Below are 57,033 nucleotides of genomic sequence, written 5' to 3'. Positions count from 1 at the left end.
GCGTTCGACAGGATGTCGATGGTGTTGTAGCGCGTGGTATGCGGCGTGCGGGCGAGCTGACCGTTGACGATCATGTACAAGTGGGCACCGCGCAGCAGCGGCAGCTCGGTCGACTGCACGCCGACGATCAGCGGCGTGCTGAATACCGAGGTGGTGACGCCGCCGTCCACGTGCATCTCGTCGTACTCACGAGCGCCGTCGCGCACATGGATCAGCACCGGTGCAAACACGCCCGGCACGCTGGCCGATGCGACCAGCACGTCGCGAAACAGCCTGCGTGCGGCGCTGCCGCCGTGCCGTGCGATCTCGCCCAGGTTCCACAACACGGTCTCGTGCTTGTCCAGATCGGTAGTGGCCACGACCAGCCGGCGGCCCTTGCCGGCCTCGCGTGCCACGGCATCGATCATCTCCGGCGTGACCAAGTGATCGACCAGCTGGAACAGCGCGTTGCGATGCGCCAGGCCACGCGGCGACAGCAGGCGGGACAAGATGCTGCGGGTAGGCGAACGCAGCAGCCGTGCGCTGCGCTCGCCGGTGAAGGCTTGCTGCATGCGCGCATCCCACGTCGATCCGAGAAACGCGAACGGCGCCAGCAGGGCGCCCGCGCTCACTCCGGTCACCATCTCGAACTGGGGGCGCGTATGCGCGCGGCTCATGCCTGCCAGTGCACCGGCGCCGTAGGCACCGCCCGAGCCGCCGCCGGACAGCGCCAGGATGTCGACCGAGCCATCGGTTGCCGCGGTGCGAATGCCGCTGAAGAAATCCGGCGCCAATGCAGTGAACGTGCACAGGTCGGTGGTGACCAGCCGCACGCTGGGCGGAAAGCCGACGGGCGTCGCCGCGCCAATCAGGTCCGGCGGCGCCGGGCGGCGCGGCGCAGTCTGGCAACCGGCCAGCGCCAGCAACCCAAGCATCAGCAGAACCGGCTTGCTTCGCATCGTGCTGCTCCTCTGGCGATGAGTAGGGCGTTGCCGCGCACGACCCGAAGAGCGAGCCTGGCCCCCGCTGCAGTATGCGACGCGACGGAGCGCAGCTTCAAACGCCTCCGCCCGGCCGCGCGCGGATCCCTCCGACCCCGCATCCACGTCGGTGCGAACCGCAGCTGCCGGACGATTTTCGGCGGTCGCCGGCATGCGCTAGAGTCCGGGGCCATGGCCTTGCCCGATCGACATTGCTTGCCGGATGCCGGCGCGACATCGCGTGCAGCCTTCGCGATGGAGCATGCCAGCAAGCGCTATGGCAGCGTGCTGGCGCTTGACGACGTCAGCCTGGCGTTCGCTGCGGGCAGCACCACCGCGCTGATCGGCAGCAGCGGTTCGGGCAAGTCCACCGTGCTGCGCCTGCTGCTCGGGCTGGAATGGCCCGACCAGGGCTGCGTCAGGGTCGATGGCCAGGTGCTCGAGCGGAGCGCCGTGCTGGCGCTGCGTCGACGTGTCGGTTACCTGACCCAGGACGGCGGACTGTTCCCGCACCTCACGGCGCTGGGCAATCTGGCGCTGCTGCCGCGCCACCTCGGCTGGAACGCGCAGCGGATCCGCCAGCGTGCGCACGAGCTGGCGGCACTGACGCACCTGCCCCCGGCGGTGCTGGAGCGCTACCCTGCCGAGCTGTCCGGTGGCCAGCGCCAGCGCGTCGCCCTGATGCGCGGGCTGATGCTCGATCCCGATGCCTTGCTGCTGGACGAGCCGCTGGGCGCGCTCGATCCAATCGTGCGGCACGAGCTGCAGGACGAGCTGAAGATCATCTTCGATCAACTCGGCAAGACGGTGATCGTGGTCACGCACGATCTCGCCGAGGCCGTCTGGTTTGCCGAGCGGCTGGTGCTGCTGCGCGGCGGTGCGGTGGTTCAGGACGGCCGCTTCGAGGATCTGCGCGACCGTCCGGCGTCGGCCTTCGTCACCCATTTTGTGCAGGCGCAGCGCCGGCTGCCGGTGCGCTCGCCATGAAATGGCTGCTGCACGCCGGCGTGCTGCTCCTGCTGCCAGCGCTGCTGCAGGCGCAGCCGGTGCGCATCGGCTCCAAGCAGTTCACCGAATCGGTGATCCTGGGCGAAGTGGCGCGGATCGTCGCGCGCGATGCTGGCGTCGATGCGGTGCATGCGCGCGAGCTGGGCGGCACCAGCATCCTGTGGAGCGCGCTGCAGCACGGCGATATCGACGTCTATGCCGAATACACCGGCACGATCACCCACGAGCTGCTGAAGGGCGTGGCGCCGGATGCCGACATCGCCACCCTGCGCGCAAAACTCAAGCCGCGGGGTATCGGCATCACCGACTCGCTCGGCTTCAACAACACCTACGCGCTCGGCGTCCGCGCCGATCGCGCGGCCCAGCTGCATATCCGCCGCATCTCCGACCTGCTGGCGCTGCCGGGGCTGCGCTTCGGCTTTTCCAACGAGTTCATGGATCGCGCGGATGGCTGGCCGGGCCTGCGCCAGCGCTACGGGTTGCCGCAGACGCAGGTGCGCGGGCTCGATCACACCTTGTCGTATCGCGCGGTGGCCAGCGGCGCCGTCGATGCGATCGACCTGTACGGCACCGATGCGGAGATTCCCTACTACCACCTGCGCACGCTGGAGGACGACCGGCATTATTTCCCGCGCTACGAAGCGGTGTACCTGTACCGGTTGCAGCTGGAACGCAGTGCGCCGGCCCTGGTGATGGCACTGCGCCAGCTGGCCGGCCGCATCGATGAAGACGCGATGCGCCGCATGAATGCGCGGGTGAAACTGCAGGGCGTCAAGGATGGCGTGGTGGCGGCTGACTATCTCGGCGCGCGCGCGGACGCCGATGGCGCCGGTTTCTGGTCGCGCCTGCTCCAGCGCAGCGTGGAACACGTGAAGCTGGTGGTGCTCTCGCTGGGGCTGGCCATCGTGCTGGCGATCCCGCTGGGGATTCTGGCGGCGCGGCTGCAGCGGCTCGGCCAGGTGGTGCTCGGGCTCACCGGCATCCTGCAGACGGTGCCGTCGCTGGCGATGTTCGTCTTCATGATTCCGCTGTTCGGCATCGGCACGTGGCCGGCGGTGGCGGCGCTGTTTTTCTACAGCCTGCTGCCGATCGTGCGCAACACCTATGCCGGCCTGGTCGGCATCGCGCCGGAACTGCGTGAATCCGCGGCCGCGCTGGGCCTGCCACCGGGCGTGCGGCTGCGCGAAGTGGAATTGCCGATGGCGATGCGCTCGATCCTGGCCGGCATCAAGACCGCGGCGGTGATCAACGTCGGCACGGCCACGCTGGCCGCCTTGATCGGTGCGGGCGGCTACGGCCAGCCGATCCTCACCGGCATCCGTCTCGATGACATCGGCTTGATCCTGGAAGGCGCCATACCTGCGGCCGTGCTGGCGCTGCTGGTGCAGGGCGTGTTCGAAGGTATCGAACGCTGGCTCACCCCGCGTGGCCTGCGCATCGAGGCGCGGCTGTGATGCCAGGCGTCAGTCCGCGGCGCGCTGATCCCTGCCGTCGATCAGCAGCCACGCGCACAGTGCGCCGAGCAGGGCGAGGCCGGCGGACAGCCACATCACCCAGCGAAAACCGGCCACGAACGCATCGCCGATGGCGCGCTGCAAAGGTGCTGCCGCGGCGGCCGGTGCATCGGCGGGTATCACGATGCCGGCCAGCTTGGCGCGTTGTTCCAGTACGGCCGAGGCGAGGCCGGGCGGCAACGACAGCTGCGCGAGCGCTTCGTCGAGGCGGGCGTCGAACGCTGCAGTCAGCACGATGCCGAACGCGGCGATCGCCAGCAGCCCGGCCGCGCGCGCCACTGCATTGTTCACCCCCGACGCGGTGCCGGCGAGCTCGGCGCCCACCGCGTTCATCGCCGTGGTGGTCAGCGGCGCCACCGTGATGCTCATGCCCAGGCCGAGCACGCAGATCGCCGGAAAGAATCCGCTCCAGTAAACCGCGCCGATCGACGGCAGGCTGAACAGCGCAAAGCCGCACGCCGCGATGGCCGGGCCGATCATCAGCGGTGGCTTCGAACCGATCACATCGACCAGGCGGCCCCCCAGCGCGACAGCAGGAACATGATCGCGATGAACGGCAGCAGCGCCGCGCCGGCCGCGGTGGTGCCGTAACCCTGCACCTGGATCAGGTTGAGCGGCAGGAAGAACAGCGCGCCGCCGAGCGCGGCGTACAGCAGCAGGGTCAGCAGGTTCGCACCGGCGAAATCGCGCTGGCGAAACAGCGCCAACGGCAACATCGGCGCGTTGCCGAGCGCTTCGACCCGCACGAAAGATGCCAGCGCCAGCACGCCCGTCGTGGCAGCCAGCAGGATCGGCGCGGCCGTCCAGCCGCGCCCGGGCGCCTCGATCAGCGCGAACACCACGCCAGCCAGCCCCAGCGTAACCAGCGTCGCGCCGACCAGGTCCACTGGCCGGCGTCGCGACGCGTCCACGGTTTCAGGCACCTTCATCGCGCACAACAAAAGCAACACCGCGCCGACCGGCACGTTCAGCACAAACGCCCAGCGCCACGCGTAGTGTTCAATCAGGAAGCCGCCGATCACCGGCCCGACGGCTGCGGCGATGCCGCTGAACGCCGACCACGTGCCGATCGCCGCGCCACGTTCGGCCTGCGGGTAGGTGGCGCTGATCAGCGCGAGGCTCCCCGGCACCAGCAGCGCCGCGCCGATGCCCTGCAGCGCGCGCGTTGCGATCAGCTGGTTCACATTGAGGGACAAGGCGCAGCCGATCGAGGCCAGCGTGAACAACGCCACACCCAGCATGAACATGCGCCGGCGACCGAAGCGATCGCCGAGCGCGCCACCCACCAGCAGCAGCGAGGCGAGGAACAGCGCATACGACTCCATCACCCACTGCGCATCGGCCGTGCCGGCATTCAGATCCTGCTGGATGGCTGGCAGCGCTACATTGACCACGGTGCCGTCGATGAACGCCAGGCCGGAACCGATGATCGCCGCCAGCAGCGTCCAGCGCCGCGATGACGCATGGCACGTCGTCGCCCCCGCCATGCCACTAAGGATGACGACGGAATCGCAAGGCGGCTTTCCGATATGGCTCATGGCGATCGCACCGGCGGAACGCCCACAAGCTTAGCCATCCCGAGCCGCCCATGGAGCGACTCGGTCCAGGAGCTGGCGCGTGCGGGGATGACGGAACGCTTGCGGTGTGTCAGCCGGCCTCTGCAAATGCCGTGACCACGAAGTGCTGCACCGCCGGCTCGAACCCCAGAAGGAAATCCCCATCCTCCGGGTAGTACTTGGCCTTGAGGAGATCCTCGCCCGCAAAGGCGCGGATGCTGTCCTCCGATTCCCAATGCGTAACGGTCATGAAGTGCGTGAGCTCGGCCTCGTCACGGCGCAACACCGCAACGCTCAGGTTGCCGGGCACGGAACGGTAGTCGGGAACAGCCCGTTGCTCGAGGAAGGCCGTATACGCATCGGCCTTCGAACGGGTGGTGACGCCATGCCACATGCGACAGATCATTGAAACCTCCGGTGTGCGCCGGACTCCAGCGGGCGCTGCGCAGAACCAGTCACCGTGCGGTGCCTGGAGAATGACCTTTCGTGCCGGGCCAGATGATGGCCTGCACCAGGATGACCTGGTGGCCATCGAACGTGGCCGCCGGCGAACCATGCACCTCATAGCCAAGTGCCAGTGCTTCGCTGACACGCCGGCAGAAGGCGGCATCGTCGGGGCCCGTCAACGCGCGATAAACGGGCAGGTCATGGGGCGGGTGCTTCATGGTGGTCTCGGCGACGGATCATCATCCGCCATGCAGTGATGGAAGTTGGGTCCACGAACCGGGGTCATCGGCGGTTGGGAAAGGTCCACCGCACCAGCTCGCACGTTCCCGGGGTGCCGCTCGCCAGATTGTCGCGTGGCGCCCGGCGCCCGAGTCAAGCGGCGAACGGCTTTTCGCCAGCCGCTGACCGGAGGTCTCTTGCGGGACTTGTTGGAGCGCAATCCGATGGACTTCAAGCTGATTCCCCGATCTGCGATCAGGCCTTCCCCGGTTCGTACGTGGCGATGACCATGCCCTCCGGCGTGGTGGTGCAGTCGGTCAGCCACATTCGCATGCTCGAATCGCCCGTGAAGAGCCGACGCCCCGCGCCGAGGACCAGCGGGTGGATCATCAGCAGGTACTCGTCAATCAGGTCCCCGGCCATCAGGGAGGCGATCAATTCACCGCTTCCCATGATTGCCAGCACACCGGGGATTTGATTTTTGAGCGCGTGCACGGCTTCCAGGAGGTTGCCGCGCAGCAGCGTCGAGTTGGGCCAGGGCAGCGGCTCCTTGAAGGTGGTCGATGCGACGTACTTGGGCGCACTGTTGAGCGCCTCCTTGAATGGACCGCCCCGGCTGTTCCAACTCGTCATCAGATCCTCATAATTCCGCCGTCCGAACAGCCATCCTGCAAAGCCGCCACCGGCCCTCATCCGCTCGCTCATCGCCTTGCCAGTGGCATCCCCGGCCGCCGCGGACCGCTGGGCCCAGCCACCCTGCGTGAATCCGCCGCGGGTATCCTCATCCTGGCGCCCCGGCCCCTGCATCACCCCATCCAGCGTCAGATGATTCATGACGACGATTCGTCCCATTCCAGCCTCCTTCAGCTTGTGGATCGGGCCTGCGGCCTGGTGCTGCAATCAGGGCGCGACCTCGCGAAACTGCACCACATTGCCTTCGGGGTCGTGACCGTCACAAACGCTTGAACCCTGGAACTGCCACTCACGCTCGGGCGGGTTGAGCTGCCCGCCGAGCGACGGCGCCATCACGCGCGCGCTGGCAATGCTTGCGATCGGCAGGACCAGCTTGATCGCGGTGTCCTCGCGGGGTTGCGGCGGCGAGGCGACTTGAATGGTGGCGGCAATCCGGGCGGGAACGGCAACGACCACGAGCTGAAAAGCCGCCGATTCGAGCACGACATGATCTTGTTCTGCATGTGTGATGTGGAGGCCGGCGATTTCTGCGTAGAAAGCGCTGACCTTGGCTGTGTTCCTGGCGTAGACAACCGCGCCTGCCGTGAACTGGTTGGACACTTCGATCTCCTTGTGCTTTGCGCCTGCGGCAATGTCAGGCGCCATGGGAAGGGTGACGGGCCGGTCAATCAAGGAGCTCAATGTCGTCCGGAAGACGTACCCAACGATGCTGCCTTTCTATATACCGAAAGGCGCGGTTGCGGAAAATCCGGATCTGCGAAGGCGCCGACGGGAACGGCCACGACGTCGGGCATGGCATCCAGCCGATAGAAGACCGCGAAGCCACACTCGGAACAGAAGTGAAAGCGAGCCGTGCCATCCTCATCGCCGACGCGCACGTACTCCGCGCTCCGGCCATCAACTGCCACAGCGTCGGCGGGGAATCCGGCCTGAGCGCCCAACATGCTGCCGGTCCGCTTCTGGGGCGGAGCCGGAAAGTTCCTGCGCAAAAGTGGACGCTCTTTGGTCAGGCCGCGTGAGCTGCGGAAAACGCGTCACACCGCACCGGAAGCGCGTGCCTGCAGAAGCTTCTGGGCGGCGGCTTCCCAGTGGTGCCCGTCGAAAAGCTGTATCTCCAAACCGGATAGCTCGATGCCATCGACGCAGCGCAAGTTCACGACCCACATGGCCGGGGCGATTCTGGGGCGGCTGAAAGGGCTTACACCACAGCTTTTGCAGGAATAGTGCTTGGCTGTCATGGTGCCGAATTGATAGAGCGCCAGATCATCCACGCCCGACAGAATGCGGAAGTGAGCATCATCAGTGCCGTACCAAATGGCGCCCTTCATGCGACAGATCGAGCAATTGCACTCGATGGCCGCGCCAACGCCACCGTCAAATTCAAAGGAAACGCGCTTGCAATGGCATGAGCCTTTGTGTGTCTGCATACCAGAACCCCTCTATGCGATCCGACGCCGGAGTATCGTCAGCGCCCAGCCAGTGACCTGTACCGCGCCAGACGCTGCTCCAGGGTGCCAGTGTGCAGCTCAAATAGATGGTTGTCGAAGTCGTAGAAGTACAGGGACTGGCCTTCTCCCTCAACGCGGCTGCGGGGCGGCCGAATCTCCACGCCGAGCGCTTGAAGGTTGGCTTGGTATCGGGGCAGGTCGGTGTCACTCACGGAGAACGCGACATGCTGGTAAGACCGTTGAGCGGGGGGCGCGCCTTCCATGGCCGCGATCCATACGCCACCGAGCAGAAAGAACTTTTCCCGCGACAGCGAGTTGTTTTGGCCGGCACTGTCATAGATCTCGTGCGCCCCGAGCCCCTGGCACAAAAAGGTGGCCATGCGCTCGAGGTCTCGGACGATAAAGGTGATGTGGCTGATGCCTTCCATGGGGCCTAACGCCTGGATTAAGCCGCGCCGCGAAGCGGCGTCGGCTTGAATGGATGGTTGGACCGCAGGCAGTTCAAGTCGTCAACTCAATGCGATTGCCTTCCGGATCGAGAGCAACACTTTCGTAGTAGCCGTCGCCAGTCAATCTGGGGCCGTCAATGACAGTGTAGCCATCAGAGCTTAGGCGCGCGGTGAGCTCATCAACCGCTGTTTCGGAACCAAGCGAGAAGGCAAGGTGGGTGAGGCCATGTCGCTGAACGCCAGGGGCCAATCGCTCCAGGCTCAAGGTCGAAGTCGTCATAATCTCGAGGCGCGCTCCGGTTTCGAAGGTGGCGAAGCGAGATGAGAATCCCTTTCCGGGGTTTTCATAGAGCTGGCCAATTGCTGCGCCAAGATACTTCCCATAGAAGGCGGAGATCTTTTCGAGGTCGTCGACCCAAAGAGCGGCATGTTCGAGATGTGTCATCTGCGGCCTGGGCCTGAGTTAAGCCGCGCCGCGAAGCGGCGTCGGCTGGGACGAATGTGAATTTCCGAGCGCCGGATGCAAGAAGCGATAAGTGCTCAATCTAGGAATTTCCAGGTTTCTGCCCCATCGAAACGTCTGACGACGACCGACTCCAAAAGCCCGGGTTCAAAGTTCCGCAGGTTCACTCCATGTCGAGCGCCGGGCGCGGATTCAAGCGGCTCCCAGTGGGTGACGATCCCGCAGGTCTTGCACCGAAAGTTCATCAGGGTTCGATCGCCCCAGATGTAACTTTCGGTGTTCTCGGGGTGGCCTTGGATAGAGACCGTGCCAAGTTCGTAGTAAGCCCATATGCCTCCCGTGCGCCGACATAGCGAGCAGTTGCAACTCGTCGCCGTCTCGGGCGCCGCCGGAAGCGCAAGGCGGACCGAGCCGCAGTGGCAGGAGCCGTGAAGTGAAGGGGATGGCTGTTCGTAGTTCACAGGAATGCGCCGGTAAGGGTTGTGCCGCCTAACGCCTGAATTGAGCCGAGCTGCGAAGCGGCTTCGGCTTGAATGATTTGTTAGGTGCCGGGCGTGACAAACTCAACATCCGGAACCCACAGTTGCAGCCACCTCGCAACTTTTTCACCCGGAGCCAGGAGTTGCGCAGAAGCCTGGAGCGGACTCCCAAAGGCAGCAGCTTTCTCCAGGGATCGTGCGTTAACAGCTCCGTAAACGCGAGCGTCGTGCTCAAAAACGACTGCGACCAGCACGCCGCATCGATGGCAGAGCAGGAATTCAGCGGTATTCGATCCCTGCTGATACCGCCGCAACGCATCTGAGCTCTGCGTCGTTACGGACAGTTGCCCGGCCGGATCTGAAACGTATGCGGCAGCGTGCTTTTGGCAAAACGAGCAGTCGCAGGCTCGAGGAATGATTCTCACCGGGTCCAGTGCAGTTGAAAACGCCACGCGAACCTGGCCGCAATGACAGCCGCCCCGAAACGTATGTGGATTACTCAATGACGACATCGTTTCACCCGGCACCTAACGCTGGAGTTGAGCGGCGGCGAAGCCGTCCGCCTTGAACGGAATGTTGGGCGGCGCTATGCCTCGAAGGCCAGACCTGACCGGAAACTCACGTTGGGTCCTTCTCATACACCACCACGCCTTGCGGCAGCTGCACCCAAGGGTGACGGCGACAGTCGTACACGGAATCCTGTGGTGGCGGAAAGCTTGGGTCGGCGAACGCGCCAACGGCTACCGCGACCCATTTGCTCTCATTTCCTTCTTCGGTGTGAAACACCGTTGAGCCGCAGACCGAACAAAACCGAAATCTGAACTTTGCTCCTTGATCGCCGGTGCGAACGAACTCTGTGGCGATACCGGTTACCTTGTACGGCGCCAGGAAGCCCGCAAGCGCAGCGAATACGCTGCCGGTTCGGCGCTGACATGCCAGGCAATGGCAGACACCTACACCCTGAGGTTCGCCCTGAACCTCTACGCTCAACTGACCGCAGTAGCAGGAGGCAGTTCTCTTCTCCATGCGCTTTGCTTCTCCCGCCGTCCAACGCCTGAGATAAGGGGAGCCATACTCGGTACGACTATGCTTCCCCCTGATTGAATAGTTAAGTGCCGTAGCCAGGAGTCCAGGCCAGCCCGTCGAGACCGGAGATGTCTCCCGCTGCGAGCATGGACCAAAGCTCGAGAACTCTTTCCGGCGCTACGCCACGCATGTGCATTGGCCCCTCGCCAGTCTCGACATTTTCAAATACTGTCAGACCCGACGAGAACGCGCTAATGCACCAGCCTGATTCATGGCCGAGCGAAACATCGGGGTGCTCATTGTCCGCCGAGGCCAGAGAGTGCAGCAGAGCCGACATCTGCCTGGTACTGGGAGCGATGATCGAAGCGCCCATCAAGTCGTTTGCGAAAAAGCTCATATATGTGTGCGCCTAACGCTTGAGTTAAGCGGCGCGCGGTTTTCGCGCGTCCGCTTGAACGAATTGTTATGCAGCTGCAACCGATAAGTTCCCCGGCTGTGGCTTGTGACCGGAAGCATCAGATCGGCTCCCATGGATGCATGGCGTAGGCTGCTCGCAGTTGCGAAACGCGCTGCTCATCCACTGTGAATTCGTGATCATCAATGCTGGCCACCGGGCGCGCGATATCAGCGGAGTGCATTAGAAATGCTCCACGAAATTCGGAGAGTTCACTCAGCTGAACTTCACGAGCTACGCTTGAGATACCGGCCCTTTGTGACGCGATTTGCATCAGTTGCAAGGTGATGCCAGGCAGCATCGGCGCCTGCGGCCAGACGATGCTTTCGCCGTCGTCGAAGGCAATATTCCAGATAGATGCCTCCGACACACGCCCAACATCATCTACGAACACGGCATCGTCGAAACCAGCCAAGCGGGCTAAGCGACGGTGATTGAATAAACCCATCGTCGCAACATGCTTTATATGAGGTAAGTCGCGCTGGTATTGAACGGAACGCAGCCGTAGGGGCTCCATGGAGGGCTCAACGGCCGGCTGAATGCTGATCATAAGATCCGCAGAAGCTGGACGCTCGGGACAAGTCGCATCGAATGCGCGCGAGAACACATTGATACGTAGCGATACAGGTGTGCGCTCACCGGCCAGTGCGGTACGGACAGCTTCCCTCACACGTTCATGCGACAGCGAAACTCCGAACAGCTCTTTGGTGCTGCGGTCCAAGCGTTCGAGGTGGAGCGACAGGCCGCGCACACAGCCATCGCGGACCTGCATAGAACTAAAATGTCCGTAGTTGATCAGCGAGAGGTCCGTCAGAGGACTGTCGTCGATGAGTTGTCCATTGATTGTGATGCGCCGCTGTTGATCCATGATTAGGCCGGTTGAGTGGGGAAAGAGAGCGCTTATGGAACGCCTTGTTCATCATAAGCAAACCGCGGAACTCTCTTTGCTGCTGCATAACGCTGGAGTTAAGCGGCGGCGCAGCCGTCCGCCTCGAATGAAATGTTAGATGCCATGCTGCGCACGCAACCGGTCATAACACGCGCCGCACAGAAGTTCGATGCCTGCAGACGCCTCGGAACGCTCGTTCCAATCGCCGGTCGAACCACCCTCGCGAAGGCGAACCTCCTCACACGTGGAGCACCAAGCATCGCCTCGCGGACCATCCGACCAAAAGAACCCGACCTTCTCGCCCGTGCGGAGGGCGTCGACAAGATGTTGGCAAACGAAGGTTTCGTCCTGCTCTCCGTGTGCATGGCATTCGACAGTGTTGGCCATGGGATCTAACGCCTGAATTAAGCCGAGCCGCGAAGTGGCTTCGGCTTGAATGAATTGTTAGAGGTCAAGCCCTATTAGTGGCAAGGCCATCATTACGAGACTACCAACACCTACCAGCCAGATAAGTGACCGGAGCATCGGGATTCCACTTACGTACGCTGGCACATAGAGCAGGCGCGCAATGAAAAAGACCAGCGCCGCAGGGACCTCTTTGCCCATATCGCCATCTTTAATCAACGCCAGTAGGGCTAAGGCAACAAATATTGGCAAAGACTCCGACAGGTTGTTCTTTGCCCGATCCAGCCGCCCCGCAACAACAGAAAGCTCTGGCGGGTTGTCGCGGTTGCCAACGATGCCGGAGACATTGAAGCCGAACCGAGATGTTTCCTGCAGGAATATCTGAAGTAGATAAAGCGCTAGAACTAAAATGATCACAGTCGCCATGGTCATCGTATGTGCCTCACGCTGATAGTTGGCTGGCAGGCTTTATAGCGAAGAGCGCAATCATCCATCTGACCTCTAACGCTTGAGTTAAGCGGCGGCGAAGCCGTCCGCCTGAATGATGGGTTAGGCACCCTGCCGCAAAGCACCGTATGAGCGAAACAGAGAAGCAACACCCCAAATACCAAGCGCAGCATAGACAAAATAGAAAGCTGCGCTTGCGATGAAAAAGCTAAGGTAGAAAGCTTGTGCCGCGGGTATGAAGCGGGGAACCAGCAACGCACTAAGCGACAGTAGCGCCGTTAGCGTGGAAAGGGTTAGGAGAAGAAAGCTCCGGTGATGATGCTGGCGATATGCAGCGACCTGCAAGAAAAGGAGTACGAAAGCATTGGCCAAGGTCATAGCGAGCATGACGTAACTGACGATCTCCATAGATTCGATGCTCTCCAATGTGTGCCTAACGCTGGAGTTAAGCGGCGGCGAAGCCGTCCGCCTTGAACGACTGGTTAGGCACGTTTTGTTGGCAATGCGCCACGTGAAAAGCAAATACCAGTGCTTGATGCCAAAATAATTGAGACTATGAAAGACGCCCAGTAAATATCATGATCTACTTGTGCCTCAGTCGGATGCCAAGCATTCATGGGATTGGAAACATACCACTCGTAGGGAACGGCCGCCAACGCGGAAATTGCTGCAAAACCGCCAATGTTCCGTACGCCAAGACGGTGAGCGAGCAGCAGAAGAGGGAGAGCCAGCGCATAGCCAATGACAAGCCGTACTAAGAACCAAGTAGCGAATGCGGGCACGAAATTACCGCTGACATCGTCGCTCCAAGACATTCGGATGACTAGAAAGGTTGCCGTTAAGAGAGCGCCCGTGAGCGGAGCGCCCCACAAGTAGAATTTCCCGAACCTTCCCGAATTGCGCATGTGATAAGTGCCTAACGCTTGAGTTGAGCGGCGGCGGAGCCGTCCGCCTCGAACGAACTGTTAGAGGACAAACCCCCAACTACGGCCATAAGCACTTTAAGCATGCCGAGGGCTTGCTCGGATGATGAGGCGACTAGGTGAGCGCTGAGCAATGACGACCCGTCCAAAAGCCGCAGAGCTTCGAGATATACATTGCCATCAGACCACCAAGTCAGACGGCCAGTAGCCGATGAGCCGTCTATATCTAGGCACAGAGCCGTGTTGGCCGTTGGCTGACAGTAGGTGAGTGACAACTCTAAGGAACGCGTAGCCAACTCGCTGGAGAGCGGCTCAACGAGCAATGCCTCTGCTAGGCGTTGCTCGATTACCTCATTGGCGACTGATCCTTCCATTTGCCCTCTAACGCTGGAGTTAAGCGGCGGCGCAGCCGTCCGCCTTGAACGAATTGTTAGGCCTTGGGCAGACCTTGCTAGATGAAATCACTTACAAGCTGCAAGAGAAACCCAAGAACTAAGAGGCTAATCCCGACTCGCGCAAATTTATCGTAGCGTTTGGCCTTGGCAGCCTCGGCACCGTCTTTTTCTTCAATTACGATGAACTGGTGGCCCTCGCGGCTAATCTGCTCAGGCAGGCCAAATTTCCATATCGAAAGTGCACCTGCGATGTCCATGCACAGGCCAATGCTGTTCACGATGCCACTATCTGTTATGACCATATGACGCCTAACGCTTATTAGAACCCACATCGGGGTATAAGCACGGATGGTGGGTCGTCTGGTGGCCCTGCGTCAACTGCAAATATTCTCGTTCGGTCAGTGTGTTGCGCCATGACTGGTGCTCGGGAGGCGGCAAATCCTTCGTTTGCTTATTTCAGCACGTGGGGTCATATCGCTTATCACCTCGTTTCGCAGCATATGCACGGTTTCAGCGTTCTGGATGCCCCCGTTCATCCGTCAGCCGTGTCAGCTCCGCGACCAAGTCCGCACGCTTCGCCACCGCATCCAGCAGGTAGACCAGCACGTCGTGCGCGGCGACGTTGGCGTGCAGGCTGCCGCCTCCGGACACATTGATCGCAGCGCCGCTGAAAGCCGACGTCCAGCGACCGGCCTGCAGATAATCGCTAACGTCGAACTGCACAGTGGCGTCGCCCTTGTTGAGCAGCACCAGCGCGATCTGGTGCACGTCGCCCTTCTGATACACGCGATAGAACGCGGCCTGGTTGCCGGTGAAACGGATCGGCAGCATCAGGCCGCGTTGCAGGGCGGGGGTGTTCTCGCGCAACTGGGCGATGCGTTTGAGCCGGCGATAGATCGGGCTGTTCGATGCCGCGTCGATGCGCTGTTGGCCGTAGTAGTTGCGGTTGCCCTGGTGTTCGGCCTTGCCGCGTTCGAAGCCGGTTTCCGAGCCGTAGTAGATCGCGGGGATGCCGCGCGCGGTGAACAGCCAGTTGTTGGCGTCGATGAAGCCGTTGTCGCTGGCGTCGAGGCGGGCCATGTCGTGGTTGTCGTAGAAGGTGACCAGCTCGTACGGGTTCGCGTACGGACCGTTGGTGAGGTACAGGCGGTCGAGCAGTTTCGCGTAGTCGCTGCCGGGGTGCTCGAACACCTCGGCGATGCGACCGCGCAGCGGGAAGTCGAGCACGCTGATGCCGCCGTTCTGTGGCCAGGTGTACTGGCCGATGTTGTCGGGGCTGTAGTCGAATGCCTCGCCGAACATGAAGAAGCCGGGATGCTTTGCGCGGATGCGCGCGGCGAATTGCTTCCAGAATGCGGTGGGCATGTGGCTGATGGTGTCGATGCGGAACGCGTCGGCGCCCTGGTCGGCCCACTGGCTGTAGGCACCGACGAAGTAGTCGAGCACGGCCGGGTTCTGGTCGTCGTTGTTGGACAACTGCACCAGGTCGTCGTAGGCGTGATAGAAGCGGTGCAGCGGGTTGCGCACCGGGTCGAGCCGGTACGGCGGCAGGTTCTGCTGGTCGGCGATCAGCTTGCCGTCCTTGTCGTAGATCTGGCCGAACATCGGCTGCGCCTTGGGCATCGTGAAGGCGGGCGAGCCGTGGTTGGCCACGATGTCGAGCACGGTCTTCAGGCCGTGCGCGCGCATCTTCCTGGTGAACTGGGCGAAGTCGAGTCCCTTGCTGGGCAGGTGTTCGTCGAGCTTGTAGAAGTTGACGCCCCAGTAGCCGTGGAAGCCGGTCTTGCCGCGGTCGGTGAACTTCGAGCCCCAGTTCACCGGGTCGCCGCCGGTGAACGCCTCGTTCGGGTTGTCCACGATCGGGGTGATCCACACCGCGCCGAAGCCCATGCCGCGGATGTAGCCGGCGTTGTCCAGCACGCCCTTGAAGTCGCCGCCGAGGTAGCCGATGTTCGCGCTCTCGCCCTTCGGCGCGCCGGGCACCGGGATGTCGAAGGTGCGGTGGACGCCGCCCTGGCCGCGCTGGTCGTTCGACGGATCGCCGTTGACGAAGCGGTCGGTCATCACGAAGTAGATCGCGTTCGAGGCGAACGGCGCATCGGTGCCGAAGAATTCCGGTGTGGCGATCCTGGCTGCCTGCGCGCAGCCACAGGCCAGCGTCAGCGCGCCGGCCAGCAGGGTCATCCTCTTGATCATGTCGGGGTTCCGGCGGCCAGCGCTGCGGGCGGCGCGTAGGCCGGCTCGCGCACGCGCAGGGTGAACAGTCCGGCGACCAGCAGGCAGACGCCACCCAGCGCCAGCGCCCAGATCGGCTGGTTGTGGAAGCACAGCCGCAGCAGCAGGCCGAGCACGCTGGCGGCGAGCAGCTGCGGAATCACGATGAAGAAATTGAAGATGCCCATATAGACGCCCATCTTCGCCGCCGGCAGGTTGTCCGACAGCAGCGCGTAAGGCAGCGACAGGATCGAGGCCCACGCAAAGCCCACGCCGACCATCGAGGCGAGCAGCCACCGCGGGTCGCGGATATACAGGAAGGACAACAGCCCGGCGCCGCCCAGGCACAGGTTGACCAGATGGCTGATGCGCAGTCCCCAGCGGCGCACCATCAACGGGATCACCACCGCAGCCAGCGCGGCGAAACCGTTGTACGCGGCGAACAGCACGCCCACCCAGTTGGCGCCTTCGTTGTAGAGCGCCGAACCGACGTCGGTGGTGCCGTAGATCGTCTCGGTGACGCCCGAAGTGGTGTAGATCCACATCGCGAACAACGCGAACCAGGAGAACAGCTGCACCCAGGCGAGCCGCCGCATCGAGGTGGGCATGCCGTAGAGGTCGGCCATCACCTCGCGCAGCATGCCTTGAGCGCGGGCGAAGCTGAGCCAGACGAACAGCAGGCCGAACACGATCAGGCCGCCGGCCAGCACGTAGACCTCTTTCTCCAGTGCGAAGTGACCGATCGCAAACAGCACGAGTGCGCCGACCACCAGCAGAACCAGGCCCATCCGCCAGGCGCGCGAGGCATCCACCGCCGGCTGCGCGGCCACGTTGTCGGTGAACGATTTCAGCTGGGCGGGCGGGTATTCGCGCGTGCGCAGGATCGTCCACAACACCGCGCCCAGCAGCACCGCGCCGCCGGCATAGAACGCGTACTTCACCGTGTCGGGGATGCCGCTGTTCGCGGCCACGTTGGCCACGCCGAACTGCGCCAGGATCCACGGCAGTGCCGACGCCACCACCGCACCGACACCGATGAAGAAGCTCTGCATGGCGTAGCCGCCCGGCCGTTGCTGCGTCGGCAGCTGGTCGCCGACGAAGGCGCGGAACGGCTCCATCGACACGTTGATCGATGCGTCCAGGATCCACAGCAGGCCGGCCGCCATCCACAGCACCGGTGCGTTCGGCATCCACAGCAAGGCCAGCGAGGCGAGCACCGCGCCGACCAGGAAGTACGGCCGACGCCGGCCCAGCCGGTTCCAGGTGCGGTCGGAGAAATGGCCGATGATCGGTTGCACGATCAGCCCGGTCAGCGGCGCGGCGATCCACAGCGCCGGGATGTCGTTCACGTCGGCGCCCAGGGTCTGGAAGATCCGGCTGACGTTCGCGTTCTGCAACGCGAAGCCGAACTGCAGGCCGAGGAAGCCGAAGCACATGTTCCATATCTGCCAGAACGACAGCGCCGGTTTGTTGTTCAAGAGGGTGCCGTCCTTCATGGTGTGGCGTGGCCGGTGGCGAGCGGGGCGATCAGCAAAGCGTGCACGTCGGGCTGGTTCAAGGCGCCCTCGCTGCCGCCGCTGCCGCCGGTGTAGTGGGCGAAGTGGCCGAGGTAGCTCATGTTGAATCCGTCGTCGAGGGTGAACCGGCACGAGGCGCCCGCCTTGGCGTCGAAGCGGCCCCAGGTGGATGGCTGCGTGCGCACGCTGTGCGGCATCACGATCGGCAGGCGCTGCTCGTCGCTGCCCGCGCAGCGGATCACCAGCATCTTCACCGCGGAGGTGATGCCGGTATTGATCGGGCCGTGGCCGTTCGCGTAGTCGAGCGCGATGCGGTAGCGGCCGCTGGCCGGTGCGGTCCACAAGTGCGGCCAGTTTCCGGCGACCTTCGCCATTTCGCCCACGCAGGTGTCGGGGCTGTGCAGCGATTCCAGGCCGTGCGCATCCACGCGCGTGGCGCTGAGGCAGGCGAGGCCGGGTTGCTGCGCGAGATGGCCGTCACCGTCGACGCTGCCGTGAAGCTGGGCGTTGAGGTAGAGCCGCACCTTGCCGTCGGCCGTGATTTTCCAGCCCTCGCCGTCGGCACGCAGCCGCGGCGCGGCAGGTGCGACCGGCGCGTACAGCGGCGCATCGGTGCGCAGCGGCGCGTCCGGCACCTGCACCGCCTTGAGCGTTACCGTGGTGGCCGTGCCGCGCGTGCTGGTGCGCTCGGCGACGAGCAGGTTGCCCGTGTATTTTTCCGGAAGCTGCAGGGTGATCTCGCGGTCGTGCAGGTCGAGCGTGATCGCGTGGCGCTGGCCGAACAGCATCGGCACCAGCGATGTGGGCAGCTTCGGTTCCACCCGGCCGTCTTCGCCGAGGCCGAACACGCCTTCAGTGACCACTGCCAGATAGGCCGCCACCGACCACAGCTGACGTGGCGAATTCACCACCGGGCCGCTGAGCTTGCCTTCGTCCACGTGCTGGCCCTGGGTGAGCAGCTCGTAGTTCTCCATGTTGGAACCGTACAGTGCGGCGCCGCGCATCACCGACTCGATCTCGTGCGCGATGCGCGCGGGCTGCTCCGTCTTGCGTGCGGCGCGCAACGCGTACGCGCTGACGAACGGCCAGATCGCGCGGTTGTGGTAGATCGGCTGGTCGGAACGCTCGGGCCAGATCACCGGGCTGCCGGCGGGCCAGGTCGGGTAATTCGCCAGCGCCTGCCGCGCGCGTTCGCCGTCGGCCACGCCGCTGTCGATCGCCAGCGCGATGCCGAGCAGGTCGTAGCTGTCGTAAGGCGTGCCGTCGCCGCCGATGTAGCTCATGTACATGCCGCGGTCGGCGCGCCAGAAGTGCGCGTTGATCGCGCTCTTCAATGCGGCGGCCTGGCTGCGGTAGCCGGCCGCCGCCTTCGCGTCGTGCCGCCCGTCGGCCCGTGCGGCGGCCAGCTGCAGCGCCTGGTAGTGCAGCACGTTGGTGGACAGCGCGAAGGACTGCGCGATGAAGGTCACCTCGTCCGCCGTCCACGCGGGATAGCTCTGCTCGCGCCAGTCGAGGAACGAGGTCTCGCCGCGGTACAGGCCGAACGTGGTGTCGAACGCGTACTGGCGATCCTGCGCCAGGGTGGCGCCGAGCGCCTTGTCGACGTCGCCGGCAAAGGCCTTGTCCCCGAGCAGGTGGCGCGCGCCGAGGAACCACACCACGCGGTCGGTGCTGATCGGCCAGCTGCCGCCGGAGCCGGTGTCCTGCATTGGGTACAAACCCTGCGGCGCGGTGGCGACGCGCACGTCCGACAGCTTGAACTGCAGCCCGTTGCGCGAGCGTGCCGGGTCGAAGCGCCACAGGCCCAGGTCGACCGCGTAGGACAGGTCGCGCGTCCACACGTAGGGCCACTTCAGGCCGGTCACGAAGCACGGGCAGGGAATCGGCTGGCCGTGGTCGAACGCGCCGTCGCGGATCCCGCCGACCGAGTCCAGCGCCAGGTCGTCCTGCGCCATGGCGAACAGCCCATCGAACAACGTGCTGGCGGTGTCGGTACGCAGTGGCTGCGCTGCGATCGCGCGCTGGCCGTACGGCCATGCCAGCGTGTAGTTGTGCTGCGCGTCGCGGCTGATGGCGACGTGCACGCCATGCCAGTCCAGGCCATCTTGCCAGGTGGGTGCGGCGGTGGCGGCGGCCATCGCCGCGGTCAGCAGCAGGCTCAACATGGTTGCGCCTGCTGCCGGGAAGTACGGATCGTGCTGGTCATCGAATGAGCCCTCCGGCAGCTGTTATGTCACGGCGTGGCATATCCCGCATGTTGCGGTTGCAACATCGGCGGTCGGCGGCTATCGGGATGGGCCCTGCATGTTAGGTAGCGTCGCGCTGCAGCAACCAGTGGTTGCATACGTATTCATGCCCATCGACCGCCACCTCTCGCGCAAGGCCGACGTGCGCCCGGCGTCGATCGCCGGCCACGATGGCTTCTTGTAAAGCGGACGGCGATGACGGCATAGTCAATCGACACCAGTGACCATTGCGGGAGATTCCATGCGGGTACGCCTCGAAGATGTGGCGCGCGCAGCGAGCGTATCGCCCAAGACGGTGTCCCGTGTGCTCAACGACGAGGCCAACGTGAGCGACGACACGCGCAAGCGCGTGCTCGCCGCGATGGAGGCGATGGATTATCGCCCGCACCCTTCGGCTCGCAGCCTGGCGGGCAAGCGGTCGTTCCTGGTGGCGATGCTGTACGACAACAACGACAACCCGGCCTCGACCTACCTGGCGGAAATCCAGGACGGCGTGCTCGAGGCCTGCGACGAACACCGCTACAGCATGATGGTGCGTCCGCTGCGGATGCGCGGCGACGATTTCATCCGCCGGCTTGATGCGCTGATTTCCGACCATCACCCCGACGGCGTGGTGTTGACGCCGCCCATCACCGACTACGCACCGCTGCTGAAACGCCTGCGCGAGCGCAACGTGCCCTACGCCAGCGTGTCGCCGATGCAACGCAGCGGCGTCATCGGCGTGAACATGGACGAGCAGGCTGCCGCGCGGGCGATCGTGGAGCATTTGCTGGCGCTGGGGCATCGGCGGATCGCCCACGTCGTCGGCATCGCCGATCACGGCGCCAGCCGCTGGCGCCTGGCCGGTTACCGCGAGGCGATGGCTGCCGCGGGCCTGCCCGAGGATCCGGCGCTGGTGGTGCAAGGCGCGTTTACGTTCGGCTCCGGCGTCGCCGCCGCGCGCGAACTGTTCGCGCTGAAGCAACGGCCCACGGCGGTGTTCGCCGCCAACGACGACATGGCGACCGGCGTGATGTGGGCGGCCGGCGAATACGGACTGAAGGTGCCGCACGATCTTTCCGTCTGCGGCTTCGACGACACGCCACTGGCGCGCCAGCTGTGGCCGGCGCTGACCACCGTGCAGCAACCCAGCCGTGCGATGGGCAAGATCGCCGCCCAGCAGTTGCTCAATCTGTTGCGCGGCCGTGGCCCCGGCCACATGGTGCAGGTGCCGTTCGCGCTGCAGATCCGCGATTCCACGGCGCCCGTTCCCTGAGCTGACAGCACCTGCGGTGCCGTAGGCGGCCCAGCCGCCATGTCCTGGCTCCCAAACAACCCGGATAACCGCGCGACTGCGGGCAGGCGCGCGCAGGTCGGCGCATGGGGCCGGCTGGTTTCCGGTCATGTTGCGGAGCAAATTGACAGCGCTGTCATTCGTGCCAGTATGCGGTTTCACGCGTGCCGCCGGCGCGCCAGCCCGGAGCCCTGCTGTGCCCTTGTCGCCACCATCGCCGCTGTTCCTGCGTCGCATTTTCCTGGCCGTATCACTCGCTGGCGCGCTGCTTATGCCCGTTCATTCCATCTCGGCCGCAGATACTGCCACCGTCCACCCCGAGCTATGGCCGCAAGGTCGCTGGCCGCTGCCGCCGGACCCCGCGCTCGAGGCCAGGGTCCACGCGCTGCTGGCGAAGATGTCGGTGGAGGACAAGGTCGGCCAGATGATCCAGGCCGACATCAAGTCGGTGACGCCGGACGACGTGCGCACCTATCGCCTGGGCTCGATCCTGGCCGGCGGCAACTCCGGACCGGACGGCGGGCAGTACGGCACGGCCGAGCAGTGGCAGAAGCTGTCCGATGCGTTCCATCGCGCCTCGATGGACACCACGGGCGGGCGCCTGGCAATTCCGGTGTTGTTCGGCATCGATGCGGTGCACGGCCACAACAACCTGGTCGGCAGCACGCTGTTTCCGCAGAACGCCGCGCTGGGCAATGCGCGCGACCCGGAACTGATCCGCCAGATCGGCGAAGTCACCGCAAGGGAGTTGCGCGCCAGCGGCATCAACTGGACCTTCGCGCCGACACTCACGGTGCCGCAGGACGGCCGCTGGGGCCGCGCGTATGAGGGCTACTCGCAGAACCCGGCGCTGGTGGCGCAGTACGCCGCCGCCGTGATCGAAGGCCTCGAAGGCAGGCTCGGTACATCGAGCTATCTGGACGCCGATCACGTGATCGCCACCGCCAAGCATTTCGTGGGCGACGGTGGTACGCATGACGGCAAGGATCAGGGCGATGCCCAGGTCAGCGAAGCGGTGTTGCGCGACGTGCACGCGGCCGGTTACCCCCCGGCGATCCAGGCCGGCGTACAGGTGGTGATGGTGTCGTTCTCCAGCTGGAACGGGGTGAAGATGGCCGGCAACAAGGCGCTGATCACCGACGTGCTGAAGGGACGGATGGACTTCGGCGGCATCGTGCTGGGCGACTGGAACGCACACGGCCAGGTACCCGGCTGCACCAACGAGGACTGCCCGGTGGCGTACAACGCCGGGCTGGACATGCTGGAAGCGCCCGATTCCTGGAAGGGCCTCTACACCAACACGCTGGCCGAGGTGAAATCCGGCGTGATCCCGATGAGCCGCGTGGACGACGCGGTGAGCCGGGTCCTGCGCGTGAAGCTGCGGCTGGGCATGTTCGAGGCCGGGCTGCCGTCGGCCAACGCGCTGGTCGCCAAGTCGGCAGAAGTGATCGGCAGCCCCGCGCATCGCGCGCTCGCGCGGCGGGCGGTGCGCGAGTCGCTGGTGCTGCTGAAGAACGACGGTGTGCTGCCGATCGATCCGCGCAAGCGCGTGCTGGTCGTCGGCGACGGCGCCGACAACATCTCCAAGCAGAACGGTGGCTGGACGCTGACCTGGCAGGGCACCGGCCTGACCAATGCGAATTTTCCGGGTGCGACCTCGATCTTTGCCGGCATCCGCGAACAGGTGCAGGCCGCCGGTGGCACGGCCGAGTTGTCGGTCGATGGCAAGTACACGAACAAGCCCGACGTCGCCATCGTGGTGTTCGGTGAAGATCCCTACGCCGAGTTCCAGGGCGACCTGCCGAACCTCGCCTACCGGCCCGGCAACGATCACGATCTCGACCTGCTGAGCGGCCTGCGCAAGCAGGGCGTGCCCGTGGTGGCAGTGTTCCTGACCGGGCGACCGCTGTGGATGAACCGCGAGATCAACGCCGCGAACGCCTTCGTGGTGGCGTGGCTGCCGGGCAGCGAAGGCGAGGGCATCGCCGACGTGCTGTTGCGCACGCGCGATGGCCGCATCGCGCACGACTTCCACGGCAGGCTCGCGTACGCGTGGCCGCGCACGGCCGTGCAGATTCCGGTGGCCGCTGCCGCGCGCGGCGAGCCGCCGCAGTTTCCCTACGGCTTCGGCCTGACCTACGCCGATCGCGGCCACACCGGCCCGTTGTCCGAAGATGCCGGGATCGAACTGACCAGCGCGCGGGCCGGCGTCTATTTCAGCCATGGCAAGCCGGCGCAGGGTTTCGCGTTGCGCCTGACCGGCGCCAACGGCGCGGCTGCCAACATCACTGCCACACCCGGCGCGACCGCCGATGGCAGCCTGCGTGTCGCCTCGCTCGACTACAAGGCGCAAGAAGACGCGCGCCGCCTGGACTGGTCTGGCCACGGCACGGCACGTGCCGCGCTGGTCGCACCGGCGCCGCTGGACGTGGGACGCGAAACCAATGGCGACGTGATGCTGGTGACCACGCTGCGTGTCGACGGGTTGTCGCAACAGGGCACCACGATCGGCGTCGCGTGCGGCAGCGGTTGCGGCGCGGCGGTGCCGATCGGCAAACAGCTGGCCGCACTGCCGCGCGGACAGTGGCTGCGCGTGGGCGTGCCGTTGAAATGCTTCCGCGACGCAGGCGCCGACATGAGCAAGCTGGACCGGCCATTCGAATGGACCAGCAGCCCGGGCGAGCACATCGCCATCGCCGACGTATCGTTGGGTACGGTGGCCGACCAGGCGCTGGCATGCCCGGCCGCAGGCACCGGGCGATGAATGCCATCGCCGTGCCGGGCATCGCCGTCCGCGCGGCGACATGCCCCGCCTTCCGTTCTCCCTGAGCGTAGCCCCTCGGGGCCAGAGTCGAACTGGGCCGGTGCCGCATGCTTCGGTTTCGCCGGCTTGGGCAAGCCATGCCCGGCGCGAACCGAACCTCCCGCGGAGCGTCATTGCCGAGCAGGCCAAAAAAAGGATGCCCCGTTGCAGGGGCATCCAGTGGCGACCTAGGGGAGGGGCGTCGCCAGGGAGAACCTAGAACCACACTCCGACGTTGACGCCGTAGGTGCGCGGCGGCAGGTATTGCGAGGTATAGGCGAAGCTGCCGCCGGGCAGCGCGAAGCGGCCGGCGCTGGTGCGTACCTTGTTGTCGGTGACGTTCTGCACGTAAGCGCCGATCCACCAGCGGTCCTGCGGTTCGTTGTAGCGCAGCGAGACGTCGCCGCGGCCGTACGCCTTCTGCTTGTCGCCGTCGCCCAGGTTGAACGTGCTCAGCCACTGCGAGCTCTGGTACTGCGCGGAGATGCGCGGGGTCAGCCGGCCGCCGTTGGAGAGGCGGAAATCATGCTCGTAGATCGCGGTGAGCGAGGCGTTCGGCGCGTGCGGCAGGTCGTTGCCGCTGACGTCGATGCAGGCGCTGATGCCGGACGCCGGGTCGCACGCGGGCAAGCCCTGGTAATCGTTGCTGCCGGCGTACTTGAGCGTGCCCAGTTCCTTCTTCGGGATCGCCGAGAACACCAGGTTGAGGCGGTCGTTCTCGCTGGACAGCGCCAGCTCCGATTCGAAGCCCATCACCTTGGTGGTGCCCTTGACGTTGGAAAAGCCGAGACCACGGTTGCCGTCGGGGTAGGTGATCGGTGCGGCCAGCTGGAAGTTCTTGAACTGCTCGTAGTAGATCGCGCTGTTCCAGGTCAGGTGCCCGTCGAGGAAGCTGAACTTCGAGCCGACTTCGTAGTTGGTCAGCGTCTCCGGTGCGTACAGCGTGCCGGCGTCCTGCGTGCCGCCGGACTTGTAGCCGGTGGATACGCTGGCATACAGCAGGCCGTGCTGGCCCACGTCGGTATCGAGCCGCGCCAGCCAGGTGACCTTGCTCTTGTCGTACTTCGCGTCGTTGACGGTGGAGACGTTGAAGCCCACGTTGCCCGGCTCGACGTCCGGCGAGATCGGCACCTGCGGCACGGTTGGGTCATAGGCCCAGCCCCAGCCGCGGCCGTTCTTGTTTTCCTTCTTGTCGTTGGACCAGCGCGCGCCGCCGGTCAGGCGCAGGCCGTCGGTGATGTGCCAGGTGGCCTGGCCGAAGAAGGCTGTGGTTTCCACGGTTTCCTTCGGCTGGATGAACGAACCCTGCCAGGCCACCGTGCCCTGCGCGGTGCCGTTCAAGATCGGGATGTCGAAGCGGATGTTGTTGTCCTCCGCCGCGTAGTAGGCGCCGAGGATCCAGTCCACCGCGTTGTCGCCGGTCGATTTCAGGTCCAGCTCGTGGCTGTAGTTCTTGTAGTTGGAGAAGTTGGTGCGGTCGGCCTGGTAGGACGCACCGGTGGTGAAGCTGGTCGGCACCTGTGCGCCGTTGTCCTGGTCGAAGTTGCTCTTGCCGGAGAAGCGGTTGAAGCCGGCGACGTAGCTCAGCAGCATCGAATCGCCGATCTTGAAGTCCATCCGGCTGCGCACCGTATGCGAATCGCGCTTGAGGTAGGGCGCGGTATCGATCAGGGCCGACCAGAAATCCTGCCCCGCGCGCGGCTGCTGCATCAGGCTCATGCCGGGCGTGCCGCGGTCGCGGAAGTACTCGTAGGAGAGGTTCCAGGTGAACGCGTCGCTCGGCTGCCACATCGCGCTGACGCGCGCGGCCGACTGGTCCTGCGCGTTGTACTTGTCGCCGCCGGTCACGTAGTTGCTGGAGTTGATCGGCTGGAACGTGGCCAAGGTGCCGCCACTGGCCAGGTAGTTCGCCTGCTGCTGCGCCACGCTGGGCAGTTGCTGCGTGGGGTTCTGGTAATCCACGTAGCCGTCGTGCTGCTCCTGCGCCATCGCGAAGCGCAGCGCGAAGGTGCTGCTGATCGGCAGGTTCACCGTGGCGCGGGTGCCGACGTGGCTGTAGTTGCCGGCCTCGATCTGCGCATTGCCGTAGAAACCGCTGGTGTCCGGCTTGCCGGTTTCGAAATTGACCACGCCGGCGGTCGAGTTGCGGCCCCACAGCGTGCCTTGCGGACCGCGCAGGACTTCCACGCGATCGATGTCGAGCAGCAGGCCGGCGGCCGCTTCCGGCCGCGGCGAATACACGCCGTCGATGAACATCGCCACTTCCGGATCGGCGTATTCGGTCTTCGCGCTGTCATTGCCGATGCCGCGCATGGTCAACGTGACCACGCCATGGTCGCCCTGCGAGGTGGCCTCGAAACCGGGCACCAGCTTGGTGATGTCCTGCACCGTCATCACCCGCTCCTTGTCGAGCGAGTCGGCACTGATCGCGCTGATCGCGACCGGGGTTTTCTGCAGCGGCGTTTCGCGTTTGGTCGCGGTGACCTGGACGCTGTCCAGGTCCTTGACCTTCCTGGTGGCCGCTGCGTCCTGCGGAGTTGAATCCTGCGCGGCATGGACGGCGCCGGCAGCGAATATGGCGGTCAAGGCGACGTACAAAGCCGAGTAGCGTAATTTCATCTCACCCTCTCCCCAAAGCGTCGTGAACATGCGGTAGTGTCTGTATGACAGCGCTGTCAAATGAAGGCATGACAGCGCTGTCATCGAGGGCGATCCTACTGCGAAAATCGCCGATAAGCTTGTTGCGAAGCAACACGACAATGGAGAGGGTGAGATGTCGCGCATTCAGAAGATTCTCGTGGTGGGCGGTGGCACCGCCGGCTGGCTGACCGCCTGCTACCTCGCCAAGGCCTTGAACACGGCGGCGCCAGGAAGTATCCGCGTGGAGCTGGTCGAGTCGCCGGCCATCGGCCTGCTCGGCGTGGGCGAGGCGACATTCCCGTCGATCCGCGGCACGCTGGCCGCGATCGGCCTGGACGAGCGTCGATTCCTGGTCGGCGCCACCGCCACCTACAAGCAGGGCATCCAGTACGTGAACTGGGTGCGCCCGCCCGGCGAGCCGGGGGCGGACCGGTTCTTCCATCCCTTCAGCCTGCCCAGCCAGCGCGCCGGCAGCCCGGAGCTGCTGCCGTACTGGTTGCTCGGCGGCGCCCCGGAAGGCATGGCTTTCGCCGAAGCGGTGACCATGCAGAAGCGCCTGATCGACCATGGCCGCGCGCCAAAGCGCCCAGGCGATCCCGACTATCAGGGGCCGATGAACCACGCCTACCATTTCGACGCCGCCTGCTTCGCCGCCGTGCTGGCCGAACATGGCCAGAGCCTCGGCATCAAGCGTCACCTGGGCATGGTGGAACGCGCCGAGCTCGATGCATCGGGCGCGATCGCGCGCATCGTCACCCGGGAAATCGGCGAGCTCACCGCGGACCTCTACGTCGATTGCACCGGCTTGCGCGGCGCCTTGATCGGCGGCGCGCTGCAGTCGCCGTTCCATAGCCGGAGCGACGTGCTGTTCGCCGATCGCGCGGTGGCGTTGCAGGTGCCGTATTCGCGCCCGGACGCGCCGATCCTGCCGTTCACTCGCGCCACCGCGCAGGAGTCCGGCTGGATCTGGGACATCGGCCTGCAGAAGCGGCGTGGCATCGGCTACGTGTATTCGTCGCGGCACAGCGGCGCCACCCGCGCGGAAGAAGTGGTGCGCGGCTACGTGGGCGACGCGGCGGCCGGGCTGGAAGCGCTGCACATCAAGTTCGAGACCGGCTACCGGCCCGAGCACTGGCACCGCAACTGCGTGGCAGTGGGCCTGGCCGGCGGCTTCGTCGAGCCGCTGGAATCCACCGGCATCGCCCTGGTCGAACTGGCCGCCTACCTGATCACCCACCTGCTGCCGGGCGATGTCGACGACATGGAACGCACCGCGCGTCGCTTCAACGACATGATGATCGCGCGCTACGAGCGCATCATCGACTTCATCAAGATGCACTATTGCCTGTCGCAGCGCCGCGACAGCGCGTTCTGGATCGACAACACCGCTCCCGCGAGCATCCCGCAGACGCTGCAGGACCGCCTCGCGCTATGGCGCCATCGCCCGCCGCACCGGCTGGACTTCGTCACCGACCTAGAGATGTTCATGCCGGCCAGCTGGCAATACGTGCTGTACGGCATGGAATTCCAGACCGATCTCGAACCGATGCGCAGCGCCTATCCGCAGATGGAGGCGGCGCAGCGCGAGTTCGCGATGATCCGGCAGATGGCCGGCCATGCGTTGAACGACCTGCCCGACCACCGTGCCCTGGTCGAGCAGCTTTGCCGCGAGCACGCGCTGCGGGTACGGCAGGGAGAAGCTGTCGGCGAGAGCTGAGCAAGCGACCAGCGGGGTTCGTCGATCAGCGCAACTCCACCACTACCAGCCCTTGCACCGGCACGGTGATCTCGAACTTGCCGTTGTTCGCCTTCACCGACTCCGGCGCGGCCAGCTTGCCGGCTTCGCGCAGTTGCATGATCTGCTCGCGGCTGGGAGAGTCGGGGCGGCCCATGCGGTCGAACGCGGCGACTGCGTTGCCGTGGGTGGCATCCAGCCGCCACACGGTGGCGTGGGCGCCGGCCGGCAGGTGCCGCACGTCGAGGCTGAAATGCTTCGGCGCGCCGGCGGGTTCGCCTGGCGTGTAGCTGGCGGTGTTGCCGACGGGCGGGGCGTAATTCCACAGCGCGATGACCACGCTGCCGTCGACGCGACGGGTGGCCAGGGCCGAATCGGAATCCGCCGCGAGGCGCCTGTCGCCCAGCTTGTGCAGCATGGCGAATGCGTTGAACGCCGGCTTGGCAATGCGGTTGGTGGCGATCAGGCCGAAGCCGCCGTAGAACGGGTTGCGCACGATGCCCTGTTCCTCGAACACGTCGGAGAACGACCAGTAGCTCATCGCCTCGACCTTGCCGGCGCACTCGCGGATGGTGTTGGCGAGCCACGGCCCCATGAACACGGTGTCGGTGACGTTGGGCAGGTTGGCGTAGCTGGCGTTGTACTCGCTGAAGATCAGAGGCATGCGTGGATACGGCGACGCGGCGATTTCCTTGTGCACCTTGTCCACCGCGCGGCAGACCATGTCGCGGCGCGGCACGTCTTCGTCGCTGTGCAGCACGTTGGCGGCGGTGTCGTCGCCATAGACGTGGGTGCTGACGAAATCCACCGGCACCTTCGCCTCGTGCGCATGCTTGAGGAAATCGGGGATCCACGCAGCCTGCGCCGTGCTGGGGCCACCCACGCGGATGCGCGGGCTGACTGCCTTGAGCGCACGCACGGTGTGGTCGTACAGCGTGAAGTAGCTTGCCTGCGCCGGGGTGCCGGCCCAGAAGCCGATGTTCGGCTCGTTCCACACCTCGAAGTACCAGCTGGCCACTTCGTCGATGCCGTAGCGCCCGACCAGATGTTTTGCCAGGGCGCCGATCATCGCGTCCCACTCGGCGTAGTCCTTCGGCGGCGCGATGTTCGGGTGGTACCAGAAAGGGTGCAGCGCGGCGGCGTCAGAGGTCAGCTCTGGCGGCATGAAGCCGAGTTCGACGAACGGCTTGAAGCCGTGTTCGAGCAGGCCGTCGTAGATCTGGTCGGTGTAGGAGAAGTTGTAGGAAATCTTCCCCTGCGCGTCGCGCTGCACCAGGCCCACGTCGTGGTCGAGGATGCCGTGGAAGCGGATGTAGCCGACGCCGGTGGCCTGGTGCACGGCGTCCAGGTCCTTGCGGTAGTCGTCGCGCAGCGCCAGCGAGGCGCGGCCGGAGCCGAGCATGTGTTCCCAGAAATGCGGGAAGGGCGTACCGGCGACGCTGACGTCGACGCGGATCTGTTCGGTGCCGGTGGCCGGCGCGGCGCAGGCCGTTCCGATGACCAGCAAGGCGGCGGCGCAGAACGAAAGAAGGCGGCGGCGGGCGGATGACACCTGGTTCATGGCGGGGTCCATGGCGTTGCGAGCAGGGAAAGAGCGAGGCGCCGCAGGAATGTAAACGATTACATGCGGACGCGAAGTCTCGTACGGTTTGGGGCCGGCGTCTACTGTGCAGGGAACCGGCCGCTCAGCGCTTCGGCGACAGCACCACGATCTGCCGCGTAGCGGCGGCGATCCGCACCCAGGTCACGACGCCGAAGCGATCGCGGCCGCTGGCCCAGCCTTCGCCATGGCTGCGCTGCAACGCATCGAGACCGGCGAACGACGGCATCGCCTTGCCGTTGCCGGTGACGGCGGCGGCAGCATCACCATGGATCTTCAGCAGGTAGAACTGCAGCGCCGGCTTGTAGCTGCCGGCGACCGCGCCGGTCTCGAACTGCACGGTATCGTCGTGCCGCTGCACGGCCAGCGTCTGGCTGAAGTACGCGCCGTGCTCGTAGTCGTAAGTTTCGCCGTCATCGTCGTAGTAGTCGAACTGCGTGCGGTGGCTGGCGGGGAACACGTCGACATCAAGCTGGGCCACCGGGTGCTCGCCGACGTAGTCCATCGGTGGCTGGGTCGGGATGATGGCGCCTTCGCGGATGAAAAGCGGGATGTCGGCCCAGGTCGTGCTGTCGATGGCCAGATGCACGCTTCGGCCACCTTCGTGAACCTTGCCGCTGAACCAGTCGATCCAGCGCCCCGCCGGCAGATGGACGTCTTTTGCCGTCTGCCCTTCGACCACCACCGGCGACACGAGCAGCCAGTCGCCGAACAGCCAGCTGTCGACGTCATTGCGCACGTCCGGATCATGGGGCCAGTCGAACAGCAGCGGGCGCACCAGGCCGATGCCGCTGGCGCTGTAGCGGTGGGCGTAGCTGTAGATGTACGGGATCAGCGCGTAGCGCAGGCGGATCGCCCGGGTCGCTGCCTTCTCCGCGATCGGCCCGTACACCCATGGCTGGCGCTTCTGGCCGAAGTCGCCGTGCACGCGGAAGATCGGCGTGAATGCGCCGAACTCGATCCAGCGTGCGTAGTTCTCCGGCGTCGGCGTGCCGTCCTTGAAGCCCCCGCCATCCATGCCCCACTGCATCGCGCCCACGTTGATCGCGCTGAGCATGCGCGCGCGCTGCCCAGCCATGCTGGCGAAGCCGGTGGGGATGTCGCCGGACCAGAGGCCGTAGGCATAACGCTGCGAGCCCAGCCAGAAGTTGCGGTTGATCGACCACACCCGCTGGTTCGAGATGGCGCGCTGGCTGTCGTACAGCGCGCGCTGCATGTTCATGAACTCGGTATCGCTGCCGGTGGTGTCCGCCTCGTCGTTCCACCACCCGGCGATGCCATGTTCGTAGCCGTACTTGATCGCCAGCCTGCCGAACCAGGTGCGTGCGGCGGCCAGGTCGAAGTCGATGTTCTTCACCGGCTTGTGCGAAAAATAGTCGGCGCTGGCTTGTTCGCCCGGCACCCAGAAGCCATGCGCGCTGGCGTAGCGCCCTTCCACCGTATCGACATGGATGCGCGGCTTCATGATGCCGGTCAACCTGATTCCGCGGGCATCCATCTGCTTCTTCAAGGCGCCGCTGGGGCCGTCGGGAAACTTGGCGGCGTTCCAGCGGAACTCGCCGTAGTCGTCCTCGCCCCAGGCCTTCCAGTCGAAGTCCAGCGTGATGTTGTCGATCGGGATGCGTTTGGCGCGATAGGTGTCGACGATCTGCCGCAATTCCTTCTCGTCGATGCCCCATTGGCTGTTGGTGAAGCCCATGGCCCACTTCGGAAACAGCGGGGAGTGGCCACTGAGCCGGGCCACCGCGTCGAAGATCTGCGCGGGCGTGCCCAGGAGGACGTAGAAGTCGGGGTCTCCGCTTGCGGTGCCGCTGACACTGATCCTGCCCGGTGTCAGTGCAAATGTGGCGCCATCGCTGTGGAGCAACACGCCATAGCCGGCAGTACTCCATACCAGCGGCGCGCCGGCGTGGCCTTGCTCGCCGGCAGTGGCCACTTGCTTGCCGCTGCGCAGCATGCCGGCGGACGCATCCTCGGTGGCGTCGTAGCCGCCGATGCCGTACAGCGCATCCCGCGGATCGTGCCCCAGGACCAATGCGCCGCGGGACAGCGAGCCGGGATCGAGCTGCAGCAAGCGATGTTCTTGCAAGCCGTCGATCTGCAGTTGTGCGTTCTGCCCGTCCCAGCGGACCACGCCACGGTCGGAGCTGAGCGTCTTGCCGCTACCGGTGTCGACAGGAAGGATCGCAGTGAAGGGCGTCGGAGCGGTGTCGTGGGCGATCGCCAGCGTCGAGACGTCGGCCCGGCCGGCGTCATTGCGCTGCACGTGCAGGATGCCGGGTGCGACAAAACGGATGGTGAGCTGACCCGCGACGAGTCCGCCGGACTGCTCGTTGTGCGAGGTCTGAACCATGGGGGCCACCTGTGGCGACGATGCGACCGCGGCGACGCCGGGTGTCGGCACCAGGCCAAGGCACAGCCACACCGCCGACATGCTGAAACCCGCGAGTATTGCCTTCTTCATCGCATCAAACTCCGTGTGCGTGCCGTTCTACTGCAGGATCGCCGTGGCATACGCCGGCATCTGCAGGCGGCCGTGTTGAAGCGTGATGCCCGGCTTGCTGTGCAGCCGCACGGTGCGGAAACGAGTGTTGCCCAGCGGTACGTCCTGCGGCTGCGCCGACAGGTTGTGCACGACCAGCACATGGCTGCTCGCGTCGTCGAGCTGCCAGGCAGCCAGGTGTGGATTGTCCAGCAGCTGCGGATGGATCGCGCCGTCGCGCAGGGCGCTGACCTCGCGGCGCCAATGGATCAGCATCGTGTAGTGGTGCAACAGCGAATCCGGATCGGCCTGCTGCGATTGCACCGACACCGCGGCATCGTCGTGCGGGGTGGATGCCTTCCAGGTTGCTTCGCCCGGCACGTCCGGCGCGCGGTTCCAGCGCATCGGCCCGCGCAGATCAGGGTCGGGTTTGCGTCCGCGCATGCCCAGCTCCTCACCGTAGTAGACAAATGGCCGGCCCGGCAGGGTGAGCAGCATCGCGGCGGCCATGCGCATGTGCTGCGGGTTGCCGTCGAGCTGGCTCATCACCCGATCCTGATCGTGATTGGACAGGAACGGCGCATCCACCCCCGACCTGCCGCTGGCCTTGCGGTAGGCGGCGTCGGTCTGCGCCAGCTGGGCGCCGAGATGGCCAGCCAGCTCGTTCCTCGCGCTGTCGATCAGCTGGCTCGCCAGCGGAAAATCGAACACCGCGCTGAGCGGGCCGAACCACGGCGCGAGCTTGTCCGGCGAGTCCTGGGTGACCTCGCCCACGATATAGACGTCCGGACGGATCGATTCCATGCCGTGGCGAAACTGCGACCACCAGGCCAGGTTCTTCTTCAGCACCGCAAGGTCGCCGTCCTGCGCCTTGAAGTCGTAGTAGATGTGCTGGGCCGCGTCGAGGCGAAAGCCATCGACGCCCTGGCTGAGCCAGTACTGGCCGATCTTGAGCATTTCCCTGCGCACGGCAGGCGTGTCGTAGTTCAGGTCCGGCATCGCCCCGGTGAAGTCGCCCAGGTAATGCGCGCTGCCGCTGCTGCGCCAGGCCTGGCCACCCACGGCGCTGGTCGCGCTCAGGTCGGTGTGCGGCCCGGCCCAGCTGTACCAGTCGTGATACGGGCTGGCCGGATCGCGCGCGGCCTTGAACCAGGGGTGCTGGTCGCTCGTGTGATTGATCACCAGGTCGATGATGACCTTGATGTGGCGCTTGTGTGCCTCGCCCAGCAGGTGCCGGAAATCGTCCAGCGTGCCGTACTGGGAATTGATGCCGTAGTAGTCGGTGACGTCATAGCCGTGATAGCTGGGTGAGGGGTTGATCGGCATCAGCCAGATACCGCTGACGCCGAGCGCCTGCAGGTAATCGAGCTTTGCGGTGACGCCGTCGAGGTCGCCGACACCGTCGCCGTTGGTATCGGCCCAGGAGCGCACGAAGATTTCGTACCAGACGCCGGAGCCGGGTGGCGCCGTCGTCGCCGGCGCCGCGGAGCCGGCCAGTGCGAGGGTGCCGGCCAGGCCGAACGCAAGCGCCGCGACAGCGCGGCGGGCACGGCCAGGAAGGGCGGAGTGGTGCCTGGTCATGCAGCTTCCCGTGAACCGAGTGCGGACGCCGCTGGCGCAGGCGTCCGAAAAAAAGATCCCGGCCCCGAAAGCGAACGGGACCGGGCAGGGGAGATCCGGCCGGGCAGCGCTTGGCGCGATGCCCGGCCGCGGTTTACAGCGCGTAGGTGAAGCCCACGTAGTACTGGCGGCCGAACCACTGCAGGGTGCCGGTCTGCAACGGGCTGCCGAAATAGGTACGGGTCGGCTGGTCGGTGACGTTGTTGACCTGGAACAGCACGCTCATGCCGTTGTTGAACGCGTAGGAGGCCTGGAAATCAGCCACGGTTTCCGGCGCGTAGTACACGAGCTGGCTGTCGATCGCCATCTGGCTGGACACGAAGCGGCTGCGGTGACGTACCGAGAAGCGCGTGTCGAATCCGCCCAGGTTGTAGAACAGCGTGCCGTTGATCACCTTCGGCGACAGGCCGGGCAGGCCGATCTTCTGCGAGGCGCCGCCCAGGTTCGAGGTGGAGGTGACCGCGCTCTGCGAATACGAGTAGCTGCCGGCAAAGCCCAGCCCGGACCAGGCACCCGGCAGGAACTTCATGACCTGCGAGTAGCTCAGCTCCACGCCGCGCACATAGCCGCCCTTGGTGTTGTTGATCGCGGTCTGGTACTGGCCGTTCGCGTACGGCTGCTGGGTGGCGGGATTGATCGGCACCTGGATGCCGGCGGCGGCGAAGTCGAACGGGTCGATCGTGTAGTTCTCGATGAACGAGTCGATGTGCTTGTAGAACACCGCCGCGGAGAACGCGCCGGACGAATCGGGCAGGTAGTGCTCGAACGACAGGTCGTACTGCTTGGCGTAGAACGGATCGAGGAACGGGCTGGTGTTGCCCCACATGTTGTACTTGTTGCCGTCGATCCACGAGCCCGAGCCGGTCAGCATCTTGTTCAGCGGCGGCCGCGACATCACCTTGGCCGCGGCGAAGCGCAGCTGGTTGTTGTCGTCCAGGTGGTAGTTGAGGTTGAGCGAGGGCAGGTAGTCGGTGTACGACTTGCCGCGGCGCACGTGGATGTAGTCGGTGCTGGTCACGCCCACCTGGTCGGTGATGGCTTCGCCCTGGCCGCTGCCGATCTGCTGCAGGCCGTTGCTGTACTGCGAGGTGTGCACCACGCGCACGCCGATGTTGCCGGTGAGGCTGCGGTCGCCGACGCGGGTGTCGATGTCGGCCATCACGTAGCCGGACGAGATGTGCTCGTCCACCTCGGCGCTCTGGATCATCGTCCAGTTGTTCTGCCAGCTCTTCAACGGCGTCGGCGTGATGCCGTGGGCGGCCAGCACGGCGGCCGTGTTGATCGACAGGAAGCACGGGAAGCTGGACAGGTTGCCCTTGAAGCAGACTTTCTGCGCGTTGCTCGGATCCAGCGCCAACGGTTCCTGCCCTGCTTGATACTGGCCGAAATCGTTGCCGTATTCGAACGCGCTGCGGTCGGCGTTGTAGGTGCGCCGCGCATAGCGCACGCCGCCCTCGATCGCGGACAGGAAGCTGTTGTCGACGAAGTCGTAGCGCACGTCCGTCTTGAACGACTTGCTCTCGTCCTTGTAGTTGTATGGATACACGCCAGCCTTGCCCAGACCCATGCGGCTGAGGTCGGTGTAATCCTTGTTGAAGCTCACCGTGGCCGGGTTGAGGCCGTTCAACCGATAGTTGACCGATTCGTCATCGGCGACCACGGGGTGGGCCGAGTTGATGTTGTCGTAAAGCAGTCCCCAGGTCACGCCGTTGTAGAAGTCGCTCTTGGCGCGCGAATAGCCGACGTCGGAGGCGATCGTCCAGCCACCAAAGGTCCACTTCGCGTTGAGGCCACCTGACAGCACGCTGGTCTTGAGCGTGTTGTCGTCGCTGGTGGTTTGCACGGTGAACCACGGATCTTGGCGGGAACCGTCAGGATTGAGCCTTGGATTGCTGCTGACGGTGCCGCCGGCCATCGCGCCATTGGCGAAGATGAGTGGGTCGGTGATGTCGCCGTCGGACAGCGTCTTGACGCGGAAGCCCCGGCCGGACGAATTGTTCTTGAACTGCGAATAGAAGCCGTCGGCCTTCAGCTCGAAGCTGTCGTTCGGCTTCCACTGCAGCACGCCCATGTAGCCGTTGCGGCGAAGCATGCCGCCGTTCTGCTGCAGCTCGAAGCCTTCGCTGGTGTACTCGTTGGTGCCGTCGCCGTTGAGATCCTTGTTGCCGTTGTAGGCAAGGCCGTTGAACTGGTCCGCCACGTGCGGCTGGTACAGCGAGGCGAAGCCGACGGCCGCACCCAGCGTGTCGTTGAGGAACTTGCCCTGGAACGAGGCGCTGACCCGATAGCCCTTGGAATGGGCGCCCACGGTTTCATTGGCGCGGTCGTTGTAGCTGCCGCGCATGTTGAGCACGCCGGAATACTGCTTGGCATTGTCCAGCGGATTGGCCGTGTCCATGGCCACCGTGCCGGCCACGCCGCCCTCGATCAGCGACGCCTTGGGCGATTTGTACACGGCCGCCTGGGTGATCAGTTCGGACGGGTACTGGTCGAATTCGGTGACCCGGCTGCCGCTGGTGGCGGCCTGTTCGCGGCCGTCCAGGGTGGTCTCGATGAAATCGCCGGAGAGGCCGCGGATGTCGATCGCGCTGGATTCGCCGTCGATGCGTTCAGCCGACACGCCGGGCAGGCGGGTCAGTGCATCGGAGATGGATACGTCGGGCAGGCCGCCGATGTCGGCGGCGGTGATCACGTCCTGGATCGTGTCGGCATCGCGCTTGATGTCGATCGATGTTTCCACGCTGCGGCTGAAGCCGGTGACCGTGATCGCCTGCAGGTCCTTGGCCTGCGCATCCTTCTTGGCCTTGGCCTTGGCCTGCGCCGTGGATGTCGTGTTGGTGTCCTGAGCCGGGGTGTCCGGACCGTTGGTTTTCCCGCTGGCGTTGCTGCTGACCTGCGGCGTTGCAGCGTAGGACACCGAGGCGGCGCAGAAACCGACCGATGCCAATGCCAAGGCAAGCACGTTACGTTTGAGTATCACCGTTATCCCCTCCCAGGGTTACACGTCAAATTCTTTGATGGTTGCAGTCACCAGCCCCGACATCGCGACGGACCGGACTTGCGAGCGCGGCAGAACCGTCGACGTAGGCCATGGTAGGGCCGCCTCCGACAGGCCAGCCGCTTCCTGCATACGTATTCATTGTGCTGCTGTGCATCGCAAACCGGACGTCCGGCGCGCCGGAGCATTGGGCTGGTTCGCCGTGGCCCAACCCGATCACGCGCGGTGGAAGCGTGATGAGACGGTCATCCGCAACCATTCCGGCGAATTCCATATGGACGTCCAAACGTCGGATGCCTGCAGATGTTGCGCTGCGATAGGCGTTATCCATGAATACGTATGCAGCGTCGCGATGGCAGCCACATCCAGCCGGTAAGCTCCTCCGCAAGCTGCGAAAGCAACGCCTCGGGCGCGTCGTTTCGACTCGGGCCGGCATTTACGGGACATGCGAATGAGTGATGCACCCTGGTGGCGCGGAGCCGTCACCTACCAGATCTATCCGCGCAGTTTTCTGGACACCGACGGCAATGGCGTGGGTGATCTGCCGGGCATCATCGAACGGCTCGACTACGTGGCCAGCCTGGGTGTCGATGCGATCTGGATCGCGCCGTTCTTCAGGTCGCCGATGGCCGATTTCGGCTATGACATCGCCGACTATCGCGACGTCGATCCACTGTTCGGCACACTGGCCGACTTCGACCAGTTGCTGGCGAAAGCACATGGCCTGGGCTTGAAGGTGATGATCGACCAGGTGCTCAGCCACACGTCGGTGGAGCATGCCTGGTTCCTCGAGAGCCGCGAGAGCCGCGGCAACCCCAAGGCAGACTGGTACGTATGGGCCGACGCGAAGGAGGACGGCAGCGCGCCGAACAACTGGCTGTCGCTGTTCGGCGGCCCGGCCTGGAAGTGGGAGCCGCGCCGCGGACAGTACTACCTGCACAACTTCCTCACCTCGCAGCCGGATCTGAACTTTCATCACCCTGATGTGCGCGCGGCGATTCTGGACAGCGTGCGGTTCTGGCTGGACAAGGGAGTGGACGGCATCCGGCTCGACGCGATCAACTTCTGTTTCCACGACCGCGAACTGCGCGACAACCCGGCCAAGCCCAAGGAGAAGCGCGTGGGCCGCGGCTTCAGCCCCGACAATCCCTACGCCTTCCAGTATCACTACTTCAACAACACGCGGCCGGAGAACCTGGCGTTCCTGGGCGAGCTCCGGGCGCTGATGGACGGCTATGCGGACGTGGCCGCGCTGGGCGAGATATCGTCGGAAGACTCGCTGGCCACGATGGCCGAGTACACCCGCGCCGGTCGGCTGCACATGGGTTACAGCTTCGAGCTTCTGACCGACGATTTCAGCGCCGCGCACATCCGCAGCACCGTCCAGGCCCTGGAAGCGCAGATGGCCGAGGGCTGGCCGTGCTGGGCCATCTCCAACCACGACGTGGAGCGTGTGCTGACGCGCTGGGGCAAGGCGCGGCCCTCGACGCAGCTGGCCAATCTGCTGACCGCGATGGTCTGCTCGCTGCGCGGTTCGGTATGCGTCTATCAGGGCGAGGAACTGGGCCTGACCGAAGCCGACCTGCCCTACGAGGCGCTGCAGGATCCTTACGGCATCGCGTTCTGGCCGCAATTCAAGGGGCGCGACGGCTGCCGCACGCCGATGCCGTGGAACGATGACGATGTGCATGCCGGCTTCAGCCGCGGCATGCCGTGGCTACCGGTGCCGCCGGAACACCGCGCGCTGGCCGTGACACGGCAGGAGGCCGATCCCGGCTCGGTGCTGAACGGTTTTCGCGCCTTCATGCATTGGCGCCGATCGCAACCTGCGCTGCGCTGGGGCAACATCCGATTCATCGACACCGCCGAGCCGGTGCTGGCATTCACCCGCCATCTGGACGGCCAAACGATTCTGGTTGTGTTCAACCTGGCCGATACCGAAGTCGAGATCCGCCTGCCTGCCGCCTTTGGCAAGGTGCATGAGCTGGAGGGCCACGGCCTGCGTCCGGGTCACTTCCACGATGGCCAGTGGCGGTTGCCGGGGCATGGGGCGTGTTTCGCCAGGGTGGCGTGAAGCGCGTGCCACGCCGGCCGCGTTCTGTCGCAGCGCTGCTCCTGATCGCGATCGCCTGCACGGCGATGGCCGCAGCTCCTTCGGTGCCGCCGCGGACAAGTTCCCATCCTCCCGGCAACGCCCAAGGGGATGGCAACGCCCAAGGGGATGGCAGGGCTGAGGGGGCGCTTCACCTGCAACTCGACGCGCCGGCGTTCGCTCCCGAGAAGATAAAGCTCACCATCTACCTGCCGCCCGGCTACCGCCACGGCGCCCGCCGTTACCCGGTGCTGTACGCGAACGACGGCCAGGACATGGCTGCGGTGGGCCTGCAGCCGACGCTGGCCCGACTCTATCGGGGCCATGCGATCGAGCCGGTGATCGTGGTGGCGATCGACATGCTGGCGGACCGCGCCAGTGGCTACGGCCTGTCCGACCGGGCCAGCGCGCACAGCCTTGTCGGCGGCTCGGTGATCGGGCCGATCGGTACGCGCGCGCAGGACTATTCCGCCTGGGTGGCCGCTACGCTGGTGCCGTATGTCGACGCGCATTTCCGCACGCGCAGGTCCTCACGCGAACGCGCGATGCTGGGCTGGTCGCTGGGCGCGCTCAATGCGTTCAACCTCGGCTGGCAGTATCCGGAGGTGTTTGGCCGGGTCGGCGCGTTCTCGCCCTCGTTCTGGCTGGCCGCCGACCGCACGAGTGCCGGCACGGTGCAGCGCACCCGCCTGGCGCAGGCGATGGTCGATCGCGGTCCCCGACGCGCCGGCCTGAAGATGTGGGTCGCAGTGGGCACCGCGGAGGAAACCAAGGATCGCGACGGCGACCGCATCAACGATACCGTCGACGACGTGCAGGATCTGCTCGAAGGCTATCGCGGGACCGATGGCTTTCGCGCCCGCGGCCTGAAACAGCTCGGCTATTCGATCAACATGGACTATGCCGGGCACCCGTCGCGCAGGGCGGATGCCACGCTGTTCCGGTTGCAGGGCGGCGTGCACAACCAGGCGTCGTGGAAGCGGATGCTGCCGGTGTTCCTGCGCTGGGCCTATGGACGGCACCGGCAGAAGCCGCTGTAGGAGCCCGCTGGCGGGCGATGTTTCTGCTCGGAGATTCAAAGCAAGAGCATCGTCCGCCAGCGGGCTCCTGCATGCAGATGACGGACCTGTAACTATTTGCGCTGGGCAGCGCTGGCGTCGCGGATGCCGCGGAACTCGGAATCCTTGCTCCAGTCCGGCCACTGGTCGGAATTCGCCAGCTCGTTGCCGACGGTGTAGATCAGCTGAAGGTCGCGCGCCATGCCGGTGAATGTCCAGCTTGCCTGCCATTCGTCGGCGGGCTGGTGATAGCGCCTGGTGTTGTAGTCGTCCTCCGCCGCCTTGCCGGCAGCGAGGCCGCCATCGACCCAGTCATTGCCGGAGCCGAACGAGATCGCCGGTACGCCGCGCTTGGCGAACGAGAAATGATCGGAGCGGAAGAAGTGGCCGGCCTCCGGCTTCGGGTCGGCGGTGTAGCTCATGCCGTACTGCTTCGCTTCGGCGACCAGGTCGTCCAGCAAGCCGAGTTTCGCGCTGCCGGAGATGGTGAAGTTGCGCGCCGGGCCGTGCGGGTCGAGCGCGTCCATGTTGAGCACGCCCACGGTGGTGGCCAGCGGGTACAGCGGGTTGGCGGCGTAGTACTCGGAGCCGAGCAGGCCCTTCTCTTCGGCGGTGACGTTGAGGAATACCACCGAGCGCTCGGGTTTCGGCCCCTGCGCGAACGCCCGGCCCATCTCGATCAGCGCGGCGGTGCCGGCGGCGTTGTCGACGGCGCCGTTGTAGATGCGATCGCCTTTCGCATCCGGGGCGCCGACGCCCAGGTGATCCCAGTGCGCGCTGTAGATCACCGTTTCGTCCGGGTGCCTGCTGCCCTCGACGCGGCCCGCGATGTTGTGCGAGGTGATCACTTCGGAATCGACCCTGAAGTTCGCCGACAGGCTCTCGCCCTTCAGCACCACCGGCTTGAACGCACGGGTCTGCGCCTGCTTCTTCAGCGCGTCGAAATCGAGCCCGGCGCGCTGGAACATCTGCACGGCCAGGTCGCGCTGGATCCAGCCTTCCAGTTCCGGATGCACCGCAGCCGGCTTGTCGCGCACGATGTCGAACATCGCGTTGGTGTTGGAGTTCTTCACCGTGGCCCAGCCGTACGAAGCCGGCGCGGTTTCGTGGACCACCAGCATGCCCAGCGCGCCCCGGCGGGCAGCCTCTTCGTACTTGTAGGTCCAGCGGCCGTAGTAGGTCATTGCCTTGCCGCCGAAGTCGCCCGTGCCGGTTTCGAAATCCGGATCGTTGATCAGCACCACCGCGATCGTGCCGTGCAGGTCGATCCCCTTGAAGTCGTCCCAGTGCCGCTCGGGCGCGCTCACGCCGTACCCGACAAACACCAGTGGAGCGTCTGCGATCGCCACCCGGGTGGAACCATCCATCGGCGCGCGGATCGAGATCTGCCCGCCCTGGGTCAGCGCTTCACGTTTGCCGTCATGGCGCAACGTCAACGTCGGTGTGCCGACAATTGCGCTGCGGCGCAGTGGCACCGCCTGGGTCCAGGCACGCTTGCCATCCCTGAGGTCGCCGCCCGGCTGCAGGCCGGCGGCCTTCATCTGCGCCACCACGTAGTCGATGGTTCTCGTTTCGGCCGGCGTGGCCGGGCCGCGGCCTTCGAACGCGTCGGAGGACAGCGCCTTCACCTCGGCGGACAGGCGTTCCGTGCTGAAGGTCTGCGCGGTGCTGGCGGCCAGCGCCAGTGGACACGCGCCGATGATCGAGGCGCAGAGGAACAATCGCTTCATGGACAGCCACCGGTCGATAGAGAAGTTGGCCGATAGTAGTGAGCGCGCATGCGTCGGTCCATCCGCTCGTGGCGGGAAGCCCGCGGAACGTCCGTCGAGATCCGGGCGCGATTCTCGTTTGGACGTCCATATGACACGGGATGACGCGCCTCGGTGCGGTCGTGACGTGGCGCGATCGGCGCGGGCGCGGCGATTCATGAGAGTGGTGCTGATCCGGAGCCTGGGCGACGCCTGACGGAAGAGGGAAGGGTCCGTGAAAGGTGCCCGCCGTACCTTGCAGGGATGTTGAAGGTGCCGATCGCTCGATGAATGACGTTGCCGAACTTCCACAGGGCGAGCAGCCAGCGATCCATGCCAGCGCGCGACGCGGCGATGCGCTGCGGCATCGCGCCGTCGCCCTGCTATTTGGCCGCTTGTTCTCCGCCGTGGGGAGGCAGCTGTGTGAACCCGGAAAGCTGCCGACGCGTGGCATCCACCGCGTGCTGATCTGCCGGCCCAATCATCGACTCGGCAATGCCGTGTTGATCAGCCCCCTGCTGGCCGAGGTCGAGGCGCTTTATCCCGGAGCAGAGATCGATCTGGTCGGCGGCGGCGAAGCCGCACGGATGCTGTTCACCAACCGCTTTCAGGTACGCCGGGTCTTCTGCCTGCCGCGAAAGATCGCGCGGCATGTGTGGCAGACCATCGCGCTGCTGCAGCAAGTGCGGCACAACTCCTACGACCTGGCGATCGATGCAGGCAATGGCTCGCAGTCCGGTCGCCTGTTGCTGGGTATCGTCAAGGCTCGCTTCAAACTGGGCTTTCCGGATGCGCAGGCAAACGCCGACTCGCTATGGCACAGCCTGTCCTGGCCGGATCACCTGGCTCGTCGCAGCGTGTTCCTGCTGCGCACCGCGTATGCGGGAAAGATGGACCGGCCGTACGAAATGCTCAATCTGCGCCTGTCCGAGGATGAGCGGCAGCAAGCCGGCAAGGCGCTGGCCGCCGTTCTCGCGGGAACGCAGCAGGCAGTGGCCGGGCGCCCGGTTGTCGGCATATTCGCCAATGCCACGGGCGCCAAGCGCTACGGCGAGGCATGGTGGAAGGAGTTCATCGACGCGCTGCTGGCCGCGCAGCCGAACGTGCTGATCGTGGACGTGGTAGCCGAGCACGGTCAGGCGCAGCTGGGCGGGGACTTTGCGTCGTACTACACGCGCGACTTGCGTCGCCTGGCCTCGATGATCGCGAACATGGATGGTTTCATCAGCGCGGACTGCGGCGTGATGCATCTGGCCGTGGCCAGCGGTACCCCGACGGTCGGCCTGTTTTCGGTGACCAGTTCATCGAAGTATCGTCCGTACGGGTGCAGCAACACGGCGATCGATACCGGCGGCTTGAGCGCGACGGAGGTAGGGGGCATGGTTGCCGCCTGGGTCAAGCAGGCGCTGCCGGCCGGACGGCAAGCCTCGTTGCTGCTGGCACCTCGCCCATGAATCGGTGAGGTGCGGCCCGGCAGCATGGCGACGGCGCTCGCCGTCGCCATGCCCTGCGTATCCGGCCCGGGCCTAATCAGTGGCGATCACCTTGCCGGTGCTCGCATCGATCTTCAGCTTGACGTCCGCCCCGGCCGGGTTTTCCGCCTTGGCCTTCCAGATGCCGTCATCGAATTCGACATCGTGGACGTGGGTATAGCCCTGCGTTTCCAGTGAGGCGCGCACGTCTTTCTCGCTGAGCCGGGAGACCAGCTTGTTCGGGTAGACCTCGCCGCTCGCGGCGTCGATGCGCAGGTTGACACGCTTGCCGTCGGCACTCCTTGCCTCCGCGCGCCACATGCCGTCCTTGAACTTCACGTCGTGCACCTTCGTGTAGCCCTGTTCGGCGAGCTTGCTGTGCACCTGCGGCTCGGTCATCGCCTGCTGTGCCGCGGCAATGCCGGAAACACCCAGCGACAACGCGCCTAGTGCGAGGGCGAAAGTCAGAGATGTGATCGGGTTCTTCATGAAGCGTACCTCGTTGCCTGCGGGAAACCCGAGTCTTGGCCCGTGCATGCAAACGCGGGGTGAATCGTGGCGACGAGGCTGAATCGACGCTGACGTCGACAACACGCAGGCATGTGTCGTGCTACACACGACGCGGGCTTTGCGTGGCTGATGAAGACGTCGCGTCGAAGCCTGGCCGCCATCAACGAGATCGCCATGACACGACTGCCACGTTCCCGCCCGCTGCTGCCGATTACCGGCAGCGTGTTCGTTCTGCTGGGCCTGGCTCTCGCCATCGGCGGCGCCTGCCTGCTGGTGCTGGGCGGTTCGTTCTATTACCTGCTTGCCGGGCTTGGCATGGCCGTCACCGGCGCACTGTTGATCTTGCGGCGGCCCCACGCGATGTGGCTCTATGCGCTGGTGCTGTTCGGCACGACGGCATGGGCGTTGATCGAGGTGCGGCTGGATTGGTGGCAGCTGTTGCCGCGGCTGGACGTGGTTTTCGCGCTGGCATTGTGGTTGTGGCTGCCGTTCGTCAATGCCGGGCTGCACAGGGCGCCGGATGACGGTGATGCGATGTTGCGTAGCGGGCGCTGGGCGCTGGGCGGTGCGTTGTCGATCGCGGCCCTCGTCGGTGTCGCCGCCTTGCTGCAACACCCGCACGATCATCCGGGCGAATTCGCGCAGGCGCGCATGAACGCATCCGGCCCATCGCCGGTGCCGTTCACCGCTGCCGGTGACTGGAGCGCCTACGGCCACTCCGGCTATGGCGACCGCTACGCCCCGGCGCAGCAGATCAATCCGCACAATGCGGACCGTCTTCAGCTGGCGTGGACGTTTCATACCGGCGACTTCAAGGGCCCGGGCGATCCGCGGGAAATCGCCAACGAGGTCACGCCGCTGAAGGCGAACGGCATGCTGTACCTGTGCACGCCGCATGGCATCGTGATCGCGCTGGATCCGGATACCGGCAGGCAGCGCTGGCGTTACGACCCGAAGATCGACCGGCGGGCGAAGGATTACCAGCACATGATCTGCCGCGGCGTGGCGTATCACGACTCCGGTGCCTATGTCGGGCCGGATGCGGCGGCCTGGCTGCCGGCGGCGAGCGCGTCCATTGCCGCACCGGGCCAGCCGCCGCCCGTGCCCAAGGGCGCGTTGCCGATGTCGCGCATCCATTTCGAGGAATGCCCGCGACGCATCTTTGCACCGACGGCGGACGCCACCATCGTGGCGATCAACGCCGACACCGGCCAGCCGTGCGAGAGCTTCGGCGATCACGGCGTGATCGGGCTGTACGAACACCAGCCGATGAAGCAACGCGGTTTCCTCAATCCCACCTCGCCACCGGTGGCGACACGGCACGTGCTGATCGTCGGCGCCAGCGTCACCGACAACGGCTCGACCGACGAACCCTCCGGCGCGATCCGCGGCTACGACATCGATAGCGGCAGGCTGCTGTGGAACTGGGACGCATCGAACCCGGCCGCTACCGCGCCGCTGGCACCGGGGCAGAGCTACGTGCGCAACTCGCCGAACTCGTGGAGCGTGTCCAGCGTCGACGAGAAGCTCGGCCTGGTCTACATCCCGATGGGCAACCAGACGCCGGACATGTGGGGTGGCCAGCGCGATCCGCAAGGCGAGCGTTTCAGCAGCGCGATCGTGGCGCTGGACATCGCCACCGGCGAATTGCGCTGGGTTTACCAGAGCGTGCATCACGACCTGTGGGACATGGACATCGGCGGCCAACCCAGCCTGGTCGATCTGGATACGCCACGCGGAAGGGTGCCGGCCTTGCTCGCCTCGACCAAGCGCGGCGACATCTACGTACTCGACCGCCGCGACGGCAAGCTCATCGTGCCCGCGCCGGAGCAGCCGGTGCCGCAGGGCGCAGCCAAAGGCGACCATGTGTCGCCGACGCAACCGTTTTCCGCCTTGTCGTTCAAGCCGCCGACACTGCGCGAGCGCGACATGTGGGGCACCACGCCGTTCGATCAGCTGTTCTGCCGCATCACGTTCAAGCGGTTGCGCTACGAGGGCATCTTCACGCCGCCATCGGAGCAGGGGTCGCTCATTTATCCGGGCAACCTTGGCGTATTCGACTGGGGCGGCATGGCCGTCGATCCGGTGCGCCAGCTGGCCGTTCTCAATCCGGACTACATGGCCTTTGTGTCGAAGCTGATTCCACGCAGCAAGTTTGACGCCCCTGGTGGCCCGGGCAGCGAGCAGGGCGTGCGCCCGATGACCGGCACACCATTCGCGGTCGAACTGCATCCGCTGCTGTCGCCGCTGGGCATTCCCTGCCAGGCGCCGCCGTGGGGTTATCTCGCGGCGATCGATCTGAACACCATGCAGCGGGTGTGGATGCATCGCAACGGCACGATCCAGGACCAGGCACCGTTCGGCATGCCGTTGCCGCTGGGCGTGCCCAGCCTTGGCGGACCGATGACCACGGGCGGCGGCGTGGCGTTTCTCAGCAGTACGCTGGACTACTACCTGCGCGCATATGACGTGCGTACCGGCAGGCAACTCTGGCAATCGCGTCTGCCGGCCGGCGGCCAGGCCACGCCGATGAGCTACGTTTCGGACAAGACCGGTCGCCAGTTCGTGGTGGTGATGGCCGGCGGCCACGGCTCACTGGGCACGAAGATGGGCGATTCGCTGGTGGCGTATGCATTGCCGGCCGCATCGCCACCGAAGTAGCCGCGGCCTTCAGGTGTCTGCGGGGGCGGGCACCGGTTTCCCGTCGAACCAGTGTCCGGTGCGGTTGACGATGCGTACCACAGACAGCATCACCGGCACCTCGACCAGCACGCCGACGACCGTGGCCAGCGCCGCGCCGGAACGCAGGCCGAAGAGGCTGATCGCCGCCGCCACCGCCAGCTCGAAGAAGTTGCTGGCACCGATCAGCGCGGCCGGGCCGGCCACGCAATGGGGCACCTTCAGCCAGCGGCTGAGGCCGTAGGCGATGCCGGCGTTGAGATAGACCTGGATGACGATCGGCACCGCCAGCAAGGCGATGATCAGCGGCTGCGCAAGGATCGCCTCGCCCTGGAAACCGAACAGCAGCACCAGGGTGGCGAGCAGGGCGGCGGTCGACCACGGGTCGAGGCGCTGCAACGTCGCATCCAGCGCGGCCTGGCCGCGCCGTCGCAGCAACCAGCCGCGCCACAGCTGCGCGGCGATCACCGGCACCACGATGTACAGCAGCACCGACAGCAGCAGCGTGCCCCACGGTACATGGATCGAGGCAACGCCCAGCAGCAGCGCCACGATCGGCGCGAATGCCACGACCATGATGGCGTCGTTGAGCGCCACCTGCGCCAGCGTGAAGTTCGGCTCGCCGCCGCACAGCCGCGACCATACGAACACCATCGCCGTGCACGGCGCGGCGGCCAGCAGGATCAGCCCCGCGATATACGCATCGTGCTGCCCGGTCGGCAACCACGCGGCGAATACATGCCGGATGAACAGCCAGCCCAGCAGCGCCATCGAGAACGGCTTGATCGCCCAGTTCACCAGCAGCGTGATGCCGATGCCGCGCACCTGATGACGCACGCCGGCGAGTTGCGCGAAGTCGACCTTCAGCAGCATCGGCACGATCATCAGCCACACCAGCGCGGCGACCGGCAGGTTGATGTGCTGCACTTCGGCCACCGCCAGCATTTCGAATACCGCGGGGAGCGCATGCCCGAGCGCGATGCCGGCGACGATGCACAACGCCACCCACACGCTGAGGTAGTGCGCGAAGAAACCGATCCGCGGCGGTGCGGCGGCGTCGGGTTCAGTGTTCATGGGCGCTGGCCGTCCGGGCGATGTCGCGCAGTTCCTGTTGCGTCGCGATGCGGTCCAGCTTGTCCAGCGGCAGCGCCAGCAGCAGGTCGATGCGCCGGCGCAACATCATCCAGGCCGACTGGAACGCGCGCCGGCGTTCGTCCTCGCTGCCGCCGACCGATGCCGGATCAGGCACGCCCCAGTGCGCAGTCACCGGCTGGCCGGGCCAGATCGGGCAGACCTCGCCGGCGGCGTTGTCGCAGACGGTGATCACCATGTCGATGCCGGGCGAGTCGGCCTGCGCGAACTCGCCCCAGCTCTTGCTGCGCAGCGGCTCGTTGTAGCCGAATGCCCGGGAAAGTTCGGCCGCGATCGGTTGCACCTTGCCGCTGGGAAAACTGCCGGCGCTGTACGCGCGGAAGCGCCCTGCGCCGAGTACGTTCAGCATGGCCTCGGCCATCACGCTGCGGGCGGAATTGCCGGTGCACAGGAACAGCACGTTGTACGGTTGGGTACGCATGGCCATCTCAGCAACAGTTTGCGTTCGGTCCGCACGACGCTGCGGGTTTGCTGTCGGTCGCCGGGCGGCAGCACGTGGCGCCGCTTTCGTTCGGTGCGCTGGTGTAGCTGGTGGCTTCGCCGTGCGTGAGGAAGCTCTCCCAGCGCACGCCCTGCGGATCCTCGGCCCAGAACTTGTCCGAGCGCGCGTAGCAGCAGGTCGTGCCTTTTTCCGCCAGCGCGACGGCATCGGCGGCCTGCAGACGCGTGCCGATCGCGGCGAGTTCGGCATCGTCGTCGGCCTGCATGCCCAGATGGTCCACGCCCGCCTGGCGGCCGCGCTGCGAGATCGCGAAATTGACCCGGGGATCGTCCAGCATCCACTTCGCGTAATCGGGTTTGATCACGCTGGGCGCAGCACCGAACAGCGTGGTGTAGAAACGGATGCTGCGGTCGAGCTGGTCGACGTTCACGTGGACATGGAAGCGTTTCATCGTTTGCTCCTTGCCGGCAGGCAGGTGGTGGCGGGCGCGCAGCCGGCGGTGGCCGATCCTGCGCAACAGTTCTCGCTGAGGAAGCCGAGCAGAGCGTTCATTTGCGGATAGTTCGCGCGGCACTGGATCACCCTCCCGCGCCGCTCGTCGCTGACCATGCCGGCCCGGCGCAGGATGTGCAGGTGGTTCGTGAGCGTCGCGCCGGCCAAGCCGGTTGCCGCGGCCAGTTCACCTACGGCCAGGCCTTCTCCGCCGGCCTGCACCAGCAGGCGATACAGAGTCAGGCGGTGCTCGTGGGCAAGCGCGTTGAGGCAGGCGAGCGCGTCTATTGGTTTCATATTTCGTAAAATATAGAAATAACTATCCAGAATCAAGATCTGTGGTCGTGCTCGCCTGGCGTGCAGGGGGACCGCGAAGAAGCCAGGACTGATCATCACCACTAAAGCACGCGGCGATAACGACAATCCCGGAAGCGACGGCAGCGGCGGGCCGTGGGAGGCGCCGGCCGATGGGGCAGTTGGTTATAGTGCACACCACTCCGGAGTCCTGAAATTCAATGAACAGTCGTGGTCAAGCACCGTTTCCCGTGCCCGGTGAACGATCCTCAGGGCCGCAGGGAACCCGTTTTTTCTCTACCGAGGCGCTGCGGCAGTACGCCAGCGACGCCGCGGACGCAACGGACGCCCGGATCAGCGTGCACGAGCCGGTGCTGGAGGGCAGCAGCAGCGGCATCGTCGGGCGCCGCTTTGTGCTTCGTTCCGGGCGGCAGGCCATCGGCCGCCGGGCCGACAACGCAATTGTCGTCGACGACCTGAGCGTGTCCGGCTGCCACGCCTGGATCACGAACCAGCACGGCCACTGCGTCATCATGAATACGTTGTCCACCAACGGCACGTTCGTGAACGACCGGCGCATCCATGAAGCGGTCCTGCAGCATGGCGACCACATACGGCTGGGACAGGCCGAGTTCGTGTTCCTGACCCGTGAGCGCGATTCGCCCGCATCGGTATCGTGGCGCTGGATCGCCCTTGTCGTGGGTGTGCTGACCGCGGCCCTTGGCATCGCCGCATGGTGGTTCTCGGGGTCGCCGTGAGCGAAGGCGCCATCCCTGCGACGGTTGGCCGTTACCGCATCGACGGCGTCCTTGGCCAAGGTGCGATGGCGATCGTCTACGCGGGCTTCGATCCAGGCATCGAACGCCAGGTGGCCATCAAATGCCTGCATCGGGAGGTCGCGGCGGATCCTGCCTATCAGCGCCGCTTTCTGATCGAGGCGCGCGCGGCTGGCCACCTGACCCATCCGCACATCGTCACGATCTTCGACGTCGGGGAGACCAGCGACGGCCGCTCCTACATCGCGATGGAGCGTCTGCCGGGCGAGACGCTCGCCAGCCGGGTCAGTCGCGAGGGCTTTCCACCGTTGCCGATGATCATCCAGCTGGTGGGCCAGCTGGCGGCCGCGCTCGATTACGCGCATGCCAACGGCGTGGTCCATCACGACATCAAGCCAGAGAACATCATGCTCGCCGATGGCTGGGACTACGCGAAGATCAGCGACTTCGGCATCGCCGAACGCCGCGCCTTGCCGCGCGATGCCGGCGGCCCGTCGGCGGAAACCGGCGGCACGCCGGCGTACATGGCCCTCGAGCGCCTGCGCGGCGAGCCGAGCGATGCGCGCAGCGACCTGTTCTCGTTGGGCGTGGTGCTGTACTGGCTGCTCACCGGCAAGCTGCCCTGGCCGGAATTCGGGAACGTGGCGCAGCTGATCAGGAAGCGCCAGCGCTCGCCGCGGCCGTCGATGCCGCTGCGCGACCCGGCCACGCCCGCGATCCTGATCAGCATCACACGCACCTTGCTGGCGCCCCTGGCGGAGTCGCGCTATCAGCGAAGCGCGGAGGTCATCGACGATCTGCGTCTGGCCGCCCGTGAATACGAGCGCGAGCGCGAGACGCCGCTGGCCGGTCGCATCGTTTCGCTGCGGCTGCGCTGGGCCGGCGGCCTGGGCGCCATCCTGAGTCTGGTGCTGGCACTGGGGCTGGCCACGATCTATGCCAAGCAGAACGCCGCGGTGAACGGCCTGGCGCAGGATTTCGGCGGCTCGATGGCGCGCATGATTGCCGACGAGTCGGCCGAGAACCTGCTGCTCGGCGATGACGCAGCCACGCGCGCCCTGGTCAAGGATGTTTCGCGCAATCGGCAGATCCACTACCTCGCCATCGCCGATCGCCAAGGCGCCGTGATCGCCAGCACCCGGACGGACGAAATCGGCGGCAAACTGCTGGCGCCGGACGGACAGGCGAGCCGGTCGCAGTCCGATGAAATACGCAGCTACCGCGACCGAAGCGCCGGCGCCCGCCATCAGGACAGCATGTTGCTGTTCGACGTGGCGGTGCGCTACCAGACGAAAACAGTGGGCGAGCTTCGCCTGGGAGTCAGCAACGCGCCGTTGCTCTCGGCGCAACGGACCACGTTGTGGGTGATCCTCAGCGTCCTGCTGCTGACCCTGGCGGCGGTGGTGGGCGCGGCGTACTGGCTGTTCCGCCGGCCGCTCGGCATGCTGGACCTGCTGGGCGAGGCGATGCTGCGGGTGGCGCGCGGCGATTTCCGCCATCGCATCCGGCTGGCCCGCCGCGATGAATTTGGCCGTCTGTTCGCCAGCTTCAATCTGATGAACGGCGCGTTGCAAAGCCGCCAGCATCGGTCTGCAACGGCGGCGCTGGCCGCCCTGCCCGAAGATATCAGCCTGCCGACACGCATCCTGCCGGCAGTGGACGGCGATGAGATCTGCTAGACGTGACGGCACCGCCGTCGTCGGCAGAGCGGCGCGCAGCGCTCAGTACTGCTTGAGCCGATGCTGCAGTTCGAGCGCCCGCGTGCGATAGACGATGGCCGGCTCGTAACCGGGGTCGATCGCCAGCAGGCGGTTCCACAACGCAATGGCCTGCTCCAGTTGCTGGTCGCGGTACAGCACGATCGCGCGTTCGTGATAGGAGCCCAGCAACTGGGTGCGCAAGGCGGCCGTCTTGGCGTCGACCGGCTTCAGCCGCGGGTCGAGAGCCAGGGCTTCGCCCAGACGGGCCAGTGCCTGATCGTTGTGGCCCTGATCGAGCAAGCCCACGCTTTCGTCCTGCAGACGCCGTGCCTTGGCTGTGCGGGATTCGGTTACCGCGGCAACATCGCGATGATTGGTGTCGACGACAAGCGCTGGCGCCTCGACGGCCACCGGCGCGCTTCGCCCGGACTTCGGCATGTGCAACGTCTCCCCCACGCGCAGCATCGACGGATTGGTCGAGTTGTTGTAGCGGGCGAGGATCAGGAACAGGTTCGCGTCACCGAGGTAGCGGGCGGCCAGGCTGCTGTAGGAATCGCCCGTCCGCACGACGTGCGGCTGCCATCCTTCGCCGAGCGATCGCTGCGGATCGGCGGTGAGCTGATGCAGCATGGCCCGCGCCGCACGGTCGGCGGGATGCTGTTTCAGGTACTGCTGCAGGTCGGCCTCGCCGTCGGCGTAACGGCCAAGCTGGAGCTCGTTGTTGATGATCGCTGACAGCGAGCGCGGGTGGCGATCCTGGATCGGCGCTACCGGCGGGGAGGATGCCGTCGGCCGCGTTACCACCACCGAGGATCGCCGGTCCGGCCTGGTGCAGCCGCTCACGGCAAGCAGCGCCATGGAAAACAGCATCGCCCGCGCTCGCCAAGGCTTGCCCGTGGGTCGATTCGGCCATGGCAACCGCCGCCATATCGGCGTCATGACTTTCGTGCGCGTCGGGGCTTCGCCTGGGCGGCAGCGATCAACTGCTGCAAGTAGGCGATGCCTTCCTCCTCGGGAAAGAACGCCACCACGTCGGCGACGCTCAGATCGTGCCGCTTGCGCAGGACCAGGAACTCCTCGCGCGCCATCGCCAGGCGCTGGGCCGCCACGGCCTTCTTGCCGAGCGGCCTGGCCGGCTGCTGCTTCTCTACCTTGCGCTCGAGTTTGGCGAGCTCTTCCTGGAATTGGCGGAAGTCGTATTTCTGGGTGGTCATGGCGTCGACGCGTATCAGTGAATGCCGAGTTTCTCACGTCGACCGGCTGACGGGCCACGCGGGGGGCTTGCTCGCGCGATGGGCGCCGCACGCCCAGCCCCGTGGCGGCATGACTTCCGGCAGGGTTTTCGCCGTTCCATGTAACGATATATCGTTACATTCCGGTTTGGATTCCCTGGAAGACACGCTCGCATGAAGATGACGTGGGGCGATGTGTCAGCCAAGTCCGCACGGGCATCTGCAAGGTTGTCCACCCGCCGGCTGCCTGGCCGGCTTGTCCTCGCGATGCTGGCCTCGCTACTGGCCGGCTGCGCCGTCGGGCCCGATTTCAGCAAGCCGGCCGCCCCCGAGGTCGGTGATTACACGGTGCACCCGCTCGCCGCCACCGCTGGCAGCACGAACATCGTCGGCGGCGAAGTGCAGCGCTTCAACCGGGGCGGCGACATACCCGCCGACTGGTGGACGCTGTTTCACTCCTCCGAGCTGAATGCGCTGATCGAGCAATCGCTAGCCAGCAACCCCGACCTCAAGGCGGCGCAAGCGGCGCTTTCGGTGGCCAGGGAGAACGTCCTGGCGGGGCGCGGCGCCAACTATCCCGCCGTCGCCGCCGGCATGTCGGCAAGCCGCCGGCAGGATCCGCCCGGCGCGCTCGCGCCCGTGCCCAGCAACAACGCGTTTCTGTACAACCTGTTCACTCCGCAGGTAAGCGTGTCGTACGTGCCCGATGTGTTCGGGCTGAACCGGCGAGGGGTGGAGTCGTTGCAGGCGCAGGAGCAGGCCGTTCGTTTCCAGACCATCGCTACCCGGCTCACGTTGACCGCCAACGTGGTGGTCGCCGCGATCCAGCAGGCTTCGCTGCAGGCGCAGGTGGAGGCGACGCGCCGGATGATCGAAGCGGACACCCGCATGCTGGAAATCCTGCGCTACCAGTCCGCCAGGGGTTACGCCGGGCGGCTCGACGTTGCCGCGCAGGAATCGCAATTGGCGCAAGTCGCCGCCACGCTGCCGCCACTGCTCAAGCAACTGGCCCAGCAGCATGACCTGCTGGCCGCGCTGGCCGGCCAGTTTCCGAGCCAGCTGCCGGATGGAGAATTCACGCTGTCGAGCCTGCATCTGCCGCAGGATCTGCCGCTGAGCCTGCCATCGACGCTGGTGGCGCAGCGCCCGGATGTGCGCCAGGCCGAGGCGGTTCTGCACGCCGCCAGTGCCGAGGTCGGCGTCGCCATGGCGAACCGGCTGCCGAATATCTCGCTGAGCGCCAATGCCGGCAGCACGGCGTTGGCGATGGGCCGGCTGTTCAAGGCGGGCACCGGGTTCTGGAGCCTGGGTGCGAATCTGGCGGCGCCGGTTTTCCAGGGTGGCACGCTGCGGCACCAGGAGCACGCGGCGAGGGCGGCGTACATGGAGGCGGCCGCGCAATATCGCAGCACCGTGCTCACCGCCTTCCAGAATGTCGCCGACACGCTGGCCGCGCTCGAACAGGACGCCGCTGGCCTGACGACCGCGGCCAGCGCCGCCGATGCTGCAAAGGTGACGCTCGATCTGTCCCGGCGGCAATGGAAAGACGGCTACGCCGGCTACCTGTCCGTGTTGAGTGCCGAGCAGGCGTATCAGCAGGCGCAGGTCAATCTGGTGCAGGCGCGGGCGAATCGCTATGTCGACACCGCCGCGCTGTATCAGGCGCTGGGCGGTGGCTGGTGGCATCGCGCGGATACCGCCCATGCCGTTTCGACTCGGGATGCAGATGAAAAATAGATCGTTCTCCGGGGTACCTGAGGCCATGCGTCGTGGCGGGCTTTCCATCGCCATGCTGATGGTCGCGCTGGCGGGGGCCGGATGCTCGGCGTCCGGCGACCACGCCGACGCATCGGCGGCGCCGGTCAGCGCCAGCAACGTCACGATGACGGCCACCCAGCGTCAGCACATTCGTCTGCACACCGTGGCGCCGTCGACCTTCAGCAAGACGGTCGAGACCACCGGCGTGGTGGATTTCGACAACGACCGGGCCACGGCGGTGCTGGCGCCGTTTTCCGGCCCGGTGACGCGCCTGCTGGTGTCGCCTGGCGACAAGGTGGAAAAAGGTCAGGCGCTGGCTTGGGTGGATTCGCCGGATTTTGCGCAAGCTGTCAGCACGTACCGCAAGGCGTTCGCCACCGCGCGCAATGCGCGTCGGCTGGCCGATATGGACAAGGACCTCGTGCAGCACGACGGCGTCGCCCCGCGCGAGGAGCAGCAGGCGCAGACCGACGCGGCCAATGCCGAGGCCGACCGCGATGCGGCCTTGCAGGCGCTTGCCTCGCTGGGTGTCGACAGGCAGGTCGTCAGGGATGTCCAGGCCGGTCGGCCGGTGCCGCGCATCGAGGGCAGCATCCGTGCGCCGGTGTCCGGGACGGTGGTGGAAAAATTGATCACGCCGGGGCAGCTGCTGCAAGCCGGCAGCACGCCTTGCTTCACCGTGGCTGATCTGTCGCGGGTGTGGGTGATGGCGCAGGTGTCCGGTTCCGAGCTGGCGTCGGTCGGTATCGGCGATCCGGTGGATGTGGTGACCGGCACGTCCTCGAAGAATCTGCGCGGCACCGTGGCCAACGTCTCCGCCCAGGTGAATCCCGACACGCGCGCGGTGGCGGCGCGGGTGGTCGTGGACAATCCCGATGACCTTCTGAAGAAGCACATGTACGTCAGCGTGCGCATCCATTCGCGCAGGCAGAGCACGGGGTTGCTGGTGCCGGTCTCGGCCATCCTGCGTGACGACGAGAATCTGCCGTTCGTCTACGCCGCCCAGCGCGATGGCAGCTTCGCGCGGCGGCACGTGACCCTCGGCTATCGCGACGGCGATCGGTACGAAATAGCCGACGGACTGGCCGCGGGCGACCAGGTCGTGGTCGACGGCGGCATCTTCGTGCAGTTCATGCAAAGCCAATGAGCGATCCATTGCCCGCCGCCGCGCCGCCGTCGCGTACGGCTTCGATCATGAACCGGATCGTCTCCGCCTCGCTGCTGCAGCCTTTTCTGGTCATCCTGATGACGCTGATCCTGACCGGTGCAGGCGCGCGTTCGCTGCAGCGCCTGCCGGTCGATGCCTACCCCGATCTTTCGCCGCCCAGCGTCGAGCTGGTCGCGCAATGGCCCGGCCACGCTGCCGAGGAAGTGGAGCGGCTGATCACCGTGCCGGTCGAGCTCGGCATGACCGGCATCGCCAGAACCACCAACACGCGTTCCGTCTCGATGTACGGCCTGTCCGATGTCGTCATCACGTTTCAGGATGGCACCGATCACAACCTTGCCCGCCAGGAGGTGTTCAACCGCCTCGGCGATCTCGACCTGCCCGACGGTGTGAAGCCGTCCGTGTCGCCGCTGTCCTCGCCGTCGGGCCTGATCTACCGGTACGTGCTGCAAAGCACCGACCGCTCGCCGACGGAACTGAAAACGCTCGAGGACTGGATCATCGAGCCGCAGTACCGATCCGTTCCCGGCGTGGCGGACGACTCCGGCTTCGGCGGCGGCACCATGCAGTACCAGGTGCTGCTTGACCAGGCGAAGATCGCCGCGGTCGGCCTCTCCGCCACTCAGGTGGAAGCCGCGCTGGCCGCCAACAACGGCAACGCCGGCGGCGGCTTCTATTCCCAAGGCGGCCAGTTCTATTACGTGCGCGGCAGCGGGCGGCTGAGCACGCTGGATGACATCGGCAACGTGGTGCTCGCCGTGCACGACGGCACGCCGGTACTGCTGAAGGACGTCGGTCGCGTGACCACCGGCATTGCGCCGCGGCTGGGCGAATTCGGCTTCGAGAAGCAGGACGATGCGGTGGAGGGCGTGATCTTCCTGCGCACCGGCGAAAAGACCCAGGATGTGCTGACGCGGGTCGAGGCGAAGACGAAAGAGCTCAATGATCACGTGCTGCCCAAGGACGTCAAGGTGGTGCCGTTCTACGACCGCTCCGACCTGGTCGCCGTGACCACCCAGGTCGTCAAGCAGAACCTGTTGCGCGGCATGCTGCTGGTCGTCGTGATCCTGGTGTTCTTTCTGTACGACTTCCGCGCGGGACTGATCGTCGCCGTCACCATTCCGCTGGCGTTGCTGTTTGCGTTCATCTGCCTCGACCTGCAGAACGCATCGGCCAACCTGCTTTCCATCGGTGCAGTGGATTTCGGCATCCTGGTGGATGGCGCGGTGGTGATGGTGGAAAACATCTATCGCCAGATCGCCGAGCGCCAAGGCACGCCGCTCAACATCAGGGACATCATCGTCGACGCCGCAGCGGAAGTGGATCGTCCGATTTTCTATGCCATCGCGGTCATCGTGGTCAGCTTCCTGCCGATCTACGTGCTGTCGGGACCGTCCGGAACGCTGTTCAGGCCGATGGCGGACACGATGGTATTCGCGCTGGTCGGCTCGCTGATCGTCACATTGACCTTGCTGCCGGTGCTGTGCGCCTGGCTGATGCGCAAGGGCGTGCATGAGCGGCGCAACGGCATTTTCGAGGCGATCAAGGCGGTCTATGC

The 57,033-nt window shown here is 65.5% G+C and carries 50 protein-coding genes (2 of these 50 cut by a window edge); 14 read left to right on the top strand and 36 right to left on the bottom strand.

Translation table 11 applies throughout. From position 1 onward, the window contains the following. On the bottom strand, window positions 1–938 hold the 5' portion of the coding sequence (locus tag ACFPME_RS09975) for a patatin-like phospholipase family protein (RefSeq protein ID WP_377304741.1). 295 nt of this gene lie to the left of the window's left edge; only the first 938 of its 1,233 coding nucleotides appear in the window; the start codon lies at window positions 936–938; the stop codon falls past the left edge of the window. 213 nt (window positions 939–1,151) lie between these two features. Between ACFPME_RS09975 and ACFPME_RS09970 the strand changes: the two genes are divergently transcribed. Then, window positions 1,152–1,946 (top strand): ATP-binding cassette domain-containing protein, encoded by a 795-nt coding sequence (locus tag ACFPME_RS09970; protein WP_377304739.1) that lies wholly within the window; start codon window positions 1,152–1,154, stop codon window positions 1,944–1,946. Next, the gene (locus tag ACFPME_RS09965; RefSeq protein WP_377304736.1) at window positions 1,943–3,421 is read left to right on the top strand and encodes an ABC transporter permease/substrate-binding protein; all 1,479 of its coding nucleotides are present in this window, start codon (window positions 1,943–1,945) and stop codon (window positions 3,419–3,421) included. Before ACFPME_RS09970 ends, ACFPME_RS09965 begins: the two co-directional genes overlap by 4 nt. A 9-nt stretch (window positions 3,422–3,430) precedes the next feature. On the opposite strand, the gene ACFPME_RS09960 is transcribed toward ACFPME_RS09965, so the two are convergent. The 22 genes from ACFPME_RS09960 to ACFPME_RS09870 form a co-directional block, all read right to left on the bottom strand. Then, window positions 3,431–3,961, bottom strand: a complete 531-nt coding sequence (locus tag ACFPME_RS09960) for an MFS transporter (RefSeq protein WP_377304734.1) — start codon at window positions 3,959–3,961, stop codon at window positions 3,431–3,433. A 20-nt stretch (window positions 3,962–3,981) separates the two neighbouring features. After that, window positions 3,982–5,019 (bottom strand): MFS transporter, encoded by a 1,038-nt coding sequence (locus tag ACFPME_RS09955; RefSeq protein ID WP_377304732.1) that lies wholly within the window; start codon window positions 5,017–5,019, stop codon window positions 3,982–3,984. Between the two features lie 109 nt (window positions 5,020–5,128). Next, window positions 5,129–5,431 carry an antibiotic biosynthesis monooxygenase family protein gene (locus ACFPME_RS09950; RefSeq protein WP_377304730.1) on the bottom strand — a complete coding sequence of 101 codons (303 nt, stop codon included), beginning with the start codon at window positions 5,429–5,431 and terminating at the stop codon, window positions 5,129–5,131. Between the two features lie 61 nt (window positions 5,432–5,492). Further along, a complete protein-coding gene (locus tag ACFPME_RS09945) occupies window positions 5,493–5,702 on the bottom strand; it encodes a DUF1737 domain-containing protein (protein WP_377304728.1) in 210 nt (69 codons plus the stop codon). Window positions 5,703–5,958: 256 nt separating this feature from the next. Beyond that, the gene (locus ACFPME_RS09940; protein WP_377304725.1) at window positions 5,959–6,555 is read right to left on the bottom strand and encodes a dihydrofolate reductase family protein; all 597 of its coding nucleotides are present in this window, start codon (window positions 6,553–6,555) and stop codon (window positions 5,959–5,961) included. Window positions 6,556–6,603: 48 nt separating this feature from the next. Further along, entirely contained in the window at window positions 6,604–6,996 is a 393-nt protein-coding gene (locus ACFPME_RS09935; RefSeq protein ID WP_377304723.1) for a VOC family protein, read from the bottom strand. Window positions 6,997–7,073: 77 nt separating this feature from the next. Next, complete coding sequence (locus tag ACFPME_RS09930) at window positions 7,074–7,340, bottom strand: GFA family protein (protein WP_377304721.1); 267 nt, start codon at window positions 7,338–7,340, stop codon at window positions 7,074–7,076. Window positions 7,341–7,430: 90 nt separating this feature from the next. After that, complete coding sequence (locus ACFPME_RS09925) at window positions 7,431–7,823, bottom strand: GFA family protein (RefSeq protein WP_377304719.1); 393 nt, start codon at window positions 7,821–7,823, stop codon at window positions 7,431–7,433. Between the two features lie 38 nt (window positions 7,824–7,861). Next, complete coding sequence (gene fosX / locus ACFPME_RS09920) at window positions 7,862–8,272, bottom strand: FosX/FosE/FosI family fosfomycin resistance hydrolase (protein WP_377304717.1); 411 nt, start codon at window positions 8,270–8,272, stop codon at window positions 7,862–7,864. 73 nt (window positions 8,273–8,345) lie between these two features. Further along, complete coding sequence (locus ACFPME_RS09915; protein WP_377304715.1) at window positions 8,346–8,738, bottom strand: VOC family protein; 393 nt, start codon at window positions 8,736–8,738, stop codon at window positions 8,346–8,348. Window positions 8,739–8,833: 95 nt separating this feature from the next. Continuing rightward, window positions 8,834–9,217 (bottom strand): GFA family protein, encoded by a 384-nt coding sequence (locus ACFPME_RS17655; RefSeq protein WP_465269172.1) that lies wholly within the window; start codon window positions 9,215–9,217, stop codon window positions 8,834–8,836. Between the two features lie 80 nt (window positions 9,218–9,297). Further along, window positions 9,298–9,747 carry a GFA family protein gene (locus tag ACFPME_RS17650; RefSeq protein WP_465269171.1) on the bottom strand — a complete coding sequence of 150 codons (450 nt, stop codon included), beginning with the start codon at window positions 9,745–9,747 and terminating at the stop codon, window positions 9,298–9,300. Between the two features lie 106 nt (window positions 9,748–9,853). Then, complete coding sequence (locus ACFPME_RS09910) at window positions 9,854–10,261, bottom strand: GFA family protein (protein ID WP_377304713.1); 408 nt, start codon at window positions 10,259–10,261, stop codon at window positions 9,854–9,856. 82 nt (window positions 10,262–10,343) lie between these two features. Then, window positions 10,344–10,658 carry a hypothetical protein gene (locus ACFPME_RS09905; protein ID WP_377304711.1) on the bottom strand — a complete coding sequence of 105 codons (315 nt, stop codon included), beginning with the start codon at window positions 10,656–10,658 and terminating at the stop codon, window positions 10,344–10,346. Window positions 10,659–10,776: 118 nt separating this feature from the next. Then, window positions 10,777–11,583: an aminotransferase class IV family protein gene (locus tag ACFPME_RS09900; RefSeq protein WP_377304709.1), complete on the bottom strand. Its 807-nt coding sequence runs from the start codon at window positions 11,581–11,583 to the stop codon at window positions 10,777–10,779. Window positions 11,584–12,048: 465 nt separating this feature from the next. Next, a complete protein-coding gene (locus ACFPME_RS09895) occupies window positions 12,049–12,441 on the bottom strand; it encodes an MAPEG family protein (RefSeq protein ID WP_377304707.1) in 393 nt (130 codons plus the stop codon). Window positions 12,442–12,558: 117 nt separating this feature from the next. Then, window positions 12,559–12,864 (bottom strand): hypothetical protein, encoded by a 306-nt coding sequence (locus ACFPME_RS09890; protein WP_377304705.1) that lies wholly within the window; start codon window positions 12,862–12,864, stop codon window positions 12,559–12,561. Between the two features lie 508 nt (window positions 12,865–13,372). Continuing rightward, window positions 13,373–13,753 (bottom strand): immunity protein TriTu family protein, encoded by a 381-nt coding sequence (locus tag ACFPME_RS17645; protein ID WP_465269170.1) that lies wholly within the window; start codon window positions 13,751–13,753, stop codon window positions 13,373–13,375. A gap of 77 nt (window positions 13,754–13,830) precedes the next feature. Further along, window positions 13,831–14,052: a hypothetical protein gene (locus ACFPME_RS09885; RefSeq protein WP_377304703.1), complete on the bottom strand. Its 222-nt coding sequence runs from the start codon at window positions 14,050–14,052 to the stop codon at window positions 13,831–13,833. A 232-nt stretch (window positions 14,053–14,284) separates the two neighbouring features. Further along, window positions 14,285–15,970, bottom strand: coding sequence for an alpha-amylase family glycosyl hydrolase (locus ACFPME_RS09880; RefSeq protein WP_377304701.1), 1,686 nt, complete (start codon window positions 15,968–15,970; stop codon window positions 14,285–14,287). Continuing rightward, window positions 15,967–17,484, bottom strand: coding sequence for an MFS transporter (locus ACFPME_RS09875; RefSeq protein WP_377304698.1), 1,518 nt, complete (start codon window positions 17,482–17,484; stop codon window positions 15,967–15,969). The genes ACFPME_RS09880 and ACFPME_RS09875 overlap by 4 nt, the downstream gene beginning before the upstream one ends. After that, window positions 17,481–19,670: a glucosidase family protein gene (locus ACFPME_RS09870; protein ID WP_377304696.1), complete on the bottom strand. Its 2,190-nt coding sequence runs from the start codon at window positions 19,668–19,670 to the stop codon at window positions 17,481–17,483. The genes ACFPME_RS09875 and ACFPME_RS09870 overlap by 4 nt, the downstream gene beginning before the upstream one ends. A gap of 322 nt (window positions 19,671–19,992) precedes the next feature. Between ACFPME_RS09870 and ACFPME_RS09865 the strand changes: the two genes are divergently transcribed. Together ACFPME_RS09865 and ACFPME_RS09860 are read left to right on the top strand one after the other, a co-directional pair. Next, window positions 19,993–21,006, top strand: coding sequence for a LacI family DNA-binding transcriptional regulator (locus ACFPME_RS09865; RefSeq protein ID WP_377304694.1), 1,014 nt, complete (start codon window positions 19,993–19,995; stop codon window positions 21,004–21,006). 127 nt (window positions 21,007–21,133) lie between these two features. Further along, entirely contained in the window at window positions 21,134–23,788 is a 2,655-nt protein-coding gene (locus ACFPME_RS09860) for a glycoside hydrolase family 3 protein (RefSeq protein WP_377304692.1), read from the top strand. A gap of 255 nt (window positions 23,789–24,043) precedes the next feature. Here the strand turns inward: ACFPME_RS09860 and ACFPME_RS09855 are convergent, their stop codons facing one another. Beyond that, window positions 24,044–26,446, bottom strand: a complete 2,403-nt coding sequence (locus tag ACFPME_RS09855; protein ID WP_377304689.1) for a TonB-dependent receptor — start codon at window positions 26,444–26,446, stop codon at window positions 24,044–24,046. Between the two features lie 154 nt (window positions 26,447–26,600). On the opposite strand from ACFPME_RS09855, the gene ACFPME_RS09850 reads away from it, so the two are divergent. Beyond that, a complete protein-coding gene (locus ACFPME_RS09850) occupies window positions 26,601–28,184 on the top strand; it encodes a tryptophan halogenase family protein (RefSeq protein ID WP_377304687.1) in 1,584 nt (527 codons plus the stop codon). A 25-nt stretch (window positions 28,185–28,209) separates the two neighbouring features. Here ACFPME_RS09850 and ACFPME_RS09845 read toward each other — a convergent pair whose 3' ends face one another. The 4 genes from ACFPME_RS09845 to ACFPME_RS09830 all read right to left on the bottom strand — a co-directional run bounded on the left by ACFPME_RS09845 (window position 28,210) and on the right by ACFPME_RS09830 (window position 36,884). Then, a complete protein-coding gene (locus ACFPME_RS09845) occupies window positions 28,210–29,763 on the bottom strand; it encodes a GH39 family glycosyl hydrolase (RefSeq protein WP_377304685.1) in 1,554 nt (517 codons plus the stop codon). A gap of 124 nt (window positions 29,764–29,887) precedes the next feature. Next, a complete protein-coding gene (locus ACFPME_RS09840) occupies window positions 29,888–32,266 on the bottom strand; it encodes a glycoside hydrolase family 31 protein (protein WP_377304683.1) in 2,379 nt (792 codons plus the stop codon). Window positions 32,267–32,293: 27 nt separating this feature from the next. Further along, entirely contained in the window at window positions 32,294–33,865 is a 1,572-nt protein-coding gene (locus ACFPME_RS09835) for an alpha-amylase family glycosyl hydrolase (protein WP_377304681.1), read from the bottom strand. Between the two features lie 133 nt (window positions 33,866–33,998). Continuing rightward, complete coding sequence (locus ACFPME_RS09830; protein ID WP_377304679.1) at window positions 33,999–36,884, bottom strand: TonB-dependent receptor; 2,886 nt, start codon at window positions 36,882–36,884, stop codon at window positions 33,999–34,001. Between the two features lie 469 nt (window positions 36,885–37,353). Here ACFPME_RS09830 and ACFPME_RS09825 point away from each other — a divergent pair, with 469 nt between their 5' ends. Then, window positions 37,354–38,976: an alpha-glucosidase family protein gene (locus ACFPME_RS09825; RefSeq protein ID WP_377304676.1), complete on the top strand. Its 1,623-nt coding sequence runs from the start codon at window positions 37,354–37,356 to the stop codon at window positions 38,974–38,976. Then, the gene (locus ACFPME_RS09820; RefSeq protein WP_377304674.1) at window positions 38,955–40,034 is read left to right on the top strand and encodes an alpha/beta hydrolase; all 1,080 of its coding nucleotides are present in this window, start codon (window positions 38,955–38,957) and stop codon (window positions 40,032–40,034) included. The genes ACFPME_RS09825 and ACFPME_RS09820 overlap by 22 nt, the downstream gene beginning before the upstream one ends. Before the next feature lie 92 nt (window positions 40,035–40,126). Here ACFPME_RS09820 and ACFPME_RS09815 read toward each other — a convergent pair whose 3' ends face one another. Continuing rightward, window positions 40,127–41,782, bottom strand: coding sequence for a M28 family metallopeptidase (locus ACFPME_RS09815; protein WP_377304672.1), 1,656 nt, complete (start codon window positions 41,780–41,782; stop codon window positions 40,127–40,129). 305 nt (window positions 41,783–42,087) lie between these two features. On the opposite strand from ACFPME_RS09815, the gene ACFPME_RS09810 reads away from it, so the two are divergent. After that, window positions 42,088–43,254, top strand: a complete 1,167-nt coding sequence (locus ACFPME_RS09810) for a glycosyltransferase family 9 protein (protein WP_377304670.1) — start codon at window positions 42,088–42,090, stop codon at window positions 43,252–43,254. Window positions 43,255–43,326: 72 nt separating this feature from the next. Here the strand turns inward: ACFPME_RS09810 and ACFPME_RS09805 are convergent, their stop codons facing one another. Continuing rightward, complete coding sequence (locus tag ACFPME_RS09805; protein ID WP_377304668.1) at window positions 43,327–43,761, bottom strand: PepSY domain-containing protein; 435 nt, start codon at window positions 43,759–43,761, stop codon at window positions 43,327–43,329. 195 nt (window positions 43,762–43,956) lie between these two features. On the opposite strand from ACFPME_RS09805, the gene ACFPME_RS09800 reads away from it, so the two are divergent. After that, window positions 43,957–46,443, top strand: coding sequence for a glucose/quinate/shikimate family membrane-bound PQQ-dependent dehydrogenase (locus ACFPME_RS09800; RefSeq protein WP_377304666.1), 2,487 nt, complete (start codon window positions 43,957–43,959; stop codon window positions 46,441–46,443). Between the two features lie 9 nt (window positions 46,444–46,452). Here the strand turns inward: ACFPME_RS09800 and arsB are convergent, their stop codons facing one another. From arsB to ACFPME_RS09780, 4 genes are read right to left on the bottom strand one after another with little or no spacing between them, the layout of a single operon-like run. Continuing rightward, a complete protein-coding gene (arsB, locus tag ACFPME_RS09795) occupies window positions 46,453–47,535 on the bottom strand; it encodes an ACR3 family arsenite efflux transporter (RefSeq protein ID WP_377304665.1) in 1,083 nt (360 codons plus the stop codon). Further along, window positions 47,525–48,034 carry an arsenate reductase ArsC gene (locus ACFPME_RS09790; protein WP_377304662.1) on the bottom strand — a complete coding sequence of 170 codons (510 nt, stop codon included), beginning with the start codon at window positions 48,032–48,034 and terminating at the stop codon, window positions 47,525–47,527. Before ACFPME_RS09790 ends, arsB begins: the two co-directional genes overlap by 11 nt. Window positions 48,035–48,041: 7 nt before the next feature. Continuing rightward, complete coding sequence (locus ACFPME_RS09785) at window positions 48,042–48,506, bottom strand: ArsI/CadI family heavy metal resistance metalloenzyme (RefSeq protein WP_377304660.1); 465 nt, start codon at window positions 48,504–48,506, stop codon at window positions 48,042–48,044. After that, complete coding sequence (locus tag ACFPME_RS09780; protein WP_377304658.1) at window positions 48,503–48,880, bottom strand: ArsR/SmtB family transcription factor; 378 nt, start codon at window positions 48,878–48,880, stop codon at window positions 48,503–48,505. Before ACFPME_RS09780 ends, ACFPME_RS09785 begins: the two co-directional genes overlap by 4 nt. A gap of 320 nt (window positions 48,881–49,200) precedes the next feature. Here ACFPME_RS09780 and ACFPME_RS09775 point away from each other — a divergent pair, with 320 nt between their 5' ends. After that, window positions 49,201–49,599, top strand: a complete 399-nt coding sequence (locus ACFPME_RS09775) for an FHA domain-containing protein (RefSeq protein ID WP_377304656.1) — start codon at window positions 49,201–49,203, stop codon at window positions 49,597–49,599. Then, window positions 49,575–51,296 (top strand): protein kinase domain-containing protein, encoded by a 1,722-nt coding sequence (locus tag ACFPME_RS09770; RefSeq protein ID WP_377304654.1) that lies wholly within the window; start codon window positions 49,575–49,577, stop codon window positions 51,294–51,296. The genes ACFPME_RS09775 and ACFPME_RS09770 overlap by 25 nt, the downstream gene beginning before the upstream one ends. Window positions 51,297–51,338: 42 nt before the next feature. Here the strand turns inward: ACFPME_RS09770 and ACFPME_RS09765 are convergent, their stop codons facing one another. Then, a complete protein-coding gene (locus ACFPME_RS09765) occupies window positions 51,339–52,187 on the bottom strand; it encodes a LysM peptidoglycan-binding domain-containing protein (protein WP_377304651.1) in 849 nt (282 codons plus the stop codon). 65 nt (window positions 52,188–52,252) lie between these two features. Further along, window positions 52,253–52,531, bottom strand: coding sequence for a 2-hydroxyacyl-CoA dehydratase (locus ACFPME_RS09760; RefSeq protein ID WP_377304649.1), 279 nt, complete (start codon window positions 52,529–52,531; stop codon window positions 52,253–52,255). 192 nt (window positions 52,532–52,723) lie between these two features. Between ACFPME_RS09760 and ACFPME_RS09755 the strand changes: the two genes are divergently transcribed. The 3 genes in view from ACFPME_RS09755 to ACFPME_RS09745 are tightly spaced (each overlapping or abutting the next) and all read left to right on the top strand, a layout consistent with a single transcriptional unit that may run on beyond the window. After that, the gene (locus tag ACFPME_RS09755; RefSeq protein ID WP_377304647.1) at window positions 52,724–54,286 is read left to right on the top strand and encodes an efflux transporter outer membrane subunit; all 1,563 of its coding nucleotides are present in this window, start codon (window positions 52,724–52,726) and stop codon (window positions 54,284–54,286) included. Then, window positions 54,276–55,454, top strand: coding sequence for an efflux RND transporter periplasmic adaptor subunit (locus ACFPME_RS09750; protein WP_377304644.1), 1,179 nt, complete (start codon window positions 54,276–54,278; stop codon window positions 55,452–55,454). The genes ACFPME_RS09755 and ACFPME_RS09750 overlap by 11 nt, the downstream gene beginning before the upstream one ends. Continuing rightward, window positions 55,451–57,033 carry the 5' portion of an efflux RND transporter permease subunit gene (locus ACFPME_RS09745; RefSeq protein WP_377304642.1) on the top strand. It continues 1,543 nt past the right edge of the window, so the window shows 1,583 of its 3,126 coding nt (coding positions 1–1,583); the start codon lies at window positions 55,451–55,453; the stop codon falls past the right edge of the window. The genes ACFPME_RS09750 and ACFPME_RS09745 overlap by 4 nt, the downstream gene beginning before the upstream one ends.

Source organism: Rhodanobacter umsongensis, assembly GCF_042654965.1.
Lineage (GTDB): Bacteria > Pseudomonadota > Gammaproteobacteria > Xanthomonadales > Rhodanobacteraceae > Rhodanobacter > Rhodanobacter umsongensis.
The sequence above is the reverse complement of the archived record's forward strand: the minus strand, read 5'-3'. Positions and strand labels throughout refer to the sequence as shown.

Excerpts from the sequence above, each read along its gene's own strand:
- ACFPME_RS09970 (WP_377304739.1), top strand. The coding sequence starts at position 1,152 with ATGGCCTTGCCCGATCGACATTGCTTGCCGGATGCCGGCGCGACATCG.
- ACFPME_RS09965 (WP_377304736.1), top strand. The coding sequence starts at position 1,943 with ATGAAATGGCTGCTGCACGCCGGCGTGCTGCTCCTGCTGCCAGCGCTG.
- ACFPME_RS09960 (WP_377304734.1), bottom strand. The coding sequence starts at position 3,961 with ATGATCGGCCCGGCCATCGCGGCGTGCGGCTTTGCGCTGTTCAGCCTG.
- ACFPME_RS09955 (WP_377304732.1), bottom strand. The coding sequence starts at position 5,019 with ATGAGCCATATCGGAAAGCCGCCTTGCGATTCCGTCGTCATCCTTAGT.
- ACFPME_RS09950 (WP_377304730.1), bottom strand. The coding sequence starts at position 5,431 with ATGTGGCATGGCGTCACCACCCGTTCGAAGGCCGATGCGTATACGGCC.
- ACFPME_RS09945 (WP_377304728.1), bottom strand. The coding sequence starts at position 5,702 with ATGAAGCACCCGCCCCATGACCTGCCCGTTTATCGCGCGTTGACGGGC.
- ACFPME_RS09940 (WP_377304725.1), bottom strand. The coding sequence starts at position 6,555 with ATGGGACGAATCGTCGTCATGAATCATCTGACGCTGGATGGGGTGATG.
- ACFPME_RS09930 (WP_377304721.1), bottom strand. The coding sequence starts at position 7,340 with ATGTTGGGCGCTCAGGCCGGATTCCCCGCCGACGCTGTGGCAGTTGAT.
- ACFPME_RS09925 (WP_377304719.1), bottom strand. The coding sequence starts at position 7,823 with ATGCAGACACACAAAGGCTCATGCCATTGCAAGCGCGTTTCCTTTGAA.
- fosX (WP_377304717.1), bottom strand. The coding sequence starts at position 8,272 with ATGGAAGGCATCAGCCACATCACCTTTATCGTCCGAGACCTCGAGCGC.
- ACFPME_RS09915 (WP_377304715.1), bottom strand. The coding sequence starts at position 8,738 with ATGACACATCTCGAACATGCCGCTCTTTGGGTCGACGACCTCGAAAAG.
- ACFPME_RS17650 (WP_465269171.1), bottom strand. The coding sequence starts at position 9,747 with ATGTCGTCATTGAGTAATCCACATACGTTTCGGGGCGGCTGTCATTGC.
- ACFPME_RS09910 (WP_377304713.1), bottom strand. The coding sequence starts at position 10,261 with ATGGAGAAGAGAACTGCCTCCTGCTACTGCGGTCAGTTGAGCGTAGAG.
- ACFPME_RS09905 (WP_377304711.1), bottom strand. The coding sequence starts at position 10,658 with ATGAGCTTTTTCGCAAACGACTTGATGGGCGCTTCGATCATCGCTCCC.
- ACFPME_RS09900 (WP_377304709.1), bottom strand. The coding sequence starts at position 11,583 with ATGGATCAACAGCGGCGCATCACAATCAATGGACAACTCATCGACGAC.
- ACFPME_RS09895 (WP_377304707.1), bottom strand. The coding sequence starts at position 12,441 with ATGACCATGGCGACTGTGATCATTTTAGTTCTAGCGCTTTATCTACTT.
- ACFPME_RS09890 (WP_377304705.1), bottom strand. The coding sequence starts at position 12,864 with ATGGAGATCGTCAGTTACGTCATGCTCGCTATGACCTTGGCCAATGCT.
- ACFPME_RS17645 (WP_465269170.1), bottom strand. The coding sequence starts at position 13,753 with ATGGAAGGATCAGTCGCCAATGAGGTAATCGAGCAACGCCTAGCAGAG.
- ACFPME_RS09880 (WP_377304701.1), bottom strand. The coding sequence starts at position 15,970 with ATGATCAAGAGGATGACCCTGCTGGCCGGCGCGCTGACGCTGGCCTGT.
- ACFPME_RS09875 (WP_377304698.1), bottom strand. The coding sequence starts at position 17,484 with ATGAAGGACGGCACCCTCTTGAACAACAAACCGGCGCTGTCGTTCTGG.
- ACFPME_RS09870 (WP_377304696.1), bottom strand. The coding sequence starts at position 19,670 with ATGTTGAGCCTGCTGCTGACCGCGGCGATGGCCGCCGCCACCGCCGCA.
- ACFPME_RS09865 (WP_377304694.1), top strand. The coding sequence starts at position 19,993 with ATGCGGGTACGCCTCGAAGATGTGGCGCGCGCAGCGAGCGTATCGCCC.
- ACFPME_RS09860 (WP_377304692.1), top strand. The coding sequence starts at position 21,134 with ATGTTGCGGAGCAAATTGACAGCGCTGTCATTCGTGCCAGTATGCGGT.
- ACFPME_RS09855 (WP_377304689.1), bottom strand. The coding sequence starts at position 26,446 with ATGAAATTACGCTACTCGGCTTTGTACGTCGCCTTGACCGCCATATTC.
- ACFPME_RS09850 (WP_377304687.1), top strand. The coding sequence starts at position 26,601 with ATGTCGCGCATTCAGAAGATTCTCGTGGTGGGCGGTGGCACCGCCGGC.
- ACFPME_RS09845 (WP_377304685.1), bottom strand. The coding sequence starts at position 29,763 with ATGAACCAGGTGTCATCCGCCCGCCGCCGCCTTCTTTCGTTCTGCGCC.
- ACFPME_RS09840 (WP_377304683.1), bottom strand. The coding sequence starts at position 32,266 with ATGAAGAAGGCAATACTCGCGGGTTTCAGCATGTCGGCGGTGTGGCTG.
- ACFPME_RS09835 (WP_377304681.1), bottom strand. The coding sequence starts at position 33,865 with ATGACCAGGCACCACTCCGCCCTTCCTGGCCGTGCCCGCCGCGCTGTC.
- ACFPME_RS09825 (WP_377304676.1), top strand. The coding sequence starts at position 37,354 with ATGAGTGATGCACCCTGGTGGCGCGGAGCCGTCACCTACCAGATCTAT.
- ACFPME_RS09815 (WP_377304672.1), bottom strand. The coding sequence starts at position 41,782 with ATGAAGCGATTGTTCCTCTGCGCCTCGATCATCGGCGCGTGTCCACTG.
- ACFPME_RS09810 (WP_377304670.1), top strand. The coding sequence starts at position 42,088 with ATGAATGACGTTGCCGAACTTCCACAGGGCGAGCAGCCAGCGATCCAT.
- ACFPME_RS09805 (WP_377304668.1), bottom strand. The coding sequence starts at position 43,761 with ATGAAGAACCCGATCACATCTCTGACTTTCGCCCTCGCACTAGGCGCG.
- ACFPME_RS09800 (WP_377304666.1), top strand. The coding sequence starts at position 43,957 with ATGACACGACTGCCACGTTCCCGCCCGCTGCTGCCGATTACCGGCAGC.
- arsB (WP_377304665.1), bottom strand. The coding sequence starts at position 47,535 with ATGAACACTGAACCCGACGCCGCCGCACCGCCGCGGATCGGTTTCTTC.
- ACFPME_RS09790 (WP_377304662.1), bottom strand. The coding sequence starts at position 48,034 with ATGCGTACCCAACCGTACAACGTGCTGTTCCTGTGCACCGGCAATTCC.
- ACFPME_RS09785 (WP_377304660.1), bottom strand. The coding sequence starts at position 48,506 with ATGAAACGCTTCCATGTCCACGTGAACGTCGACCAGCTCGACCGCAGC.
- ACFPME_RS09770 (WP_377304654.1), top strand. The coding sequence starts at position 49,575 with ATGGTGGTTCTCGGGGTCGCCGTGAGCGAAGGCGCCATCCCTGCGACG.
- ACFPME_RS09765 (WP_377304651.1), bottom strand. The coding sequence starts at position 52,187 with ATGCTGTTTTCCATGGCGCTGCTTGCCGTGAGCGGCTGCACCAGGCCG.
- ACFPME_RS09760 (WP_377304649.1), bottom strand. The coding sequence starts at position 52,531 with ATGACCACCCAGAAATACGACTTCCGCCAATTCCAGGAAGAGCTCGCC.
- ACFPME_RS09755 (WP_377304647.1), top strand. The coding sequence starts at position 52,724 with ATGAAGATGACGTGGGGCGATGTGTCAGCCAAGTCCGCACGGGCATCT.
- ACFPME_RS09750 (WP_377304644.1), top strand. The coding sequence starts at position 54,276 with ATGAAAAATAGATCGTTCTCCGGGGTACCTGAGGCCATGCGTCGTGGC.